Source organism: Streptomyces sp. NPDC006393 (assembly GCF_040628575.1).
In the GTDB taxonomy this organism is placed as follows: Bacteria; Actinomycetota; Actinomycetes; order Streptomycetales; family Streptomycetaceae; genus Streptomyces.
In genome coordinates, this window is record NZ_JBEXZD010000075.1 from 1 (window position 1) to 41,269 (window position 41,269).

29 protein-coding genes, 1 other RNA gene and 1 pseudogene are annotated in these 41,269 nt (G+C 73.0%); 15 read left to right on the top strand and 16 right to left on the bottom strand.

What is annotated here, in order from left to right:
• From ABZ484_RS26265 to ABZ484_RS26280, 4 genes and pseudogenes are all read right to left on the bottom strand, one after another.
• A pseudogene (locus ABZ484_RS26265) lies at positions 1 to 199 on the bottom strand (acyltransferase); the annotation flags it as partial.
• Entirely contained in the window at positions 196 to 2,355 is a 2,160-nt protein-coding gene (locus tag ABZ484_RS26270; protein WP_358868407.1) for a glycosyltransferase, read from the bottom strand. The gene ABZ484_RS26270 and the pseudogene ABZ484_RS26265, both read right to left, overlap by 4 nt.
• 203 nt (positions 2,356 to 2,558) lie before the next feature.
• On the bottom strand, positions 2,559 to 3,656 hold the full coding sequence (locus ABZ484_RS26275) for a translation initiation factor IF-2 (RefSeq protein WP_358868383.1): 1,098 nt from the start codon (positions 3,654 to 3,656) through the stop codon (positions 2,559 to 2,561).
• Between the two features lie 137 nt (positions 3,657 to 3,793).
• Complete coding sequence (locus ABZ484_RS26280) at positions 3,794 to 4,810, bottom strand: LysR family transcriptional regulator (RefSeq protein ID WP_358868384.1); 1,017 nt, start codon at positions 4,808 to 4,810, stop codon at positions 3,794 to 3,796.
• Between the two features lie 84 nt (positions 4,811 to 4,894).
• On the opposite strand from ABZ484_RS26280, the gene ABZ484_RS26285 reads away from it, so the two are divergent.
• Positions 4,895 to 6,157 carry an MFS transporter gene (locus tag ABZ484_RS26285; protein ID WP_358868385.1) on the top strand — a complete coding sequence of 421 codons (1,263 nt, stop codon included), beginning with the start codon at positions 4,895 to 4,897 and terminating at the stop codon, positions 6,155 to 6,157.
• Positions 6,158 to 6,497: 340 nt separating this feature from the next.
• On the opposite strand, the gene ABZ484_RS26290 is transcribed toward ABZ484_RS26285, so the two are convergent.
• The 6 genes from ABZ484_RS26290 to ftsE all read right to left on the bottom strand — a co-directional run bounded on the left by ABZ484_RS26290 (position 6,498) and on the right by ftsE (position 11,829).
• Positions 6,498 to 7,451 carry a VCBS repeat-containing protein gene (locus tag ABZ484_RS26290; protein WP_358868386.1) on the bottom strand — a complete coding sequence of 318 codons (954 nt, stop codon included), beginning with the start codon at positions 7,449 to 7,451 and terminating at the stop codon, positions 6,498 to 6,500.
• A 286-nt stretch (positions 7,452 to 7,737) separates the two neighbouring features.
• Positions 7,738 to 8,137, bottom strand: a transfer-messenger RNA (tmRNA) gene (gene ssrA / locus ABZ484_RS26295).
• A 213-nt stretch (positions 8,138 to 8,350) separates the two neighbouring features.
• Positions 8,351 to 8,830, bottom strand: coding sequence for an SsrA-binding protein SmpB (smpB, locus tag ABZ484_RS26300; protein ID WP_358868387.1), 480 nt, complete (start codon positions 8,828 to 8,830; stop codon positions 8,351 to 8,353).
• A 96-nt stretch (positions 8,831 to 8,926) separates the two neighbouring features.
• Positions 8,927 to 10,120 (bottom strand): S41 family peptidase, encoded by a 1,194-nt coding sequence (locus tag ABZ484_RS26305; RefSeq protein WP_358868388.1) that lies wholly within the window; start codon positions 10,118 to 10,120, stop codon positions 8,927 to 8,929.
• A 68-nt stretch (positions 10,121 to 10,188) separates the two neighbouring features.
• Positions 10,189 to 11,106 carry a permease-like cell division protein FtsX gene (ftsX, locus tag ABZ484_RS26310; protein ID WP_358868389.1) on the bottom strand — a complete coding sequence of 306 codons (918 nt, stop codon included), beginning with the start codon at positions 11,104 to 11,106 and terminating at the stop codon, positions 10,189 to 10,191.
• 33 nt (positions 11,107 to 11,139) lie between these two features.
• Positions 11,140 to 11,829: a cell division ATP-binding protein FtsE gene (gene ftsE, locus ABZ484_RS26315; RefSeq protein ID WP_086726378.1), complete on the bottom strand. Its 690-nt coding sequence runs from the start codon at positions 11,827 to 11,829 to the stop codon at positions 11,140 to 11,142.
• Between the two features lie 249 nt (positions 11,830 to 12,078).
• On the opposite strand from ftsE, the gene ABZ484_RS26320 reads away from it, so the two are divergent.
• On the top strand, positions 12,079 to 12,270 hold the full coding sequence (locus tag ABZ484_RS26320) for a hypothetical protein (RefSeq protein ID WP_016438128.1): 192 nt from the start codon (positions 12,079 to 12,081) through the stop codon (positions 12,268 to 12,270).
• Between the two features lie 104 nt (positions 12,271 to 12,374).
• Here the strand turns inward: ABZ484_RS26320 and ABZ484_RS26325 are convergent, their stop codons facing one another.
• The 4 genes from ABZ484_RS26325 to ABZ484_RS26340 all read right to left on the bottom strand — a co-directional run bounded on the left by ABZ484_RS26325 (position 12,375) and on the right by ABZ484_RS26340 (position 17,881).
• The gene (locus tag ABZ484_RS26325; RefSeq protein ID WP_358868390.1) at positions 12,375 to 13,268 is read right to left on the bottom strand and encodes a hypothetical protein; all 894 of its coding nucleotides are present in this window, start codon (positions 13,266 to 13,268) and stop codon (positions 12,375 to 12,377) included.
• A gap of 291 nt (positions 13,269 to 13,559) precedes the next feature.
• Positions 13,560 to 14,675, bottom strand: a complete 1,116-nt coding sequence (gene prfB / locus ABZ484_RS26330; RefSeq protein ID WP_358868391.1) for a peptide chain release factor 2 — start codon at positions 14,673 to 14,675, stop codon at positions 13,560 to 13,562.
• Between the two features lie 52 nt (positions 14,676 to 14,727).
• Complete coding sequence (locus tag ABZ484_RS26335; RefSeq protein WP_358868392.1) at positions 14,728 to 15,975, bottom strand: protein kinase; 1,248 nt, start codon at positions 15,973 to 15,975, stop codon at positions 14,728 to 14,730.
• A 172-nt stretch (positions 15,976 to 16,147) separates the two neighbouring features.
• Entirely contained in the window at positions 16,148 to 17,881 is a 1,734-nt protein-coding gene (locus ABZ484_RS26340) for a serine/threonine-protein kinase (RefSeq protein ID WP_358868393.1), read from the bottom strand.
• A gap of 417 nt (positions 17,882 to 18,298) precedes the next feature.
• On the opposite strand from ABZ484_RS26340, the gene ABZ484_RS26345 reads away from it, so the two are divergent.
• From ABZ484_RS26345 to ABZ484_RS26380, 8 genes are all read left to right on the top strand, one after another.
• Positions 18,299 to 21,835: an FtsK/SpoIIIE domain-containing protein gene (locus tag ABZ484_RS26345; RefSeq protein ID WP_358868394.1), complete on the top strand. Its 3,537-nt coding sequence runs from the start codon at positions 18,299 to 18,301 to the stop codon at positions 21,833 to 21,835.
• A 164-nt stretch (positions 21,836 to 21,999) separates the two neighbouring features.
• Positions 22,000 to 23,418, top strand: a complete 1,419-nt coding sequence (locus ABZ484_RS26350; protein WP_358868395.1) for an ABC transporter substrate-binding protein — start codon at positions 22,000 to 22,002, stop codon at positions 23,416 to 23,418.
• A 42-nt stretch (positions 23,419 to 23,460) separates the two neighbouring features.
• A complete protein-coding gene (locus ABZ484_RS26355) occupies positions 23,461 to 24,813 on the top strand; it encodes a sugar ABC transporter permease (RefSeq protein WP_358868396.1) in 1,353 nt (450 codons plus the stop codon).
• Positions 24,810 to 25,715: a carbohydrate ABC transporter permease gene (locus tag ABZ484_RS26360; RefSeq protein WP_358868397.1), complete on the top strand. Its 906-nt coding sequence runs from the start codon at positions 24,810 to 24,812 to the stop codon at positions 25,713 to 25,715. The genes ABZ484_RS26355 and ABZ484_RS26360 overlap by 4 nt, the downstream gene beginning before the upstream one ends.
• 197 nt (positions 25,716 to 25,912) lie before the next feature.
• Positions 25,913 to 27,202 carry a glycosyltransferase gene (locus ABZ484_RS26365; protein ID WP_358868398.1) on the top strand — a complete coding sequence of 430 codons (1,290 nt, stop codon included), beginning with the start codon at positions 25,913 to 25,915 and terminating at the stop codon, positions 27,200 to 27,202.
• A gap of 131 nt (positions 27,203 to 27,333) precedes the next feature.
• Entirely contained in the window at positions 27,334 to 29,544 is a 2,211-nt protein-coding gene (locus ABZ484_RS26370) for a bifunctional glycosyltransferase family 2 protein/CDP-glycerol:glycerophosphate glycerophosphotransferase (RefSeq protein WP_358868399.1), read from the top strand.
• Positions 29,545 to 29,552: 8 nt separating this feature from the next.
• A complete protein-coding gene (locus tag ABZ484_RS26375) occupies positions 29,553 to 31,892 on the top strand; it encodes a CDP-glycerol glycerophosphotransferase family protein (protein WP_358868400.1) in 2,340 nt (779 codons plus the stop codon).
• Between the two features lie 238 nt (positions 31,893 to 32,130).
• Positions 32,131 to 33,690 (top strand): hypothetical protein, encoded by a 1,560-nt coding sequence (locus ABZ484_RS26380; protein WP_358868401.1) that lies wholly within the window; start codon positions 32,131 to 32,133, stop codon positions 33,688 to 33,690.
• A 62-nt stretch (positions 33,691 to 33,752) separates the two neighbouring features.
• Here the strand turns inward: ABZ484_RS26380 and ABZ484_RS26385 are convergent, their stop codons facing one another.
• Positions 33,753 to 34,166, bottom strand: a complete 414-nt coding sequence (locus ABZ484_RS26385) for an organic hydroperoxide resistance protein (protein WP_030167185.1) — start codon at positions 34,164 to 34,166, stop codon at positions 33,753 to 33,755.
• A 143-nt stretch (positions 34,167 to 34,309) separates the two neighbouring features.
• Here ABZ484_RS26385 and ABZ484_RS26390 point away from each other — a divergent pair, with 143 nt between their 5' ends.
• The 4 genes from ABZ484_RS26390 (at position 34,310) to galE (ending at position 39,310) form a co-directional block, all read left to right on the top strand.
• Positions 34,310 to 34,822, top strand: a complete 513-nt coding sequence (locus ABZ484_RS26390) for a MarR family transcriptional regulator (RefSeq protein WP_358868402.1) — start codon at positions 34,310 to 34,312, stop codon at positions 34,820 to 34,822.
• Between the two features lie 383 nt (positions 34,823 to 35,205).
• Positions 35,206 to 36,492: a glycosyltransferase family 87 protein gene (locus tag ABZ484_RS26395; RefSeq protein WP_358868403.1), complete on the top strand. Its 1,287-nt coding sequence runs from the start codon at positions 35,206 to 35,208 to the stop codon at positions 36,490 to 36,492.
• Between the two features lie 45 nt (positions 36,493 to 36,537).
• Entirely contained in the window at positions 36,538 to 38,163 is a 1,626-nt protein-coding gene (locus tag ABZ484_RS26400; protein ID WP_358868408.1) for a glycosyltransferase family 2 protein, read from the top strand.
• Between the two features lie 166 nt (positions 38,164 to 38,329).
• Entirely contained in the window at positions 38,330 to 39,310 is a 981-nt protein-coding gene (gene galE / locus ABZ484_RS26405; RefSeq protein ID WP_358868404.1) for a UDP-glucose 4-epimerase GalE, read from the top strand.
• Positions 39,311 to 39,512: 202 nt separating this feature from the next.
• Here the strand turns inward: galE and ABZ484_RS26410 are convergent, their stop codons facing one another.
• Entirely contained in the window at positions 39,513 to 40,139 is a 627-nt protein-coding gene (locus ABZ484_RS26410; RefSeq protein ID WP_358868405.1) for a TetR/AcrR family transcriptional regulator, read from the bottom strand.
• 182 nt (positions 40,140 to 40,321) lie between these two features.
• On the opposite strand from ABZ484_RS26410, the gene ABZ484_RS26415 reads away from it, so the two are divergent.
• A complete protein-coding gene (locus tag ABZ484_RS26415; protein ID WP_358868406.1) occupies positions 40,322 to 41,236 on the top strand; it encodes an ABC transporter permease in 915 nt (304 codons plus the stop codon).
• Positions 41,237 to 41,269: the final 33 nt, after the last annotated feature.

A 41,269-nucleotide genomic window follows, 5' to 3' on the forward strand; every position in this document is an offset into this window, starting at 1 on the left:
GGGAGCGTGCCATCAGGGAGCCCGCCAGCGCGAACATCACGCCCATCGACGGGAAGAGCACCGTGAGCCAGGCCCAGCCGAACACGTGGTAGAGGACCACCCGGAGGAGGGCGAGGGCGCGCAGGAGGTCCAGGTAGCGGTCCCGGCCGCCGGCCGGTTTGCGGCCGGCCGCGTTCTCCGGGGCGAGGGCCTGTGTCATGCCACCGGCCTCCGATCGGTCGCCTCGGTCGTCTCCGTCGTCTCGATCGCCTCGGTCGCCTCCGGCGTCCCGGCGGTCGCCCCCACGCGCTCGCGCGGTGCCGGTCCGCCGGGTCCGCCCGGCCCTCCGGGTGCCTCCACCACGCCCGTGCGGCGCAGCTTCTGCCAGCGCAGCCGGCCGCCGGTCAGTGCGGTGATCCAGGACTGGAGCAGGACGACGTACATCAGCTGGCGGTACAGGATCTGCTGGAGCGGCAGGGAGATCAGGTGCGTCATGCGCTCGCGGTCCAGGCGGAAGGCGTACGCGGCGCAGGTCGCCTGGATGGCCAGGACGCCCAGCCAGGCCAGGATCGTCTTCTGCGTCGGGCCGAAGACCACGCCGTAGAGCAGGAAGATGTCGATCAGGGGTGCGAGCAGCGGGGCCACCACCATGAACAGGGACACCAGCGGCAGGCCCACGCGGCCGAAGCGGCCGGACGGCCCGCGGTCCAGCAGGGCGCGGCGGTGCTTCCAGATCGCCTGCATGGTGCCGTAGGACCAGCGGTAGCGCTGGGACCACAGCTGCTGGACCGACTCGGGTGCCTCGGTCCAGGCGCGGGCGTTCTCGGCGTACACCACCCGCCAGCCGGCGCGGTGCAGCGCCATGGTGATGTCGGTGTCCTCGGCCAGCGTGTCGTCGCTCATGCCGCCGACCTGCTTCAGGGCGGACCGCCGGAACGCCCCGACCGCCCCCGGGATCGTCGGCATGCAGCGCAGGATGTCGTACATGCGGCGGTCGAGGTTGAAGCCCATCACGTACTCGATGTGCTGCCAGGCGCCGATCAGCGAGTTCCGGTTGCCGACCTTGGCGTTGCCGGCCACCGCGCCGACCCGTGGGTCGCCGAAGGGCTGGACCAGCTCGCGGACGGTGGACGGTTCGAAGACGGTGTCGCCGTCCATCATGACGATCAGGTCGTGCGAGGCGTGCGCGATACCGCGGTTGAGGGCGGCCGGCTTGCCCGCGTTGGCCTGGCGCACCACCCGTACGCCGGGCAGGTTCATGGCCTCGACGATGTCCGCGGTGCCGTCGGCCGAGCCGTCGTCCACCACCACGACCTCGACCGGATGCTCCCCCGCCATCAGGGAACGGACCGTGTTCTCGATGCACTTGGCCTCGTTGTACGCCGGCACCAGCACCGACACCGGTTCGGTGACCGGCTCTCCCCAGCGGAAGCCGGGGCGGCGCACCCGGCGGGCGTGCGCGCCGGAGAGCAGCAGCATCAGGGCGAAGCGGGCGATGACCAGACCGCCGACCAGGGCCAGGCAGATGCCCAGGCCGTCGGTGATGTCGTCGGCGGCCTGGACCAGGAAGATCCAGGCCTTGCCCTTCCACAGGTCGGGGCCGGTGACCGGGGTGAGCGCGCTGGGCGCGCCGAGCGCCTCGGTGAGGTTGTCGAACCGGTAGCCGCGCGCCTGGAGTTCGGGCAGGTAGCGGTCCAGGGCCTGCACGGTCTGGTGGCGGTCGCCGCCGGAGTCGTGCATCAGCACGATCGCGCCCTTGCCGCCCTTCGGGGTGGCCCGGCGGATGATCTCGTCGACGCCCGGCTTCTGCCAGTCCTCGCTGTCGGCGGTGTTGACCACGGTGATGTAGCCGCGGCTGCCGATGTACTGGGTCACCGGCCAGGACCGGTCGTCCATCGCGTCGGCGAAGGAGGAGTACGGCGGCCTGAACAGCGAGGTCCGCACGCCGGCCGCGCCGGTGATGGCCAGCTGGTTCTGCGACAGCTCCCAGTCGATGCGCTTGTAGGACTGGTAGGAGAGGTCGGGGTGGTTGAAGGTGTGCAGACCCACCTCGTGGCCCTCGGCGACCATGCGCCTGACCAGGTCCGGGTAGCGGGAGGTCATGGTGCCGGTGACGAAGAAGACCGCGTGGGCGTGGTGCTTCTTGAGCACGTCCAGCACCTTCGGGGTCCAGGTCGGGTCGGGTCCGTCGTCGAAGGTGAGGACCAGGCGGTGGTCGGGGACGCGCAGGCTGGTCGCCCGTCCGCCGCGGGTGTCGATGACCGGGCCGCCGTCGAGGATCTTCTCCGGCACCCTGTCGGTGGCGGCCTCCGGGCGGATGCGGTGGTCGGCGAGGATCTCGCTGTGCACATAGCCGCGCAGCATCAGCATCGCCATCAGCGCGGCGAGCACGAGCGTCGGCAGCAGGTGGCGCAGGGGCAGACGGGCGGCAGGGCGGTTGCGCGGCGCGGGCCGGCGCGCGGCAGGCCGGCGCCCGGCAGCGGGACGACGGCCGGCCGGGCGGTGCTCTGCGGGACGGTGGTCGGCGGGACGGTGGTCGGCGGGGCGGCGTGCGTCGCCGCGACGGAGACGGGCGGCCATCAGGCGAGGTTCCCCGAGGACGCCGGGGCGGACGCGGCGCCGGAGGCGCCGGAGGTCCCGGACGTTCCGGCGGGTCCCGGCGCGGAGGTGGGTCCGGGTGCCGTCGTCGGGCCCGGTGCCCCGCTGGTTCCCGGTGCCGGCTCACTGGTCACGGGCACCGGGGAGCCCGGCCCCTCCGCGACCGTTCCGGAACCGGGGCCGGAGCCGCTCGTGCTCCCGCCGCCGCCTCCGCCGGAGGACGGCGACGGGTCGGGCGAGGACGCGCCGCCGGTGCCGCTGGGTGACGGGTCGGGCGAGGTGGAGGCCGGCGGCGGGGTCGGACCGACGACGGGTCCGGTCGAAGTGCCGGTGCCGGGCGGCTTGGGCCCGCCGCTCGCCGTGCCGCTCGGCCCGGGTGAGGCCGAGGCTCCCGGCCGCGCACCGGCGGAGGACCGGGGCGCCGTGGCACCGGGGGCCGCGGACGGCTTTCCGGAGCCGGAGGCCGACGCGGAGAGCCCCGGTACGTTCGGCACCCCGGACACCCCCGGCACCCCTGGTACGGCGACGCCGCCTCCCGTGCCGGGCGGTGGCGCCGGGTCCGAGGGCACCGGGGAGGTGTCGACCTTGCCGGCCGGCCGGTCGTCGGCCTGGCCGGGGACCGGCAGCCAGGGTGCGTCGGAGTTGCCCGAGAGGAGGGTGACGACGATGACGACGGCGTAGACCGCGCAGGCGAGCCCCACCGCCATGCCGAACCGGCGGAACCGCCGGCTGCGGCGGCCCGACGCGTCGACGAAGACCGGTCCCTCGGAGCCGCCGCCCTCGCGGCCGTCCGGGTCGTGACGGGAGGTGTCCGTGTCGTCCGGGCTTCCCTCGACACGGTCGAGGCGGACGGTCAGTTCCCCCGGGTCCGAGCCGTCGTGTCCGGGCTCCTCCCACGGGTCCTCGACCCGGAGCGCTCGGCCGGTGCCGGTCTCCGGGAACGTCTGGGCTTCGCCGCCGCCATCGCCGCCAGCGCCGGCATCACCGCCGTCGCCGTCGGCGGCGGGCATCGCGCCGGTCGCGGACGCGGCCGCGGGCCATTCGGGTTGGGCCTCTTCCGGCCCCTTGTTCACGCGCACGTAGCTTCCCCCACGGGAGTGTTCCGGGCGCGCGTACGACTCCGAGCCCCACGTCGCCGGAGCAGGCCCCCACCTGCCCGAGCGCCCCCGTTGTCCCACCGTGCTCGGCGGTCACGAACGTACGCCCGCGAAGGTGGTCAGGAATCGTGAAGATCAATGGTGAACGGAATTGACCGATTCGCCGCTGATTCGTCGATGGCTGGAATCCATCCGGTTTCGGGTCGCCGGAACCAGCCTTCGCGTGCCGCCAGTTCCGCCGCCGCGCGGCGCAGGGCGTCGAACGCGGGATGCACCAGTCCCTTGCGCCACACGAGTGACACCGGTGACAGCGGGACCGGATCGACGAGCGGCCGTACGACGGTCCGGGGCAGGGCCGGGAAGCCGACCACCGCGAGCACCGGGTGGCCGGTCTTGGCCATCAGCCGCTCGAACTCCTCGACCCCGACGGCCAGCGGAGCCGGTGGCGCGACCGCGATGCCCCGGCCGTCGAACAGGCGGTGCGCGAGGTCGGTCCACTCCGGGGTGCGCGGGTTACCGGCGCCGGCGTACACGGTCTCGCCCTCCAGCGCGGCCAGCGGCACCCGCGGCAGCGGGGCCAGCGGGTGGTCCTCGGGCAGGACGACCGCCATCGGCTCGTACCGCACGAACTGGTGGTCCAGCATGGCCCGCAGCGCCGGGTCCAGGCCCGCGTACCGGCCGAAGGAGGCGTCCAGGCGGCCCGCCAGCAGCTCGGCCGCCGCGCCCGTCAGGCCGCTCTCGAAGCGGGCCATGATCTCCTGCTCCGGGGCGAGTTCACGGGCCCGGTGCAGCACACGGCGACCGGTGGCCAGGCCCGGCGAGTTCAGGTCCACGAGCAGCGGCCGGGCCTGTCCGAAGGCGGCCAGCAACTCGTCCTGCGCGTCCAGCACCCGGCGCGCGTACGGCAGCAGCCGCTCGCCGTCGGAGGTCAGGGTCACCAGCCGGGTCGTCCGCACGAACAGCTCCGCGCCCAACTCCCGTTCCAGACGGCGCACATCACGGCTGAGCGCCTGCTGGGCCACGTACAGCCGGGCCGCGGCGCGCGTGAAGTGCAGCTCCTCGGCGACGGCGAGGAAGGCGCGGAGCAGGCGGGGGTCCAGGGGGCGGCGTCCGGGCAGCTCGGGCAGGTCGGGCATGCGGTGAACTTACAACGTGAGTGCGTCAATGGGCACCGACAAGGTGTTGGACCGGGTGATCCGCTCCGGGCGACGGTGGTGGACATGCCACCGACGAACGCCGAAGCGCCCACCGGGACGACCACCGGAGCAACCGACCGAGCCGTGCCCCCCGCGACCGCTCCGGCGTCGGGCAACCCCTACCGCCGTCTCTTCGCCCTCCCCGGCGCCCGCGCCTTCACCGCCGGGAACCTCATCGCCCGGCTGCCCTCGGGCATGTTCGGCGTGAGCGCGGTCGTCATGATCGCCGGGGCCCGTGGCTCGTACGCCCTCGCCGGCGCCGTGACCGCCACCGGTCTGGCGGCGACCGCGGTGACCGCGCCCTGGATCGCGCGGCTGGTCGACCGCCACGGCCAGGCGCGCACCGCCGTGCCCGCCACCGTCTGCGCGGTGCTGGGCAGCCTGGCCCTGGTGCTGTGCGTGCACTACGACGCCCCGGACTGGACCCTCTTCGCCGCCTACGCCGCCACCGCGACCACCCCCAACACCGGCGGCATGTCCCGCGCCCGCTGGGCCCACCTGCTCGAGGGCGATCCCGAGGCCCTGCACACCGCGAACTCCTTCGAGCAGGCGGCCGACGAACTGTGCTACATGCTCGGCCCGGTCCTCGCGGCCTTCCTGTGCGGCACGGTCTTCCCGGAGGCCGGAACGCTGACCGGTGCGGCGCTGCTGCTCACGGGCGTGCTGCTGTTCGCCGCCCAGCGCTCGACGGAGCCGCCGCCCCGGCCGCGATCGTCCCGGGCGAAGGCGCCCCTGCGGGCCCCGGGCATGCCCGCGCAACTCGCGGTCTGTCTCGCCATGGGGGCGGTGTTCGGCGCCATGGAGGTGGTCACGGTGGCGTTCGCGGACGCCCAGGGGCACCGGTCGGTGGCGGGCGTGGCGCTCGGTCTCCAGGCGGCCGGGTCGTGCGTGGCGGGTCTGGTGTACGGGTTGCTGCGCCCGGCGGGGCCGGCCGACCGGCGGCTGCGGTGGTGCGTGGCGGCGATGACGGCTCTCATGACGCTGCCCCTGCTGGCCGCCGCTCTGACCGGCTCCCTCCTGCTGCTGTCGGGGGCACTGCTCGTGGCCGGTACGGCGACGGCGCCCACCATGGTCACCAACATGACCCTGGTCCAGCAGCGCACCCCCGAGGGCCGCCTCAACGAGGGCATGACCCTCGCGGTGACCGGCCTCCTCGGCGGCATCGGCTGCGGCAGCGCGGCCGGCGGCTGGGCGGTGGAACACCTGTCCCCGACGGCGGCCTACGGGGTGCCGGTCACGGCCGCGGCGGTGGCACTGCTGATCTCCCTCGTCCGACGGACCGGGTGACCGGGGCGGACTCGCGTTCACCCGAACTCCGGGGTGCTGAGCGGGCTCCCGGTGTGGTTCCATGAGGCGGAGGCCCCCGCCCGGACCGGAATTCCAAGCGGGGACCCCTTTTCACCGGTAGGCGGTTACCGACCGGGAGCCCTCAATTCTGCTGAGGACTGCCGGTCACCGCCCGACGAGCCACCTCCCTAACTCCCGGATCACTGCGGCGATCCGCTTGTGCAGGGGCTTCTTCTTCACCCGTCGCAGACATGTGCGACATGATCCGCTGCACGCACAACGGGCCGCCCCCAAAGGGAGCGGCCCGTCGTGGTGCCTCGAAGGAGGCGGGGAGCCCGGATCAGAACATGAGGCGGTAGGTGTTCCAGCCGCCGCTGCCGATCTTCACGCGGGACGCGTACGGGGCGGCGGCGTTGCCCGTGCCCTTGTACAGGTACAGCGCACCGGTCTTGTCGCGGGCGACCAGGTCGGTGATGCCGTCGATGTCGATGTCACCGACCGAGACGACCTTGTTGTAGGTGTTCCAGCCGCCGCCGATGCGGGTGCGGGACGCGAAGGGCGCCTTGTAGTTGCCGGTGCCCTTGTAGAGCCACAGCACGCCCGAGGTGTCCTTGGCGACGATGTCGGCCTTGCCGTCACCGGTCAGGTCGCCCTTGCCGGTGATGTCGGTGTAGATGTTCCAGCCGGAACCGACCTTGTAACGCGTGGTCAGCTTGCCGTTGCCGTAGCCGAGGTACAGCCACAGCACGCCGGAGCCGTCCCGCGCGAGCAGGTCGTCGGCGGCGGCGCCACCGACGTTGGCGGGCGAGAAGAGCTGGTTGTAAATCTTCCAGCCGTTGCCGACGAGCTGGTCGTCGGTGTCGCCGCCGACGCTGTAGACGAGCTGGCCGCCGGACGTGACGTACCAGATGCCGTCCGCCCAGCCGTCGGCGTCCTGGTCCGTCTGCGTGATGGTACGGACGGTCTGCCAGTTGTCGCCGGACCAGATACGGGACTCCAGGCCGCCCTCGCCGTTGGGCGGGTAGCCCCACAGGACGCCGCCGTTGTCGACACCGAACAGCGGGTTGACCTGGGCGTCCCCCGGCAGGGCGGTGGAGCCCGTGTACTTCGAGACACCGGACGGCTTCACGTCAACGGACGGCCGGGTGTAGGTGGGTGCCGGCTGGTCCGCGGCGACGGCGCTGCTGGCACCGGTCGCCACCAGAGCGGCGGTGAGCGCCGCAGCCGTGGCACGCGCCAGGCGGCGCGCGTTCAGGCCGGAACTGTTGACCACGTGGGTCCTCCAGTTGGTCATGAGGAACGGATCGACCGCCGGTTCGGCCCGGTGATGTGCACCAGTGGCGCCGGCGGGATCCAGGGTTGATCCATGATCCCTACACGTGTCCTTTACATGCCAACGTTTTTTTCGTATGGCACAGAAGCGGTACAGAAGCGGGACACAAGTGCAACGACGAGGCGTACAACCTTTTCGGCGCAGCCGGTGAGCGGCCGTGGGAACGACGAAGGCCCCGTCGCTCGGAAGCGACGGGGCCTTGTCCACATGGGGTGCGGGGTCTGGGGGCGGGGCCCCCAGCTCCAGCTGGTGGAGATGGCGGGAATCGAACCCGCGTCCAACGGTGCGGAACCAGGGCTTCTCCGTGTGCAGTCCGCTTCGATTTTCTCGGCCCCGGAGATCACGCGGACAAGTCTCCGACGGGCTCAGTCACTGTTTGGTTTCCCTCTTCACCCCGTGACCGGGATCGAGGTTTAGTCCCCTAGCTGATGCCAGGATCCGGGTCGGGAACAGCCCCGGGCTGACACTCCCTTAGTAGGAGGCTCGCTCTGCTACCTGAGATCAGGCAGCGAGGGCGAAGGCCTGCTGGGAGGAATCGCGCTTGGTGTTGGCGATTATTTTTTTCGGCCTGTGGTTTACGAGATCATGGCCGCTTCCTCGACACGCTTCCCCTGCTTCGACAGCCGCTGTCGAAACCGATCATCCCCATGTTGATTTCTCAAGGTGCGCACCCGCTGTGAGGTGCAGGTGCCATCGTACGAAACAACGCCCGCCGACGCCACCGTATTCCCGCCGGTCACCCGGCCGTCGTACGGCGTTCGTACGAGGTCCAACGCGACCCGGCACCGGAACATTCCCGACCCGGATCCCGGCTCGGGTTCAGACCCGGGTCCAGACCCGGATCCCGGCTCGGTCCCGGCTCAGCCGCGCTGCTTGCGGCGCACCGCCGCCATCGCGCGGTCCGCCTCGCGCCGGTCCTGCTTCTCGCGCAGGGTCTGACGCTTGTCGTACTCCTTCTTGCCCTTCGCCAGCGCGATCTCGATCTTGGCGCGGCCGTCCTTGAAGTACAGGGCGAGGGGCACGATCGTGTGACCCGTCTCCTGGGACTTCGACTCCAGCTTGTCGATCTCCAGCCGGTGCAGCAGCAGCTTCCGCTTGCGGCGGGCGCTGTGGTTGGTCCAGGTGCCCTGGCTGTACTCGGGCACGTGCACGTTGTACAGCCACGCCTCGTGAGCGTCCAGTTGCACGAAGCCGTCGACCAGCGAGGCCCGCCCCTGGCGCAGCGACTTCACCTCGGTGCCGGTGAGGACCAGGCCGGCCTCGTAGGTGTCGAGGATGTGGTAGTCGTGCCGCGCCTTCTTGTTCTGCGCGATCAGCTTGCGCCCTTTTTCCTTAGCCATAGTGCCCACCATTTTCGCACTACGGAGGGGTCGCGGGGAAAGATTATCCGGGGCGTGCGTCAGCGGGCGCCGCGTAAGCGGTCGGCGCCCGCGCGGTCACGAAGGGTCGTCGCCCAGGCCCGTGAGAACCGTGCGCGCCCGCTCCAGTGCGTCGCTGCCCGCGTCCAGGTCCGGGGTGATGCCGTGACCGTCCACGCTGCGGCCCGACGGGGTGCGGTAGTGCCCGACCGTGAGTTCGGCGACGGAGCCGTCGGGCAGCCGGCTCGGCATCTGCACGGAGCCCTTGCCGAAGGTCCGGGAGCCCACCACGATCGCGCGCCCACGGTCCTGAAGGGCGCCGGTGAGCAGTTCCGCCGCGCTCATCGTGCCGCCGTCGACCAGCGCGACCAGGGGTCTTGCGGTGTCGCCGCCGGGGCCGGCGTGCAGCGCGCGCTGCGTGCCGTCGACGTCGTAGGTGGCGACCAGGCCGCCGTCGAGGAAGGCGGAGGCGGTGGTGACGGCCTCGGTGACCAGGCCGCCGGAGTTGCCCCGCAGGTCCAGGATGATCCCGCTGCCCGAGGACGACCGGCGTACCGCCGTGCGGACCTTCTCGCCCACGCCCTTCGTGAACGCGGTGATCTTGATGACGGTCACTCCGTCGGCCAGGCGCCGCTCGGTGACCGGGTCCGTCGAGAGGCGGGCGCGGCGCACGGTCTGCGTCCACGCGCGCGTGCCGCGCTGGAGGCCCAGGGTGACGGCCGTGCCCGCGGGCGCGTCGTCGGCGTCGCCGCGCAGTAAGGAGAGGACCTGCGTGACGGGCAGCCCGTCCACCTTCTCGCCGTCCACGCTCCGCAGCCGGTCGCCCCGGCGGATCCCGGCGTCGGCCGCGGGCGAGCCGGCCTGCACCCTGGAGACGTCGATACGGCCGTCCCGCTCGCGCCGCGCCCACAGGCCGACGCCGGTGTACTGGCCGTCCAGGGCCTCCTGGAACTCCTCGTAGTCGCCCTGCGAGTAGACGGCGCCCCAGCGGTCGCCGCTGCGGCTGACGGCCCGTTCGGCGGCCTCCATGGGGGACTTTCCGGCGGCCATGGCCTCCTCGGCCGCCTTCGTCACCTGTTCGTGGTGGCCGGCGGGCTCCAGCTCGGTCGAACCGGCCGCCTGCACGGAGGACTTCCGTCCGGAGCCGTCCGGCACCGAACCGGGCAGCGAGCCGGTCGCCGCCCCGGCCACCAGCACGCCCGCGAAGACCAATGTCAGGGTGGCCCCGGCGCGGTTGCGGCGGGGCTGACAGAACGGGTCACGACCTGACATGGCGGTGAGTCTAGGACAACGCCTCACAGCCGTACGGACGCTTGGCCGTACGGCCCTGTTGGCGTGTGTCACACCTTCAGATACTTGCGCAGCGCGAAGAACGCGGCGAGCGCGGGCATCAGCAGGCTCGTCGCGAGGATGAGCGGCAGCTTGGTCAGCACGGCGTCCCAGCCGATGAAGTTGATCAGCGTCAGCTTGTGCGCCAGGTCGAGACCGTGGTCGATGATGAAGTACCGCGCGGTGACCAGGAATCCGCACGCCACCGTGCCGCCGATCAGTCCGGCGACGGCCGCCTCCATGATGAACGGCGCCTGGATGTAGAAGCCGGAGGCACCCACGAGCCGCATGATCCCGGTCTCCCGGCGCCGGCTGAACGCCGAGACCCGCACCGTGTTCACGATCAGCATCAGAGCGACGACCAGCATCATCGCCATGACCGCGCGTGCGGCCCAGTTCATGCCGTTCAGCAGCCCGAAGAGGTTGTCCAGGATGCCCTTCTGGTCCTGGACCGACTGGACACCGTCACGTCCGTTGAAGGCGCTGGCGATGACCTTGTACTGCTCGGGGTCCTTCAGCTTGATCCGGTACGACTCCTGCATCTGGTCCGGCGTCAGGGAGCCGGCGAGCGGGGAGTCGCCGAACTGCTCCTTGTAGTGCTTGTACGCCTCGTCCTGGGACTCGTAGGTGACCGTCTGGACCACCTGCATCTTCTTCAGGTCGGCGAGGATCGCCTTCTTCTGGTCCTCGGTGACGGCGCCCTTGGCGCAGTTGGGGTCGTTCTCGGCGTCGCTCTTGTTGCAGAGGAAGATCGAGACGTTGACCTTGTCGTACCAGTAGCCCTTCATCTTGCTGACCTGGTCGCTCATCAGGAGCGACCCGCCGAAGAGGGCGAGCGACAGGGCGACGGAGACGACGACCGCGAAGGTCATCGTCAGGTTGCGGCGGAGACCGACACCGATCTCCGACAGGACGAACTGGGCGCGCATGGCGTCTGGTCAAGCCTTTCCGACGTGGACTCTTCAGTGCTGGTAGCCGTAGACGCCGCGCGCCTGGTCGCGGACGAGGCGGCCCTTCTCCAGTTCGATGACGCGCTTGCGCATCTGGTCCACGATGTTCTGGTCGTGGGTCGCCATCACCACGGTCGTGCCCGTCCGGTTGATGCGGTCGAGCAGCTTCATGATGCCGACGGAGGTCTGCGGGTCGAGGTTGCCGGTGGGCTCGTCGCAGATGAGCAGCTTGGGCCGGTTGACGAAGGCCCGCGCGATGGCCACGCGCTGCTGCTCACCACCGGAGAGTTCGCCCGGCCTGCGGTCCTCCTTGCCGCCGAGGCCGACGAGATCGAGCACCTGCGGCACCGACTTGCGGATCTCACCGCGCGACTTGCCGATCACCTCCTGGGCGAAGGCGACGTTCTCGGCGACCGTCTTGTTGGGCAGGAGGCGGAAGTCCTGGAACACCGTCCCCAACTGGCGGCGGATCTGCGGCACCTTCCAGTTGGAGACGCGCGCGAGGTCCTTGCCGAGGACGTGCACCTGGCCGTGACTGCACCGCTCCTCGCGGAGGATCAGCCGCAGGAAGGTGGACTTTCCGGAGCCGGAGGACCCCACGAGGAACACGAACTCGCCCTTCTCGACCTCCAGGGAGACATCCCTGAGGGCGGGGCGGGTCTGCTTGGGGTAGACCTTGGAGACATTGTCGAATCGGATCACGGATGCACCACGGGTCGCCGGGGGTAGATGAGCGTGACCATACGCGAGTCGGGTGTGCGAGCGCAGTCACCGGTCTGGGTTGCGGGTCAGTTGTACGTTTTGTCTGCGCCTCGGCGGGGCATGAGCGGTGCTTCAGGGCGACCTGAGGGGAGCCCGAGCTGAAATCCGGGGAACCTGGCATTGTGGAGAGGGGAACGTTCGCGTGCCCGCGGGCGTTGTAGAGGTAACCGGTGCAAGGAGGGCGAGCGCATGACGTACGACCGGCTGGTGTGCGCGAACTGCGCGGCGCCCGTGAGCGAGGGCCGGTGCCCCGTGTGCCGTGCGAACCGCGAGCGGCTGCAGCAGGAGAACTTCTTCGCGGGACTGAACCCGATGGCACTGATCGCGCTGCTGGCGGTGCTGATCGCCGCGGTGGCGCTGCTGGCGCACCAGACGGCTTAGCCGTCGGCGCGAGGCGAATCGGACCACGCGAAGGGCCCGGAGCGACAGGCTCCGGGCCCTTCGGCGTCATATGCCGGGTACGCCCCGTAGGGGTGCGGCTACGCTCAGGCGGCGGCTCCGCCGCGGCCCGACACCAGGCGCGGCAGAATGCGGAAGCCGACACCGCCGGCGATCATCGTCGCGGCGCCGATCAGCAGGAACGCGGTCTGCCCGGCACCCGTCTCGGCGAGCTCCTTGCCGTTGCCCTGCGGCGCGGTGTTGGCCGGGGTGGTGGAACCGGTGTCGGTCAGGGCCGAGGAGCCCTGGTCCTGGGGGGCGGGGGCGTTGCCGTCGGGGGTGGTGCCGGTGTCGCTGCCGCCACCGTTTCCGCCCTGGTCGCCCGAGCCACCGTTGTCACCGGAACCGCCGTTGTTGCCGGAGCCACCGTTGTTGCCCGAGCCACCGTTGTTGCCGGAGCCGCCGTTGTTGCCGGAGCCGCCGTTGCCGGAGCCACCGTTGCCGGAGCCGCCCTCCGACGTGCCCTGCGAGGTGCCTTCGGACGTGCCCTGGGAGGTGCCCTCGGACGTGCCCTGGGAAGTACCCTCCGACGTGCCCTGGGAGGTGCCCTCGGAAGTACCCTCCGACGTGCCCTGCGACGTCCCCTGCGAGGTACCTTCCGACGTACCCTGGGACGTCCCCTGCGAGGTACCTTCCGACGTGCCCTGGGACGTCCCCTGCGAGGTCCCCTCGGTCACACCGAGCGACGTGCCTTCACTGGTGCCCTGGCTCGTGCCTTCGCTGGTGCCCTGGCTCGTACCCTCGCTGGTGCCCTGACTCGTGCCTTCGCTGTTGCCGCCCGAGTCGGCACCGCTGCCCGTGCTCACGCCCAGCGAGACCGGACCGACCTGAACATTTGCGTCCAGCGCGGAAGCCGCACCCGCGGCGGTCAATGAGGCGCCGGCCGCGATCACGGCGCCGGCGGCTATCCGCGCGACCCGGATCCGCGTCTTCTTGGTCATATGGTTGCTACCCCCAGTAGCCGAATCGTCTGTGAAGCCGCGCTCGGGGCAGTGATCGACGGAGGTAGCTGAACGATGGAGCCCCCCGGTTCACATGCGCCCCAGCAATGCGCATGCCGCGCTTTACCTTTCCCATAATTCAAAGCAACGTCAAGGCCGTTGCGTACGTGATGTCCGGGTACGCGCTCTATGCGAGGTGAAGAGCAATGTGAGCGTGATGCAAAACACGGACTTCCGGGAACGAAAAAGGCAACTGCCGCCTCCGAGGCGGCAGTTGCCTTGTCGACAAAGTTACTTCGCAGCCTGCTCCTGCTGCTTGCGCCAGCGAATTCCGGCCTCCAGGAACCCGTCGATCTCGCCGTTGAACACGGCCTCCGGGTTGCCGACCTCGAACTCGGTGCGCAGGTCCTTGACCATCTGGTACGGGTGCAGGACGTAGGAGCGCATCTGGTTGCCCCAGGAGTTTCCGCCGTCGCCCTTCAGGGCGTCCATCTTGGCCTGCTCCTCCTGGCGGCGCCGCTCCAGCAGCTTGGCCTGGAGGACGTTCATCGCCGTGGCCTTGTTCTGGATCTGGGAGCGCTCGTTCTGGCAGGAGACGACGATGCCGGTGGGCAGGTGGGTGATGCGGACCGCGGAGTCGGTCGTGTTCACGCCCTGGCCGCCGGGGCCCGAGGACCGGTAGACGTCGATGCGCAGCTCGGACTCGTCGATCTCGACGTGGTCGGACTGCTCGACGACCGGGAGGATCTCCACACCGGCGAAGGAGGTCTGCCGCCGCCCCTGGTTGTCGAAGGGGGAGATGCGGACGAGCCGGTGGGTGCCCTGCTCGACGGAGAGGGTGCCGTAGGCGTAGGGCACCTGCACCGCGAAGGTGGTCGACTTGATGCCGGCCTCTTCCGCGTACGACGTCTCGTAGACCTCGGTCTTGTAGCCGTGCTGCTCGGCCCAGCGCAGGTACATGCGCTGGAGCCGCTCGGCGAAGTCGGCGGCGTCCACGCCACCGGCCTCGGCGCGGATGTTGACGAGGGCCTCGCGCGCGTCGTACTCGCCGGACAGGAGGGTGCGGACCTCCATCTCGTCCAGCGCCTTCCTGACCGCGGTCAGCTCGGCCTCGGCCTCGGCGCGGGTGTCCGAGTCGTCCTCGGCCTCGGCGAGCTCGAACAGCACGGCGAGATCATCGATCCGTCCGCGCAGCGCCTCCGCCTTCCTGACCTCGGCCTGGAGGTGGGAGAGCTTGCTGGTGATCTTCTGCGCCTCGTCCGGGTTGTCCCACAGGGACGGCGCGGCCGCCTGCTCCTCGAGCACGGCGATGTCTGCCCTCATCTTGTCGAGGTCCAGAACGGCCTCGATCGACTCCATGGTCGAGGAGAGGGACTTGAGCTCTTCGGATACATCGACGACTGCCACGCATCCAGCGTAACGGCTCCGCCAGGCATGGATGGCCGAGCGGTGACGGCCGTCACGGCGTGGAGGGCGCCGAGTGCCGCGTGTCCTGGGGCTCGCTCGCCGGGGCGTCGCCGGACGTGGCCCACCAGGCACCGGCGCCGACGGCCGCGACGAGCACCAGACCCGCCACGCTCAGGGTGATCCGCCGCCGGCGGGCCGCGGAGCGGTTGCGGGCGGAGCCGGGGCGGGGCGCGCCGGGCGTACGAGGAGCGCGGGCCGTGCCGTGCGCGCCGCCGGCCAGCTCGTCCGGGGCGGGGACCCGCATCGAGGTGTGCGTGTCCCGGTTGGAGTCCGGCCTGGCGCCGGGCACCAGGGGCACCGCTCCCCGGCGTGGCGCGCCGTCCCCGCCGGGCGCCGGGGTGCGCTCGGGCAGTTCCTCCCGCGGCTCCTGGGCCGGGTCGGTGTCGTCCGGTTCGTCCACGTCCAGGGGCGGCATGCCGGTGAGCATCGGCAGCAGCTCCCTGAGCCGGGCCGCCAGCTCGGAGGCGCGCAGCCGGGACGCCGGCGCCTTGGCCAGGCACTGGACGATCAGCTGCCACAGCTCGTCGGGGATGCCCGGAAGCGGGACCACCGTCTCCGTGACGTGCCGGCGCAGCACCGCGCCGGGGTGCCCGCCGCCGAACGGGGTGAACCCGGCCAGCAGCTCGTACAGCACGGTGGCCAGGGCGTAGATGTCCACCGCCGCCCGCGGGGGCAGGCCCTCCACGATCTCCGGGGCCAGGTAGTCCGGGGTGCCGATGATCTTCGTGGCGCGGGTGCGCTTCGGCGAGTCGATGAGTTTGGCCACACCGAAGTCCGTCAGCAGCGCCGGGTGGGACCCGCCCGGGCCGAGCGGGCCCTGCATGTCCAGCAGCACGTTCTCCGGCTTGACGTCCCGGTGCACGACCCCGGCCGCGTGCGCCGCGGCCAGCCCGTCCGCCACGTCGGCCACGATGGCCACCGCCGCCTCGGGCGCGAGCCGCCGCTCCCGCTCCAGGCGGGTGCGCAGGTCCGTGCCGCGGACCAGGTCCATGACCAGGGCGAGGTCGTTGCCGTCGACCACCAGGTCCCGTACGGAGACGACGTTCGGGTGCTCCAGGCCCAGCAGCGCGGTGCGCTCCTGCACGAAGCGGCCCACGAGTTCCTGGTCGGACGCCAGGTCCTCGCGCAGCAGCTTGATCGCGACGGGTCCGTCCGGCCCCTCGCCGAGCCACACCGTGCCGGCGCTGCCCCGCCCCAGGATCTGGTTCGCGGTGTACCGGCTGCCGATCTTCCGTGCCAAGACTGCTCCTACAGACGCGTGTTGTCGCCAAAACTACGCGTCCGCGGAGCCAACCTTCACCGCGGAGAAGGAAATCACCCGCCAGGTGTCGACAAATCTCCAGACTCACGCGCCACAGCGTCGATCCGGAGGCCCACTGGTCCGCCGGTCGGGTGATCCGGCGGCCCGCCGGTCAGCTGCCGCTGCCGCCCAGGTCCTTGATCCAGCCGACCGCGTCGCCGACCCACGAGCTCAGCTGGTCCCAGTAGCCCTTGCCGGTGCCGATCCACTCCTGCAACGGGCTCAGCTCCCAGACCAGCCAGCTCGCGACGAACAGGATGAGGATCGTGAACAGGCACCCCTTGAGGCAGCCGAGCCCGGGGATCTTCATGGGGTTCGCGCTGCGCTGCCGCGGGGCGCGCGGCTCGCGCGCCGGGCGCTGGGGCTCCGGTGCGGGCGGCGGCGCGTACCGCTGGGGCTGCTGGGCCTGCCGGCGCTGCGGCGCCGGGGCGTACTGCTGGGGCTGTTGCTGCGCGTAGTGGGGCTGCTGCTGTTGCTGCGGATGGCCGTAGCCGGGCTGGGGCCGAGGCTGGGGGTGCGGCTGCTGCTGCGGCCGGGCGACCTGCCGCTGGGGGCGGCGGCGCAGCGGGTCCTCGCTGGGGTCCAGGTACTGGATCTGCGTCTGCTCGTTGCGGTCGCGGGCCGCGCGCAGCTGGGACTGCCAGGGGTGCGGCTGTTCCGGCTGCTGCCCCTGCTGTCCCTGGGGCCCGCCGCCCGGCTGACCCTGCGGCATCGGCGGCATCACACGGGTGGGGTCGGCCGCGCCGTTGTGGGGCAGGACGGTGGTGGGATCGGCGGCGCCGGCCGGGCCGCCGGTGTGCGGCAGGACGCTGGTGGCGCCGTTCGGGTCGTACGCGGGAGCGCCCGGCACGCCCTGCGCACCGTGCGGCAGCACCTGGGTCGGGTCGGCCGCGCCGGGCACACCGGGGGTGTCCCCGGCGGGCACGGTCGCGGGCGCCGGATCGGGCGCCAGCAGGGCACCGACGCCTTCGGCGGCGGCGATCTGCGCGGCGTTCGCGTGCACGCCCACGCCCTCGGCGACGACCCGCAGGCCGCGGGCGAGGTTCACGGCGCTGGGCCGTTCGTCGGGGTTCTTGCGCAGACAGCGTTCTATGACCGTCCACAGCGGGTCGGGGACCGTGGACGGGCGGCGCGGCTCGGCGCTCAGGTGCTGGTGCAGGACCTCCAGCGCGGAGCCGCCGGCGAACGGCGGGCGGCCGGTGACCAGCTCGTACAGCAGGATGCCGGCGCCGTAGATGTCCACGGCGGAGGTCTGCGGGCGGCCCTCGGCGGACTCGGGCGCGACGTAGGCCGGGGTGCCGACGAACTCGTGGGTGCGGGTCAGGCCGGGCGAGTCCGCCAGACGGGCGATGCCGAAGTCGGTGAGCATCGGGTGCATCTGGCCGCCGTCCTGCTTGAGCAGGACGTTCGCCGGCTTCAGGTCGCGGTGGACCACCCCGTCGGCGTGGCTGGCGGCGAGCGCGTCGGCGATCTGCGCGGTGAGCAGGGCGGCGGCGACCGGGGTGAAGGGGCCGTTCTCCCGCAGATAGCGGTGCAGGTCGGGACCGTCCACGAGGTCCATGACCAGTGCCAGCAGATCGCCTTCGACCACCAGGTCGCGGACCCGGACGATGTTCGGGTGGGTGAGCCGGAGCAGCACGGAGCGCTCCCGCAGGAACCGCATGACGATGTCGGCGTCGTTGGCCAGCTCTTCCTTGAGGACCTTGATCGCCACGGTCTCGCCGGGCTGACCGGGCACGGCCGCCTCGGCGCCCGCGGTCTCACGCTGGCGGGCTCGCCAGACGGTCCCGGTGGCACCGCGTCCGAGCGGCTCCTCCAGGAGGTACTTGCTGCCTACCGGCCGCACGTCATGCGCTCCCTGCTGCTTGCTTGCCTGGTCCCCCGCGCCTTCTGGTTTCTCGGGCCCGTCGCGGGTGTTCCGACCCACTCTAGTGCCGCTCCCCGCCTTCCCCACGGCTGTTCCGGAGCGACCTACGCGGCGACATACGCAGGGGGTGCCGTACATGTTCGACGGTAAGACGCTCGACTCGGGTCGGTTGGTTGCCCGCGCACGGACGTGACCGATCTCAAGCGGGCCCGAAGCGGTCATTCACCGGGCATCGGCCAGGCACTTTTGGGGGCAGAGCCGACCAATCAAGATCACTTGCCGTGGGACGGCGGGCGTGTTGTCGGTGGCAGGTGCGAGGATGCCTCCAGTGACTGGCCGACGTGCTCGTGTGGGGTGGGGGAGTCCGCGCCCGCGCAGAAGGGACCGCTGACGCCGATGCAGATCCGGCTGACCGTCGTAGACCCGCTGGGCCCGCCCGCGGCGGCCGGGGGCCGCGCCGTGAGCCGCGACGTGCTGGTGACGGCGCCCGCGGGGACCGCCCTGGCCGCGGTGGCGTCGGCGCTGGCGGCCGCGGTCGCCGGGGACGGCGGGGCGGGGCCCGAGCGGTCCGGCCCGGAGCGCGGTGCGGCCGGGCGCGAGCGTGGCGGGTCCGAGCGGTCCGCCCGGGAGCCCGGGACCGGGCCCGTGGTGCTGTACGCGGGAGTGGAGCGGCTCGACACCCAGCGCTGCACGCTCGGCGAGCCGCCGCTGCTGGACGGCGCGGTGCTCTCCCTGGGCGCCCCCGCCGAGCCGGAGCCGCATCCCGAGCTCGACGAGGCCCCCACCCAGCTGCACGTGGTCGCGGGGCCGGACGCGGGCGGCGTCCATCTGCTGCACGGCGGGCAGATCGTCGTCGGCCGCTCCGCCGACGCCGACGTCCCGCTCGACGACCCGGACGTCTCCCGGCTGCACTGCGCGGTGACGGTCTCCGCCGACGGCCGCGTCTCGGTCGCCGACCTGGCCTCCACCAACGGCACCGCGCTGGACGGCAGGCCCGTGGGCTCCCGCGCGGTCCGCTTCGCCCCGGGCGCCCTGCTGCGCATCGGCGAGTCGGCCCTGCGCCTGACCCCGGCCGCCGGCCCGTCCGCGCGCGTGGCGACGGCACCGGACGGCGAGGGACACGTGCGGGTCCACGGCGGCGAGGGCGGCGCGCCAGGTGAGGCCGGTGAGGCGGGTGAGGGGCGTACGGCGGCACACGCGCGCGTCCCGGACGCCGGAGCCGGCACCGGCACCGGCACCGGCACCGGCACGCCGACGGTGACGGCGACCGGCTTCGGCACGGGCACCGCCTTCGGCACCGGCGCCGGTGCGGAGACGGCCTTCGGCACGGGTACGGCCCCGGGCGTGGGTGTGGGCGCGGACCCGGAGGCGCGGGAGGCGCGCGAGCACGAGCCGGTCGAGCCGGTCGAACCCCTCGTCCCCGCGCAGGGCCGCGCCCCGCGGATCGAGAGCCACGGCGGCGGGTCGGCCCACGCGGACGGGTTCGCCGGGGATCCGGACGGCGCCGTCGAGCCGGGCGGGCGCAAGGGAACCCCCGTGCGGGGCACCGACGTACCGCAGGGCGTGCGCAGGCGCGGCGGGCTCGGCGCGTGGGCGCGGCGCCTGGCCGGCGGGCGCGGCGAGACGGCGGCGGGCCGCGACGGGACGTACGAAGAGGGCACGGCGGACCACGCGTCCGCACGGCACACGACCGGGGCGTACGCGGCACCGCGTCTGCCGGAGACCTGGCCGGACCCGGCGGCGCTGCTGCTGACCGCCCTGGGGCCGGGGCCGCGGCTGTGGGAGCGCGGACCGGGGCACCCGGAGGCGCTCACCGTCCGGCTCGGCACGGCCGACCGCCCCGCCCCCGACGACTCGGGCCGGCTGCTGCCCGCGGTGCCGGTGACCGCCGGGCTGCGCGAGGTCGGCGCGCTGGGCCTGGCCGGGCCGCGCGAGCGCCTGTCCGGACTGGCCCGCGCGGTACTGGCCCAGCTAGCCGCGCTGCACTCCCCCGACACCCTCGAGATCGTCCTGATCAGCGCGGACCGCGCCCGCCCGCTGCCGGAGCGCACCGCCGAGTGGTCCTGGGCCGGCTGGCTCCCTCATGTACGGCCGGGCCACGGCCAGGACTGCCGGCTGCTCCTGGCCTACGACCGCGACCAGGCGACGGCCCGCACGGACGAGCTCCTGCGCCGCCTGGAGGACCACCTCGCCGAGAGCCGGGAACCCGCCGGATCCCCGGCCGGACCCACCGGTGCCGGCCGGCGGCCCTCCTGGGCCCGGGAGGACGACGGGCCGGGCGGGCAGGGCTTTCCCGGGCCGTACACCGTGGTCGTCGTGGACGGGGACCCGGGCGGTGCCGCGGTGCGGGAGGCGGTGGCGCGGCTGGCGCAGGAGGGTTCCCGGGCGGGGATCCACGTCGTGTGCCTCGCCGAGACGGCGCCCGCCTCTCCCGCGTCGCCGGTGACGGAGACGTACGAGGCGGCCCGCGAGGTGTCGCCGGTGTTCGGCGAGTGCGGGGCCGTGGCGCTGCTCAGCGGCGACGTGGCGACGGCGCTGCGGCTGATGCGTGTCGCGCGGTCCGGCGGGCAGGGGCAGGGGCCCGTGGGCCCCGGCACCGTCGCCGTGGTCGACGCGGTGTCCCTGCCGTGGGCCGAGCGGTTCGCGCGGGCGCTGGCGCCGCTGAGGACGGCGGCGGACGGTGCCAAGGGCGACCGGCCCGCACGGCTGTCGGTGCCGCTGCCGCCGTCGGCGCGGCTGCTGGACGAGCTGGGCCTGGCCCGGGCCACCCCGGCGTCGCTCCAGGCGCGCTGGGCGGACGCGGCCGATGACGCCCGGTCCCTCGGCGGGCGGGCCTGGGTGATACTCGGCGCCGGTCCGCGCGGCCCGGTCTGCGCGGACCTCGTGGCCGACGGACCGCATCTGCTGGTCGAGGGACCGGCGGGCAGCGGCCGTACGGAGCTGCTGCGGTCCGCCGTGGCCTCGCTGGCCGCCGCCGAGCGCCCGGACCGCCTCGGCATCGTCCTGCTGGACGGCCGGGACGGCGCCGGCGCGGGCCAGGGGCACGGCGAGGGCCTGCGGGTCTGTACGGACGTCCCGCACGTCACCACCCATCTGACCGCCAACGATCCCGTGCGCATGCGGGAGTTCGCCCAGTCGCTGAGCGCGGAGTTGAAGCGGCGGGCCGAGCTGCTGGGGCTGGCCGACTTCACCGAGTGGCACACCCGGCGCGAGGTGTCCGGCCGGATCGTCGCCCAGCGCACGGGACCGGGGCGCACCGCGGCGGCCGACCCGGCGGCGACCGGCCCGGGGACGACCGGCCCGGGGACGACCGGCCCGGGGACGACCGGCCCTGGGGCCGCCGATCTGGACGCCCCGCCCAGTTCCACCCTGCGGCTGCGGCCCGCGGCGGCACGGGCGCGCGGCGAGACCGCTCCGCCGCCGCTGCCCCGGCTGGTCGTGGTCGTCGACGACCTGGACGCCCTGGTCTCCCCCGCGCTGGGGTCCCCCGGGCGGCCCGCGGCCGGGTCCGTGATCCGCGCGCTGGAGGCGGTGGCGCGCGAGGGCGAGCGGCTCGGAGTGCACCTGGTGGCGGCGACCGCGCCCGGGGGCCGTACGGCACAGACGGAACCGGCGCGCCGGGCCGCGCTGCGGGTCGTGCTGGACGCCCCGGCCTCCGGCCCGGACGAACCGGCGCCGGGGCGCGGCCGGTTGACGGGTGCGGACGGCCGGGTGACCCCGTTCCAGGGCGGCCGGGTGACGGGCCGTATCCCCCGGACGGCGACCCAACGGCCCACGGTCGTCCCCCTGGAGTGGGACCGCATGGGCGACCCGCCCACCCGCCGCTCGGTCCGGGAGCTGGGCAACGGGCCGACGGACCTGGCCCTGCTGGCCAGCGCGCTGGAGCGGGCCGCGCGGGAGGTGTCGGCCGCCGAGGTCCCGTCCCTGCTGTGACCCCACGCCCCGGCCGTACCGCCTGACTTACCGTCACGACGAGGTCACGATCTTCCACTTGACACTGTGGGCGCTCTTGCCGACTCCCGGGCCCCGGCGTAGACCAGAGCGCACGGGACAGGACAGCGCTGGGACGTTCGACGAGGACGAAGAACGGGGCAGTGATGCGCAGCACGAGCAGCACCATCCGGACACACGGGGCCGCCGGTTCCACCAGGGCGACCAGGGCCGCGGCGGCTCTCGCCGCGGGAGCACTGGCTCTCTCCCTCGCCGCGTGCGGCGGCTCGGACAACGACAAGAAGAGCGGCGACGACCACAGCGGCGGAGCCACCGGCAACACGGGCGGCGGCTCCGCCGTCACGCTCCCGAAGCTGGACGGCCAGACCCTGGAGGTCGCCGCCGTCTGGACCGGCGGGGAGCAGAAGAACTTCAAGAAGGTGCTCGCGGAGTTCACCAAGCGCACGGGCGCCAAGGTCACCTTCGTCCCCGCCCAGGACCCGATCATCAACTTCCTCGGTTCGAAGATCGCGGGCGGGCAGCCGCCGGACGTGGCGCTGCTGCCGCAGCCGGGCGCCATCAAGCAGGCCGTGGACAAGGGCTGGGCCAAGCCGCTCGGCGCGGAGGCGCAGGCGCAGCTCGCCAAGAACTACTCGCAGGGCTGGCAGGACATCGGCAAGGTCGACGGCAAGCAGTACGGCGCCTACTACAAGGCCGCCAACAAGTCGCTGATCTGGTACAACGCGAAGGTCTTCGAGAACGCGGGCGCGAGCGAGCCCAAGACCTGGAAGGACCTGCTGACCACCGCGCAGACGGTCTACGACTCCGGTGTCACCCCGTTCTCCGTGGGCGGCGCCGACGGCTGGACCCTCACCGACTGGTTCGAGAACGTCTATCTCTCCCAGGCGGGCCCGGAAAAGTACGACCAGCTCGCCCAGCACAAGATCAAGTGGACGGATCCGTCGGTCAAGCAGGCCCTGACCACCCTCGCGCAGATCTGGTCCAAGAAGGACTACGTCGCGGGCGGCGCGAAGGGCGCGCTCCAGACGGAGTTCCCGGTCTCCGTCACCCAGACCTTCACCGGCGGCGACCAGCCGAAGGCCGGCATGGTCTTCGAGGGCGACTTCGCGCAGGTCAACATCGGTGAGACCAAGGCGAAGGTGGGCACGGACGCGAAGGTGTTCCCGTTCCCGGCGGTGGGTTCCAGCGCGCCCGTCGTCTCCGGCGGCGACGCGGCGGTGATCCTGAAGGACTCCAAGGCGGCGCAGGCGCTGGTGACATGGCTGGCCTCGTCCGACGCGGCCACCATCCAGGCGAAGCTCGGCGGTTACCTGTCCCCGAACAAGAACGTGCCGAACTCGGCGTACCCGAACGAGGTGCAGCGCAAGATCGCGCAGGCGCTGATCGCGTCGGGCGACGACTTCCGCTTCGACATGTCGGACCAGGCCCCGCAGGCGTTCGGCGGCACGCCCGGCAAGGGCGAGTGGAAGGACCTCCAGGACTTCCTGAAGAACCCCTCGGACGTCGCGGGCACCCAGGCGAAGCTGGAGAAGGACGCGGCGGCGGCGTACGGCAGCGGGAGCTGAGGGGCCGATGACCGCTCGCACCCACCGAGGAGGGGGCCGGCGATGACGTCGGCAGCCGCGGAGGGCGTCGCCAAGACGTCGGCGACGCCCTCCGCTCCCCGTGGTCGCAAGAGCGTGACCGGCACCCGCAGGACCGTGGCGGCCCTCTTCCTGCTGCCCGCCCTGGTGCTGCTCGGAGCGCTCGTGGTCTACCCGATCGGGTACTCGATCGTCCGCAGCTTCTACGACTCCTCCGGCGACCACTTCGCCGGGATCGACAACTACCGGGCGCTGTTCACCGACGACGGCATCCGCACCGCGCTGAAGAACAACATCATCTGGGTGGTGTTCGCCCCGGCGGTCGCCACCGCGCTCGGCCTGATCTTCGCGGTGCTGACCGAACGGGTGCGCTGGGGAACGGCGTTCAAGCTGGTCGTCTTCATGCCGATGGCGATCTCGATGCTGGCGGCCGGGATCATCTTCCGGCTGGTGTACGACCAGGACCCGGACAAGGGCGTGGCCAACGCGGTGTGGGTGGGGGTCCACGACACCTTCGCGCAGTCGTCGGCGTTCCCGAAGGCGCACCCGGGCCGCAACTCGCCGCTGAAACCCGATCACGGCGGCTTCCTCACCACCAGCCCGGTGCACACGGGCCAGTCGGTCGCCCTGCCGCTGGTCGGTGTCGCCCCCGACCAGATGCCCGACAGCGCGAAGAAGGCCGTCCAGGCCGCCTCCGAACCGGGGAAGATCACCGGGACCACCTGGCAGGACTTCACCCGGGGCAAGGGAGTGGGGAAGCTCGGCGCGGTCGACCCGTCCGAACTGGGCTACCCGGGCATGCGGATCGAGGCCGTCAAGGACGGCGAGGTGGTGGCGACGGCGAAGGCCGCCGCCGACGGCACGTTCACGCTGCCCGCGAAGGCCGACGGCGCCCTGCTGAGACTTCCGGCGGGCAACTTCAAGGAGCCGTACAACGGGGTGGACTGGCTGGGCCCGTCCCTGGTCACACCGGCCATCATCGGCGCGTACGTGTGGATGTGGGCCGGGTTCGCGATGGTGCTGATCGCGGCCGGGCTCGCGGGCGTGCCGAGGGAGTTGCTGGAGGCCGCCCGGGTGGACGGCGCGAACGAGTGGCAGGTGTTCCGCAGGGTCACCGTGCCGCTGCTGGCGCCGGTGCTCGCGGTCGTCGCCGTCACACTGATGATCAATGTGCTGAAGATCTTCGACCTGGTCTTCATCATCGCCCCCGGTTCCTCCCAGGACGATGCCAACGTGCTGGCCCTGGAGCTGTACCGGAAGGGCTTCTCGGAGGGCCGGCCGGGCGTGGCCAGCGCGATCGCGGTGTTCCTGCTGGTGCTGGTGATCCCGGTGATGCTCTTCAACATGCGGCGGTTGCGGCGGGAGGTGCGGCGATGACGACCGAGGCCGTCACGAAGGTGGTTCCTGCCGCCCAGCCCGTGAAAGCCAGGCGGTCGGTCGGCTCCCGGCTCGCGGAAGCCGTCAGCGGTGGTGCGGTCCGCGTGGTGCTGATCGTGGTGGGCCTGTTCTGGCTGGTGCCGACGATCGGTCTGCTGCTGTCGTCGCTGCGCTCCCCGGAGGACATGAGCGCCAACGGCTGGTGGACCGTCTTCAGCAAGCCCTCGCAGCTGACGTTCGACAGCTACCAGAAGCTGCTGGAGAACAGCGACATCACCAACTCCCTCCTCAACACCGTCCTGATCACCGTTCCGGCGACGGTCCTGGTGGTCGTGGTCGGCTCGCTGGCGGGCTACGCGTTCGCGTGGATGGAGTTCCCGGGCCGCGACTGGTGGTTCCTGGCCGTGGTCGGGCTGCTGGTCGTGCCCGTGCAGGTGGCGCTGATCCCGATCGCCGAACTCTTCGGCAAGATCGGCCTGTTCGGCACGATCTTCGGAGTGGTGCTGTTCCACACCGGGTACGGCCTGCCGTTCGCGGTGTTCCTGCTGCGGAACTTCTTCGCGGAGATCCCCCGCGAGCTGCTGGAGGCCGCCCGGCTCGACGGCGCCGGTGAACTGCGGCTGTTCGCCCGGGTCGTGATGCCGCTCGGCGGGCCGGCGATCGCCAGTCTCGGCATCTTCCAGTTCCTGTGGGTGTGGAACGACATGCTGGTCGCGCTGGTGTTCACCAAGTCCGGGACACAGCCGATCACGGTCGCGCTCCAGACACAGGTACGCCAGTTCGGCAACAACATCGACGTCCTGGCGCCCGGCGCGTTCATCTCGATGGTGATCCCGCTGGCCGTGTTCTTCGCGTTCCAGCGGCAGTTCGTGTCCGGTGTGATGGCGGGCGCGGTCAAGTAGCGGCGAGACCGGGCGACGCGGCGACGGGAGCACGCGCACCAGGGGCGGGCCGGTGACGGCCCGCCCCCTTCGCGTTCACCTGCCGTCCCCCGGTTGCCGTAGCGGAACGTGACCCATTCACTCCATCGGCCGTTCCGGGCACAGCCCGGTCGTGACGGAAGCGGCACGACGGGCCGACCGCCCGCGCCGACCCTTGGATGCCCTCCGTGCCCCGGTTCAGTGTGATCGTCCCCGTGTACCAGGTCCAGGCGTACCTGCACGAGTGCCTGGAGTCGGTGCTGTCCCAGTCGTTCATGGACCTCGAGCTGATCGCCGTCGACGACTGCTCGCCGGACGCGTGCGGTGCGATCGTCGACGAGTTCGCGGCCCGTGACCCGCGCGTCAGGGCCGTACACCTGGCGGAGAGCCAGGGACCGGACCGGGCCCGCGACGCGGGGCTGGACCTGGCCGTCGGCGACTACCTGGTCCTCCTGGACGGCGGCGACACGCTCACGCCGGACGCGCTCTGGTCGATCGAGACGCGTCTGAAGGAGACCGGCGAACCGGACGTCCTGGTCTACGGATCCGCGCACACGGACGGGACCGGCAGGGCCGTCCGCGGCGGCCCCACCGGGCCTCTGAAGACCTGTCGTCGGGACTTCGTGGAGCGTGAGGACCCCACCTTCCTCCCCGCGGGCTGTCACGGGGACACCCCGTGGACGTACCCGGTGCTGCCGGCCGCGGCGTCGATCGCCACCCTGGACCGGGTGTGCGTGCGCCACCGGAGGCGCGGGCAGGACGCTGTCCCGGGCACGGCCGGCCGCCGGCACTTCGACGTCCTCGAGCGGCACGACTGGGTGTCCTCCCGTCCGGGCCGGCCGGCGCGCGGCTGCCGCGCCGCGTTCCTGCGCCGGGCGCGTACGTACTACCGCCGCCACCGAACCCGGGGCGTCCGGCTACCGCTGCGTCCCCGGCTGCCGCCCGGCCTGGTCCGTCTCGGCCTGCACCAGGCCTTCCGCGCGTTGCGGACGGCGATGACCCTGCGCCGCCGTACGGCCAAGGCCGTCGTGAAGTCGCTCCGGGCGCTGCGGGCCGCCCTTCGCCAGGCGCGCCGGCGGAGCCGGCCGTGTCTGCCGCCGCGCGCGAACCGCGCGGTGTTCCCCGCGAGCACCGCCCCAGGGTGTCGCCGGCCGGCCCCGGACACCCCGCCCGCCGGCCGGCCCCGGCCCGCTCGCGGCCTCACCGGCGGGCACGTGCGCGGCTCCCGTTCCGCCCGGCTGCGCGCCGTGTTCCGCGAGCGCTTCTGCCCATACGGCGACGGGCGGGCCCCCGAGCGGGCGGTGCGGCACATGGCGCTCGGGCGGGGCGGCGAGGCGGCCGGGCCGCCGCCCGGCGTCCCGCGCGCGGGACGCCACCCGGTGCCGTGGCCGGCCGCGGCACCCGTGCGTTCCCGGCGCGTGACCGTGCCGCAACCCGCCGGCCGTCAGACCGTCACCGACGGCCACTGACCACCGTTTGTCCTTTCGGGAGTTCGTATGTGCCCCACGTCACGGCCCATCCCCACCCGGCCCCCCACCTGGCGACCGCCGGGACGACCGGGCCGCGACCGCAGGACCAGGACGACAACAGAAAGAACAGAATGCCCCGCTTCAGCATCATCGTCCCGTCCCATGGGGTCGCCGGGCGGCTGTCCCTCGCGCTGGACTCGGTCCTCGCCCAGTCCTTCGGCGACTTCGAGCTGATCCCGGTCTGCGACGCGCCCGACGCCCCGGCCGCCGGCGTGGCCGCCGGGTACGCCGGGCGGGACTCGCGGGTCACGCCGGTGCACTCACCTCCGTCCGCCGGCCCGGGCGGGGCGCGCAACGCCGGGATGCGGGTGGCCACCGGCACGTATCTGCTGTTCCTGGACGGCGACGACGTCCTCGCGCCGGGCGCGCTGACCGCGCTGGCCGCCCGGTTGGAGGAGACCGGCGACGTGGACGTGCTGTACTTCGAGCACGAGCGGACACCCTGGTGGGAAGGGGTGCCGACCGATCCGTCGGCCGGGCGGCTCCCGGCGGGAGTCCCGGCGCACGCCTTCTCCCCCGCCGAGGCCCCGCAGCTGACCGGCGTCCGGTGGCCCGCGTGGAGCGCCGCCCACCGCCGCTCCTTCGTGACCGGTCACCGCCTCGCCTTCCCCGACGGGCACCACACCGATCTCGGCTGGGGCGGTCTGGTCACCGTGGCCGCCGAGCGGATCGCGGTGCTGCGCCGGGTCGTCGTACGGCATCTGGAGCGCCGGCAGGGCAGCCGCACCGACCTCCCCGGCGAGCACCAGTTCGACCTGCTCGACCAGGCGGAGCGGGTGCTCGGCCGGGCCGCCGAAGCGGGGCTGTCCGAGGAGCGGTTCACGCAGTTGTTCGTACAGATCCTCGACGCCGTGCTGAGGACGGCCGCGCACCCGGACCGGGTGCCCGCGCGCCGGCGCCGCGCCTTCCTCCGCCGGGCCCGACTGCTGTACCGCCGCCACCGCCCGGCCGGGTTCCGGTCCCGGCGGCTCGGCGTGCGGCGCCTGCTGCCGGCGGCCGGCGCGTCCACCGCGTTCCGCGTGCCGGCCGCCGCCCGCCGGACGGACCGGGCGACGGCCGCGCGGGCACCCGAAGTGGCCCGGCGCACCCAGGGGTTGCGCACCCGCCTGGCCTACCGGTGGCATCTGCTCCGCCCGCTCGACGCCGGCCTCGTCGTCTACTGCGCGTACTGGGGCCGCGGTTACGCGTGCAGCCCCGCCGCGCTGCACGCCAAGGCCCGCGAACTCGCCCCGCATCTGCGCGCGGTGTTCCTGGTCGAGCCCGGACAGGAACACACCGTCCCCGAGGGCGTCGACCACGCGGTCATCGGCAGCCGCCGCTACTGGAAGGTGCTGGCCCGCGCCAAGTACCTGGTGAACAACGCCAACTTCGCCGACGCCGTCGTCAAGCGCCCCGGCAGCGTGCACCTCCAGACCCAGCACGGCACCCCGCTGAAGACGATGGGCTGCGACCAGTCGACGTACCCGGTGGTCGCGGCGCAGACCGGCAGCTTCACCAAGCTGCTGCGCCGCGTGGACCGCTGGGACTACAACCTCTCCTCCAACCGCCACTCCACCGAGGTCTGGGAGCGCGCCTTCCCCGGCGCGTACGAGGCCCTGGAGTACGGCTATCCGCGCAACGACCTCTTCTACACCGCCGGCGCCGAGGACGTGGCCCGCGTCCGCCGTGCACTCGGTGTCCCCGAGGGCGCGACGGCCGTCCTGTACGCCCCCACCCACCGCGACCACCGCACCGGCTTCGAGCCGGCGCTGGACCTGGAGGCGTTCTGCGAGGCGGCCGGCGAGGACGTGGTCGTCCTGCTGCGCGCGCACTACTTCTACGACCGCGGCGGTGCGGCGGGCAGCGGCCGGGTCATCGACGTGACCACGCACCGCTCCACCGAGGAGGTGTGCCTGGCCGCCGACGCACTGGTCACGGACTACTCGTCGATCATGTTCGACTACGCCAACCTGGACCGGCCGATCGTCGTGTACGCCGACGACTGGGAGGTCTACCGGGAGACGCGGGGCGTCTGCTTCGACCTGATGCGGACCCCACCGGGACCGGTGGCGCACACCCCGGAGGAGCTGGCCCGGCTCTTCCGCGAGGGCGGTCACGCGGACGCCGGGTCGGCGGCGCTGCGCGCGGCCTTCCGGGAGCGGTTCTGCCAGTTCGACGACGGGCGGGCCGCCGAGCGGGTCGTACGCCGGGTGTTCCTCGGCGAGCCGCCCGAGGCCCTGCCGCCCGTGATCCCGCCGGCCGGGCGCGTCCCGGCCCCCGCCGCCACCCTCGTGAGGAGCTGACCCCAGCCGTGCCCCGACTCAGCGTCATCGTCCCCTGCTTCAAGGTGCAGGGCTTCCTGCGCGAGTGCCTCGACTCGGTGCTCGGCCAGTCCTTCCGGGACGTCGAGGTGATCGCCGTCGACGACTGCTCACCGGACGGCTCCGGCGCGATCCTCGACGAGTACGCCGGCCGCGACGCACGCCTGCGCGTGCTGCACCTGCCGGAGAACGTCGGGCTCGGCCGGGCCCGCAACGCCGGGATGCCGCTGGCCACCGGCGACTACCTCTTCTTCCTCGACAGCGACGACACCCTCACCCCGGGCGCGCTGCGCGCCATGGCCGACCGGCTGGCCGAGACCGCCGACCCGGACGTCCTGGTCTTCGACTACGCGCGCACCTACTGGTGGGGCGGGACGCGGCGCAACGTGCTCGCGCACGTGCTGGCCGAGTGCGGCGAGGGCACCTTCACGGCGGGTGAACGCCCGCAGATCCTCGACCTGTTGATGGTGGTGTGGAACAAGCTCTACCGGCGGGACTTCGTCGAGCAGCACGGGTTCTCCTTCCCGCCCGGCTACTACGAGGACACGCCGTGGACGTTCCCGGTCATGCTCACCGCCGGCCGGATCGCCGTGCTCGACCGGATCTGCGTGAACTACCGCCAGCGCCGGCAGGGCAACATCCTGTCCACCACCAGCCGCAGGCACTTCGACATCCACGACCAGTACGAGCGGGTCTTCGCCCATCTCGACTCCCGCCCCGAACTGGCGAGCTGGCGGCCGTATCTGCACCGCAGGATGGGCGAGCACTGCCTGGACGTCCTCGCCAAGCCGGACCGGCTGCCCCCGTCGGACAAGGCCGAGTTCTTCCGCCGCACGGCGGAGATGTTCCGCAGCCACCGGCCGCCGGGGGCGGCCGTGGACGGTGAGGTCCGTGTCCTGGAGGGCGGTTACGCGGCCTACCAGGTGCGCCGCCACGCCGCGCGGGCCGAACGGGAGCTGGGGCGGCGGGCGCTGCGGGTGCGCAGGGCGGCGGACAGGCGGGTCAAGGGCGGCTGGGCCGCACTCCAGGCCCGGCGGCCGCTGGATCCGGACCTCGTGCTGTACTCGGCGTTCTCCCATCGCGGGGTGCTCGGCGACCCGGCGGCGGTCCACCGGGCGGCGCAGGCGGTCGCCCCGCATCTGCGCGGGGTGTGGGTGGTGAAGAACCCCGAGCAGGCGCGGCGGGCCGGGCTGCTGCCGCCCGGCGTGGAGCACGTCGAGCCCGGCAGCCTGCGCTACCGGCAGCTCGCCGCGCGGGCGGCGTACTTCGTCAACAACGTCAACTGGTCCCACGCGCTGGTCAAGCGACCCGGCAGCGTCCACATCCACACCCATCAGGGCACTCCGCTGAAGTACATGGGCGTCGACCTGCTGGGCAAGCCGGGCGCCCGGCGCGGTGTCGACGTGCCGCGGATGCTGCGCCGCGCCGACCGCTGGGACCACAGCCTGGTCGCCAACCGCCACTCGGAGCTGGTCTGGGAGCGGGCCTACCCGTGCGACTTCGTCTCCGCGCGCACCGGCAGCCCGCGCAACGACGTGCTCGTGGGCGCCGCGCACGCGGGCGGATCGATGGGCACGGGCGGGGCGTTCGGCGCGGGCGGCGCGTTCGGCGGCGGCGAGGCGGTCGGCGCGGGCGAGGCGGTCGGCGCGGCCGTGCGCGCCCGGCTCGGCATCCCGGCGGACCACACGGTGGTGCTGTACGCCCCGACCCGCCGCGAGTACCGGCGCGGCGGCCATGTCGAGCGCGTCGACCTGGCCCGGTTCGCCGAGGACCTCGGCGAGGGCCACACGCTCGTCGTCCGTCTGCACCCCTCGCTCGCGTCCGGCCCGGTGCGCGGCATGGGCCTGGCCGAACTGCACCGGCGCGGGGTGCTCGTCGACGCGACCGACGAGCCGTACGTCGAGGACGTGATGCTCGCCTCCGACGTGCTGGTCACCGACTACTCGGCCCTGATGTTCGACTACGCCAACCTGGACCGGCCGATCGTGGTGCACGCAGACGACTGGGGCGCGTACGTGGCGAGCCGGGGCGTCTACTTCGACGTCACCGCCGAGGCACCGGGTCATGTGTCGCGCTCCTACCGCGAGCTGGCGTGGCTGCTGGCCTCCGGGAGCTGGCGGGACGAGGAGTCGGCGCGGCTGCGGGCGGCCTTCCGGGCGCGGTTCTGCGAGTTCGACGACGGCTGGGCGGCCGAGCGGGTGGTGCGCACGCTGATCCTCGGCGAGGACGGGTGGACCCCGCCGGCGCCGTCGCCGGCCGAGCGCCCCCGGGCGGTCGCCGCGCAGCTGCCCGCCCAGTCCTGCGGCCACGACCGGCTCGCACCGTCATGAGCCCGTGCGGCGAGGGCGAGCGGGAGACAGCGGGCGCAGACAGCGGGCGCAGACGGTGGGCGCCGTCACCAGAACCCGCTCACCCGATGAGGTGACCCAGGGCAGGGGTCGCTGACCCGGCCGACGATATTGGGAATATACGGTTAATGTCCCGTAGATCCCTGTCCGTCCCCGCTCCCGGCCCGGCGGCGGTCTCCGCTCCCGTCCTGGTGGCAGCCCGCTCCCCGGCCCCGGTCCGGTGAGCAGCGGCGTCCTCGTCCGGCGGCGCTCCGCGCGCGGAGCGTCCGCGCCTGCCGCCCGCTCCCGGCGCCCGGGCCCGTACCAGGTGTGCGGCGCCCTGTTCTGGCTGGTGATGACGCTGGCGTACTGGCGCCTGCCGCAGTGCTGCGACGCCGGCCAGCACGCGGCGGTGATCGAACGCCTCACGGCGGATCTGCTGCATCCGCGCCACCCGATGGCGGACCTGCCGGGCGCGGGCAGCCCGTACTACTCGCCGTACGCCCTCGTGGAGGGCGTGTTCGCCCGGTGGACCGGGCTGTCCGGCCGGCATGTGCTGCGCCTGGCCGGGCCGCTCAACCTGCTGGTGCTGCTGACCGGGCTCGGGCGGTTCGTGCGGGTGCTGACCCCGCGGCCCTGGGCGCCGGTGCTCGCACTGGGCGCGGTGACCCTGCTGTGGGGCACCGAGCGGGCCTCGTGGAGCGGCTATCTCGCGCTGATGTCGATGACGGAGAACCTCGGCTATCCGTCGGCGTGCGCGCTCGGCCTGACGCTGTGGGCATGGGCGCTGACGGCGGCACGGGCGCGGGACGCGGAACGGGTGCGGTTCGTGGGGCCGAGCGGGCTGCGCGGACTCGGCGGTTACGCGGGACTGGGCGCGCTGTACGGGCTGGTCCTGCTGGTGCACCCGATCACGTTCGTGGCCGCCGCGGTGGGGGCCCTGGCGTGCGTGGCGGCCTGGCAGCGCGGGTGGCGGCCCCAGGTGGCGGGCCGCTGGTTCCTGACGGCGGCCGTGGCGCTCGCGCTCGCCGGGATCTGGCCGTATTTCGACGTGTTCGCGCTGGTCGGGGACGACCGGCTGGACGGGCTGCACCGGGTGCTCTACGACGACCTCGGCGGCCACTTCTGGCTGGTCCTGCTCGGTGTGCCGGCGCTGTGGCGGCGGGCGCGCCGGTCGCGGGGGCGGGACCCGCTGGTGCTGATGTTCCTGCTGGACTGCCTCGTCGTGGCGTACGGGTGGTTCAGCGGCCACTTCACCTACGGCCGGATCCTCGGCCCGGCCCTGCTGGGGCCGCAGCTCGCGCTCGCCGTGGAACTCTCGGCCCCCCGGCCCTGGACGCCGTGGCGCCGTCTGCTGGGCATGCTCGCCGCCGCCGGCGCCTGCGTGGGGTTCCTGAGCGTGCAGGCGGGGGCGGTGGTCCCGCGCTCGCTGGACCCGGTCGGCTTCGACCAGCCGCCGCGCTGGCCGTCGTACGACTGGGCGGCGCGGTGGATGCGGCGCGGCGACGTGGTGCTCGCCGACGGCTACTACGCGCGGCACGCGATCGCCGGGTACGGCGTGAACCTGGTCGCGCCGTACTGGCCGGACATCGCGCTCGACGAGCGGGAGCGGCAGCGGCGGGCCGCCGCCGTCCGCGCCTACCTCGACCCGGCGACGACCCGCGCCGGCCGTGCCGCCGTCGTCCGCCGCTACCACGTGCGCTGGCTGCTGCTGCCGCGGTGGCGTGCGGCGCCGCGGGAGGCGGTGGTGGTGGCGTGGAGCCGGCGGACCGGGGAGGTGCTGGCGCGGGTCGGGGGGTGAGCGGGCGCGGGGGCGAGGAGGGCCCGTGCGGCCCGGCGGCGAGGAGGGCGCCGGCCGGCCGGCTACTCGACGACGAGTTCGACCGGGATGTTGCCGCGGGTGGCGTTGGAGTACGGGCAGACCTGGTGGGCCTGCTCGACCAGCTTGCGGCCGGTGGCCTGGTCCACGGTGTCGGGCAGCTCGACGCGCAGGGTGACGGCGAGCGCGAAGCCCTCGCCCTGCTTGCCGAGGCCGACCTCGCCGGTGACCGCGGCGTCGCTCACGTCCACCTTGGCCTGGCGGCCGACGAGGGCGAGCGCGCTGGCGAAGCAGGCGGCGTAGCCGGCGGCGAACAGCTGCTCGGGGTTGGTGCCCTGCCCGTTGCCGCCGAGCTCCACCGGCGGGGCCAGCTGCACGTCCAGCTTGCCGTCGGAGGTGTAGGCACGGCCGTCGCGGCCGTGGGTGGCGGTGGCGACGGCGGTGTAGAGCGCGTCCATGAAGACCATCCCTCTCGGAGAGTGTGCGGACGTCGTACGACGTCGGGCGGACGTCCGTGGACCGGGTGTCCTGGCGTCCGGAGACAAGTAGAGCACGCAATTCAGTTGTGCACAACTTAATGACGCCCGGCTATCCTGGGGGCATGACGACCGAGGTTCCGCCCAGCGCCCCGCCGGACACCGCGCCCGACACCGTGCCGGAGGACTGGCTGCGCCTGGACCGCCAGATCTGCTTCTCGCTGCACGCCGCCTCGCGCGCCTTCAACAGCGTCTACCGCGTGCTCCTGAAGGAACTCGGGCTGACCTATCCGCAGTACCTGGTGATGCTGGTGCTGTGGGGACACGGCCGGACGCCCGTGAAGAGGCTCGGCGAGCATCTGCGCCTCGACTCCGGCACCCTCTCCCCGCTGCTCAAGCGGCTGGAGGCGGCCGGTCTGGTGCGCCGGGAGCGCAGCACGCGGGACGAGCGGTCGGTCGAGGTGCTGCTGACCGGTCAGGGCGCGGCGCTGCGCGAGCGCGCCGCGCTGGTGCCGCGCCGGATCATGGCGGCGACCGGCTTCACCCTCGAGGAGATCACCGACCTGCACGCCCGGCTCGACCGGCTCACCGGCGCGCTCGACGCGGCGGCACTGGAGGAGCCACCGGACTGCGGGTGACCGCGCGGCCGGCGCGACGCGCGACGGGTCTGACGCATGGCGGGCGCCGAGCGTGGCCGGTGCGACGCGTGGCGGGCGCCGAGCGTGGCCGGTGCGACGCATGGCGGGCCTGACGCATGGCAGGCGCCGAGCGTGGCCAGTGCCACGCGTGACCGGCGCGGCGCACGGCCGGCGCGACGCGTGACCGGTGCCACACGTGGCCGGTGCGACGCGCGACCGGTGCGACACACAGTCGGCGTGACGCGTGGCCGGTGTGACGCGCGACCGGTGCGACGCACAGTCGGCGTGACGCGTGGCCGGTGTGATGCGGTTGGCCGTGTCTTCACGCGGGCGACGGCGTATCGGCACGAACACGACATTCACGCGGTTTACGATCCGCCGTGATGAGTGCCTTCCGGAGCGTGCCGCGTGCCCTCACGCGTGCGGTGGCCAGACGCCGCCTCCTCGCCCTGACGGCCACCTGGCTGCTCACCCGCGCCCTGATGCTGTGGCTGCTCACGCACGAGTCGCTGCCCCTGCTGGGCCGGGGCGCGGTGGCGCGCGAGGTGTGGCTGCTGTACCGGAACTGGTACACCGTTCTCTCCCACGGCGCCTTCCCGGCGCACGACACGCTGTGGCAGTACCCGCCGGGCGCCGGGGTGGTGCTGCTGTCGCCCGCGCTGCTGCCCGGCCTGACGTACTTCCAGGGGTTCGTGGCGCTCACCCTGGCCGCCGACGCCCTGATCACGCTGGCGCTGGCCCGCGCGGGCACCCGCCCCGGCCGCAGCCTGCGCGGTGCCGGCTACTGGACGCTGGGCCTGCCGCTGCTGCTGCACGTCCCGCTGGCCCGCTACGACGTCCAGGTCACCGCCATCGCCGTGCTCGCCCTGCTGACGCTCGGGCGCTCCCCGCGCGCGTGCGGGGCGTTCGCCGCGCTGGGCGCGCTGGTGAAGGTGTGGCCGGCGCTGGTGCTGCTGGGCACGCCCAGGGGCCGTACGAGCCGCTCGGCGTGGACGTGGGCGGCCGCCACGGGGTCCGTCGTCGGCCTGCTGCTCGCCGGCGTGTTCCGCAACCCGCTGGCCTTCGTGCGCCAGCAGGGCGACCGGGGCGTGCAGATCGAGTCGTTCGGCGGCACGGCACTGGCCCTCGCGACGCACGCCGGCTGGCCGGGAACGGTGCGGTACCAGTACGGGGCACTGGAGTTCACCGGGCCGCACGTGGCCACCGTGGCGCACCTGGCGCTGGCGCTGTCCGCGGTGGCCTTCGCCCTGCTGCTGCTGTGGCGGGTCCGGGCCCGGCACCGGACTCCGGCCACGCCCTACGACGCGGCGCTGAGCGCCGTGCTGCTGTTCACCGTGACCAGCAGGGTGATCAGCCCGCAGTACATGGTGTGGCTGCTCGGGCTGGCCGCGGTGTGTCTGACGTCACGGCAGACCGCGCAGCGCCCGGTGGCGGCGCTGATCGCGGCGGCGAGCCTGGTCAGCGTGATCGCCTACCCGATGTTCTATTCCCAGGTGGCGGGCTGCACCTGGACGGGGTGCGCCCTGATGCTCGGACGCAACGGTCTGCTCGCCTCGGCGGCGGTACTCTCGTTCGTCCGGCTGTGGCGCTCGACGAATCCGGGGGTACCCGCAAGGCAACCCGAGCCGGACGCACACCGTCTTCCGCACCGGACGCCAACTCTCTCTTAACGGGAGATTACCGTCCGTACCTACGATTCCCTGCCCGTGGACTCCATGCACCCCCACCAGAGCCAGAGCCCCGACGAGACCCCCCAACCGACACCTCACGTCGGCGTCGTCGTCATCGGATACAACGACGCCGCCCACATCGCCCACGCGGTGCGCTCGGCGCTCGCGCAGGGCCCCGCCGTCCGCGAGGTCGTCGCCGTCGACGACTGCTCGACGGACGGCAGTCACGAGCTTCTGACCGGCCTCGCCGCCGCCGAACCGAGACTGCGGGTGATCCGGCGGGAGACCAACAGCGGCGGCTGCGGCAGCCCGCGCAACACCGGCATCGACGCGGTGACCTCGCCGTACGTGATGTTCCTGGACAGCGACGACGAGCTGCCGGCGGGCGCGGTGCAGGCGCTGCTGACGGCCGCCGAGGAGGAACGCGCGGACGTCGCGGCCGGCCTGTGCGTGCGCCGGGAACTGCCCTCGGGGCGCGAGGTGCCCTGGCAGGCGGCGTTGTACGAGCGGCGTGCCGTGCTGACGCAGCCCGAGCGGCTGCCCGCCCTGGTCCACGACACCCTCTGCGTCAACAAGCTGTACCGCACCGACTTCCTGCGCGGGCACGACATCCGCTTCCCCGACGGCCGCTTCCCCTACGAGGACTTCGTGTTCACCGCGCGGCTGCTGGCCGCCGGGCCGCGGACGGCCCTCGTCCCCGACCGGGTCTACCTGTGGCACGTGCGGCGCTCCGCCGACCGGCTGTCCATCTCGCTGGACCGCGCGCACGTCGACAACTGGCGGGCACGCATCGAGGCGAGCCGGCAGGCGTACGAGATCCTGCTGGGCGCCGGACGCAAGGAGCTCGCGCGGGCCGCCCGCACCAAGTTCCTCGACCACGAGCTGCGCATGTACGCCCGCGAGCTGCACCTGCGCGACGCGGAGTACCGGCGCGCGTGGTGGACGCACACGCGGGAGTACCTCGCGGAGTACGACGCGGGCGACTGGACCGTCAACCCGTCGGCGCCCGGCAGGCTCCTCGCACGGGTGATCCTGGCCTCGCCCGAGCCGCGCGACCTGCCCCGGCTGAAGGAGCTCGCCGCCCGCCCGGCCCGGCTGTGCCCGCCCTACGCGCGGGACCGGCACTCCACACCCGTCTGGGCGGACGATCTGCCCCAGGTCACCCTGGAGGCGTGCCAGACCCGGCCGGCGCACCTCCTCCCGCTCTGCGTGGACGCGGCGCTGCGCCCCCGCGCGCGTGCCTCCGTGCTGCGGCTGCGCCTGCACGAGATGTACGGCCGGGTGGCCGCCGCGGGCCCCCGCGAGCTGGAGGTGGAGTGGCGGCACCGGGAGACGGACCGGCCGGCCCGGCGCACCACCGTCCCCCTCACCCGCTCCTCCGGCGGCGGCTGGTCGGCCGAGACGGCCGTGGACCTGGCGGCGCTCGGCGCCGGGACGTGGGACCTGCGCCTGCGGCTGAGCTTCGCCGACGGCACCTCCCGGCAGATGACGGCGCACGCCCGCGCGGGCGCCGGGCTGCTGCGCCGCAGCGTCGTGCCGAGCCTGAGGTTCGGCATCCTGCTGGCCCAGCCCTACGCCACGCACTCCGGCGCGCTCGCCGTGCGCGTGGCGACCGGTCTGCGCGGCGCCGCCACGGTGCTCCGCGGCAGACTCCGCCGTCTGCTGCCCTGAGCCGCCCGGGCGTCCCGCACCGCGCCCACCTTGCTTCCGGCCGATGCCGGCCGCATCCGGCCGACTCCGACCCGCACCACTGACTCCGACCCGCATCACTGACATAGACCCGCACCACTGACATCGACCCGCACCACTGACTCCGACTGACGAGGAGACGCCCGACATGACCTGGCTGATCACCGGCGGCGCCGGCTACATCGGAGCGCACGTCGTGCGTGCGATGACGCGAGCGGGCGAGCGGGCCGTGGTGTACGACGACCTGGCCACCGGCGACGCCGGCCGGGTCCCGGACGGGATCCCGCTGGTGGTGGGCTCCACGCTGGACGGTGACCGCCTGGCGCGGGCCCTCGCCGAGCACGACGTCACCGGTGTGGTGCACCTGGCCGCGAAGAAGCAGGTGGGCGAGTCGGTGGACCAGCCGCTGCGCTACTACCGGGAGAACGTCGAGGGCCTGCGCGTCCTGCTGGAAGCGGTGACGGCGGCGGATGTCTCGGCGTTCGTCTTCTCGTCCTCGGCCGCCGTGTACGGGATGCCGGACGTGGACCTGGTCACCGAGGAGACGCCGTGCCTGCCCATGAGCCCGTACGGCGAGACGAAACTGGCGGGCGAGTGGCTGGTCCGCGCGACCGGCCGGGCCGCGGGCCTGTCCACGGCGTCCCTGCGCTACTTCAACGTCGCGGGCGCGGCGAGCCCGGAGCTGGCGGACACCGGTGTGTTCAACCTCGTCCCCATGGTCTTCGAGAAGCTGACGGAGAACGCGCCCCCGCGCGTCTTCGGCGACGACTACCCCACGCCCGACGGCACCTGCATCCGCGACTACATCCACGTGGTGGACCTCGCGGAGGCCCATGTGGCCACGGCCCGCGCGCTCCAGTCCTCGCCCGGCCTCGACCTGACCCTGAACGTCGGCCGCGGCGAGGGCGTGTCGGTGCGCGAGATGATCGACACCATCAACGCCGTCACCGGCCACGACCGCGCCCCGACGGTCACCCCCCGCCGCCCCGGCGACCCGGCGCGCGTCGTCGCCTCCGCCGACCGCATCGCCACCGAGCTCGGCTGGAAGGCGCGCCTCGACGTCCACGACATGATCACCTCGGCCTGGCAGGGCTGGCTGCGCCACCACCCGCAGGCGGCTCGCGACTGACGGGACGCGTACCGACCCCGTCGGGCCGGCCCGGCCGCCGCGGGTCCTTCCCGGGCCCTCGCCCCCAGGCCTTCCGGTCACCCGCTCATGCCCTCCCCGGGCCCGCTTCGGCGGGCCCGGTCGCGTTCCGGAAGGTTCCGGAAGGTTGCGGAAGGTTCCGGAAGGGCTCCGCTCCGGGAGGTCCGGGAGGCCGCCGCGCGGCTCACAGCGCCTTGAGCGCCTCCGCGGTGCCCCGGGCCAGCCCGTCCAGGTAGCCCTTGGGGAGCTTCGGGGAACGGATGACGACCGCGCGCCAGTACAGGGGGCCCGAGATCAGGTCGAGGGCGAGGTCCCGGTCGAGCCCGGGGCGGATCTCGCCGCGCTGTCCGGCCGCGGCGAGGATGCTGCTGGCGACGCTCTCCTGGCCGTCGCGCAGGGCCTTCTGCATGGCCTCGGCGATGTCGGGGTTGCGGGCCGCCTCGGCCTGGAGGTCGGGGATGACCTGCGAGGCCACGGGGTGGCGCAGGGCGCGCGAGGTCACCTCGTAGAGCAGCCGGAGATCGGACTCCAGGGAGCCGGTGTCGGGTGCGGGCAGGCCCTGGACCGCGAGCGCGGAGACGACGTCGAGCACCAGGTGCAGCTTGGAACGCCAGCGGCGGTACACCGCCGTCTTGCCGACCCCCGCGCGCCGCGCGATCCCCTCGATGGACATCCGCGCGTAGCCGACGGACGCCAGCTCCGCGAAGACGGCGGCCCGGATCGCCTCCGTCACGTCCGCACGGAGTACGGCCGCCCCGGCAGGGGCACGGCGGCGCGGACGTGTCTGGGGTTCGCCGGCGTTCGTCGTCATGCCGTCCAGCATAGGGCGTTACGACGAAACGGTTGCGTCCCGACGTCCCCTGGCCGTACGCTCACGTTGCGACGATACGGTCCCGTCCCGACGTAAGAGAACGTGAAGAGAACCGTAAGGAAACGGACGGCCAACGCGGAACCGGACGTCCGCAGCCCCTCCTCCCGACGAAAGCAGCGGATGTGAGCCAGGTCCTCCACACACCGCCCACGATCCCGGCCGAGGCCGAGGACGACCTCTCGGCGCTCGCCGCCCGTCACGGCCTGTCCGTCAGCGGCGCGCGCCCCTCCCTGCCGGCCTACGTCCGCCAGCTGTGGGCGCGGCGCCACTTCATCACCGCCTTCGCCACCGCCAAGCTGACCGCCCAGTACAGCCAGGCCAAGCTCGGCCAGGTCTGGCAGGTGGCCACCCCGCTGCTGAACGCGGCGGTCTACTACTTCATCTTCGGCGTGCTGATGGGCACCAAGCACGGCGTGAAGGACTACATCCCGTTCCTGGTCACGGGCGTGTTCGTATGGACTTTCACGCAGAGCTCGATCATGGCGGGCACCCGGGCCATCTCCGGCAACCTCGGCCTGGTGCGGGCCCTGCACTTCCCGCGCGCCGCGCTGCCCATCTCCTTCGCGCTCCAGCAGCTCCAGCAGCTGCTGTTCTCGATGGCCGCGCTGGTGATCATCCTGTTCTGCGCCGGCGTCCCGGTCGGTCTGTCCTGGGTCCTGACGATCCCGGTGCTGTTCCTTCAGTTCGTCTTCAACGCCGGCATCTCGATGGTCATGGCCCGGGTGGGCGCCAAGACGCCGGACATGGCACAGCTGATGCCGTTCATCCTGCGCACCTGGATGTACGTCTCGGGCGTGATGTTCAGCATCGACGCCACGCTGCGCCACAGCAACCTGCCGCACGTGGTGGAGGTGCTGCTGGAGGCCAACCCGGCCGCCGTCTACATCGACCTGATGCGCTTCGCGCTGATCGACAGCTTCCACGCCAAGCAGCTCCCGCACCACGTGTGGGCCTTCGCGCTGGGCTGGGCACTGCTCGCCGGCATCGGCGGCTTCGTCTACTTCTGGAAGGCTGAGGAGAGGTACGGCCGTGGCTGAGCGCAGCACCGAGAAGATCCCCACCGTCGTCGC

What these genes read in the sequence shown, in the direction of transcription:
- ABZ484_RS26270 (WP_358868407.1), bottom strand. Translation starts at nt 2,355, where the DNA reads ATGGCGATGCTGATGCTGCGCGGCTATGTGCACAGCGAGATCCTCGCC.
- ABZ484_RS26280 (WP_358868384.1), bottom strand. Translation starts at nt 4,810, where the DNA reads ATGCCCGACCTGCCCGAGCTGCCCGGACGCCGCCCCCTGGACCCCCGC.
- ABZ484_RS26285 (WP_358868385.1), top strand. Translation starts at nt 4,895, where the DNA reads ATGCCACCGACGAACGCCGAAGCGCCCACCGGGACGACCACCGGAGCA.
- ABZ484_RS26290 (WP_358868386.1), bottom strand. Translation starts at nt 7,451, where the DNA reads ATGACCAACTGGAGGACCCACGTGGTCAACAGTTCCGGCCTGAACGCG.
- smpB (WP_358868387.1), bottom strand. Translation starts at nt 8,830, where the DNA reads ATGGCTAAGGAAAAAGGGCGCAAGCTGATCGCGCAGAACAAGAAGGCG.
- ABZ484_RS26305 (WP_358868388.1), bottom strand. Translation starts at nt 10,120, where the DNA reads ATGTCAGGTCGTGACCCGTTCTGTCAGCCCCGCCGCAACCGCGCCGGG.
- ftsX (WP_358868389.1), bottom strand. Translation starts at nt 11,106, where the DNA reads ATGCGCGCCCAGTTCGTCCTGTCGGAGATCGGTGTCGGTCTCCGCCGC.
- ABZ484_RS26320 (WP_016438128.1), top strand. Translation starts at nt 12,079, where the DNA reads ATGACGTACGACCGGCTGGTGTGCGCGAACTGCGCGGCGCCCGTGAGC.
- ABZ484_RS26325 (WP_358868390.1), bottom strand. Translation starts at nt 13,268, where the DNA reads ATGACCAAGAAGACGCGGATCCGGGTCGCGCGGATAGCCGCCGGCGCC.
- ABZ484_RS26345 (WP_358868394.1), top strand. Translation starts at nt 18,299, where the DNA reads ATGCAGATCCGGCTGACCGTCGTAGACCCGCTGGGCCCGCCCGCGGCG.
- ABZ484_RS26350 (WP_358868395.1), top strand. Translation starts at nt 22,000, where the DNA reads ATGCGCAGCACGAGCAGCACCATCCGGACACACGGGGCCGCCGGTTCC.
- ABZ484_RS26355 (WP_358868396.1), top strand. Translation starts at nt 23,461, where the DNA reads ATGACGTCGGCAGCCGCGGAGGGCGTCGCCAAGACGTCGGCGACGCCC.
- ABZ484_RS26360 (WP_358868397.1), top strand. Translation starts at nt 24,810, where the DNA reads ATGACGACCGAGGCCGTCACGAAGGTGGTTCCTGCCGCCCAGCCCGTG.
- ABZ484_RS26365 (WP_358868398.1), top strand. Translation starts at nt 25,913, where the DNA reads ATGCCCTCCGTGCCCCGGTTCAGTGTGATCGTCCCCGTGTACCAGGTC.
- ABZ484_RS26370 (WP_358868399.1), top strand. Translation starts at nt 27,334, where the DNA reads ATGCCCCGCTTCAGCATCATCGTCCCGTCCCATGGGGTCGCCGGGCGG.
- ABZ484_RS26385 (WP_030167185.1), bottom strand. Translation starts at nt 34,166, where the DNA reads ATGGACGCGCTCTACACCGCCGTCGCCACCGCCACCCACGGCCGCGAC.
- ABZ484_RS26390 (WP_358868402.1), top strand. Translation starts at nt 34,310, where the DNA reads ATGACGACCGAGGTTCCGCCCAGCGCCCCGCCGGACACCGCGCCCGAC.
- ABZ484_RS26395 (WP_358868403.1), top strand. Translation starts at nt 35,206, where the DNA reads ATGAGTGCCTTCCGGAGCGTGCCGCGTGCCCTCACGCGTGCGGTGGCC.
- ABZ484_RS26400 (WP_358868408.1), top strand. Translation starts at nt 36,538, where the DNA reads ATGCACCCCCACCAGAGCCAGAGCCCCGACGAGACCCCCCAACCGACA.
- galE (WP_358868404.1), top strand. Translation starts at nt 38,330, where the DNA reads ATGACCTGGCTGATCACCGGCGGCGCCGGCTACATCGGAGCGCACGTC.
- ABZ484_RS26410 (WP_358868405.1), bottom strand. Translation starts at nt 40,139, where the DNA reads ATGACGACGAACGCCGGCGAACCCCAGACACGTCCGCGCCGCCGTGCC.